The sequence below is a fragment of the Merdimmobilis hominis genome, from assembly GCF_900104615.1.
Lineage (GTDB): Bacteria > Bacillota > Clostridia > Oscillospirales > Ruminococcaceae > Merdimmobilis > Merdimmobilis hominis.
This window is the reverse complement of record NZ_LT629939.1, coordinates 751727-808010: the sequence shown is the minus strand read 5'-3', so window position 1 is coordinate 808010 and position 56284 is coordinate 751727. Positions and strand designations below refer to the sequence as shown.

General features: G+C 56.9%; 56 protein-coding genes (1 of these 56 only partly in view). 43 read left to right on the top strand and 13 right to left on the bottom strand.

Translation table 11 applies throughout. The features are described 5' to 3' along the window. Positions 1-4 carry the 3' portion of a TetR/AcrR family transcriptional regulator gene (locus BQ5353_RS03910; RefSeq protein ID WP_054330677.1) on the top strand. 548 nt of this gene lie to the left of the window's left edge, so the window shows 4 of its 552 coding nt (coding positions 549-552); its start codon lies off the left edge, out of view; the stop codon is at positions 2-4. A gap of 117 nt (positions 5-121) precedes the next feature. Here BQ5353_RS03910 and BQ5353_RS13180 read toward each other — a convergent pair whose 3' ends face one another. Continuing rightward, positions 122-277 carry a hypothetical protein gene (locus BQ5353_RS13180; RefSeq protein ID WP_054330678.1) on the bottom strand — a complete coding sequence of 52 codons (156 nt, stop codon included), beginning with the start codon at positions 275-277 and terminating at the stop codon, positions 122-124. A 330-nt stretch (positions 278-607) separates the two neighbouring features. On the opposite strand from BQ5353_RS13180, the gene BQ5353_RS03905 reads away from it, so the two are divergent. From BQ5353_RS03905 to BQ5353_RS03890, 4 genes are all read left to right on the top strand, one after another. Then, positions 608-1489: a transporter substrate-binding domain-containing protein gene (locus BQ5353_RS03905; RefSeq protein ID WP_071427351.1), complete on the top strand. Its 882-nt coding sequence runs from the start codon at positions 608-610 to the stop codon at positions 1487-1489. A 297-nt stretch (positions 1490-1786) separates the two neighbouring features. Continuing rightward, positions 1787-2671 carry a transporter substrate-binding domain-containing protein gene (locus BQ5353_RS03900; RefSeq protein WP_054330681.1) on the top strand — a complete coding sequence of 295 codons (885 nt, stop codon included), beginning with the start codon at positions 1787-1789 and terminating at the stop codon, positions 2669-2671. Between the two features lie 106 nt (positions 2672-2777). Further along, on the top strand, positions 2778-3446 hold the full coding sequence (locus BQ5353_RS03895; RefSeq protein WP_231358627.1) for an amino acid ABC transporter permease: 669 nt from the start codon (positions 2778-2780) through the stop codon (positions 3444-3446). Beyond that, positions 3439-4167 carry an amino acid ABC transporter ATP-binding protein gene (locus BQ5353_RS03890; RefSeq protein ID WP_054330682.1) on the top strand — a complete coding sequence of 243 codons (729 nt, stop codon included), beginning with the start codon at positions 3439-3441 and terminating at the stop codon, positions 4165-4167. Before BQ5353_RS03895 ends, BQ5353_RS03890 begins: the two co-directional genes overlap by 8 nt. A gap of 37 nt (positions 4168-4204) precedes the next feature. On the opposite strand, the gene BQ5353_RS03885 is transcribed toward BQ5353_RS03890, so the two are convergent. Next, positions 4205-6097 carry a GNAT family N-acetyltransferase gene (locus tag BQ5353_RS03885; protein ID WP_071427350.1) on the bottom strand — a complete coding sequence of 631 codons (1893 nt, stop codon included), beginning with the start codon at positions 6095-6097 and terminating at the stop codon, positions 4205-4207. Positions 6098-6469: 372 nt separating this feature from the next. Between BQ5353_RS03885 and BQ5353_RS03880 the strand changes: the two genes are divergently transcribed. The 3 genes from BQ5353_RS03880 (at position 6470) to BQ5353_RS03870 (ending at position 7622) form a co-directional block, all read left to right on the top strand. Further along, a complete protein-coding gene (locus BQ5353_RS03880; RefSeq protein ID WP_054330684.1) occupies positions 6470-6667 on the top strand; it encodes a hypothetical protein in 198 nt (65 codons plus the stop codon). After that, entirely contained in the window at positions 6667-6966 is a 300-nt protein-coding gene (locus tag BQ5353_RS03875; protein ID WP_054330685.1) for a sigma-70 family RNA polymerase sigma factor, read from the top strand. Before BQ5353_RS03880 ends, BQ5353_RS03875 begins: the two co-directional genes overlap by 1 nt. A gap of 125 nt (positions 6967-7091) precedes the next feature. Then, entirely contained in the window at positions 7092-7622 is a 531-nt protein-coding gene (locus BQ5353_RS03870) for an inorganic diphosphatase (protein WP_071427349.1), read from the top strand. A gap of 62 nt (positions 7623-7684) precedes the next feature. On the opposite strand, the gene BQ5353_RS03865 is transcribed toward BQ5353_RS03870, so the two are convergent. After that, positions 7685-9466: a nucleoside-diphosphate sugar epimerase/dehydratase gene (locus BQ5353_RS03865; RefSeq protein ID WP_071427348.1), complete on the bottom strand. Its 1782-nt coding sequence runs from the start codon at positions 9464-9466 to the stop codon at positions 7685-7687. 646 nt (positions 9467-10112) lie between these two features. Between BQ5353_RS03865 and BQ5353_RS03855 the strand changes: the two genes are divergently transcribed. Further along, positions 10113-11057: a magnesium transporter CorA family protein gene (locus tag BQ5353_RS03855; protein ID WP_054330690.1), complete on the top strand. Its 945-nt coding sequence runs from the start codon at positions 10113-10115 to the stop codon at positions 11055-11057. A gap of 46 nt (positions 11058-11103) precedes the next feature. Here BQ5353_RS03855 and BQ5353_RS03850 read toward each other — a convergent pair whose 3' ends face one another. Together BQ5353_RS03850 and ychF are read right to left on the bottom strand one after the other, a co-directional pair. After that, positions 11104-11718 (bottom strand): hypothetical protein, encoded by a 615-nt coding sequence (locus BQ5353_RS03850; RefSeq protein ID WP_054330691.1) that lies wholly within the window; start codon positions 11716-11718, stop codon positions 11104-11106. A 31-nt stretch (positions 11719-11749) separates the two neighbouring features. Further along, positions 11750-12847: a redox-regulated ATPase YchF gene (ychF, locus tag BQ5353_RS03845; RefSeq protein WP_054330692.1), complete on the bottom strand. Its 1098-nt coding sequence runs from the start codon at positions 12845-12847 to the stop codon at positions 11750-11752. A 251-nt stretch (positions 12848-13098) separates the two neighbouring features. Between ychF and BQ5353_RS03840 the strand changes: the two genes are divergently transcribed. The 4 genes from BQ5353_RS03840 to rpe all read left to right on the top strand — a co-directional run bounded on the left by BQ5353_RS03840 (position 13099) and on the right by rpe (position 18060). Continuing rightward, positions 13099-13791, top strand: coding sequence for a response regulator transcription factor (locus BQ5353_RS03840; RefSeq protein ID WP_054330693.1), 693 nt, complete (start codon positions 13099-13101; stop codon positions 13789-13791). Positions 13792-13797: 6 nt separating this feature from the next. Beyond that, positions 13798-15267, top strand: a complete 1470-nt coding sequence (locus BQ5353_RS03835; protein WP_054330694.1) for a sensor histidine kinase — start codon at positions 13798-13800, stop codon at positions 15265-15267. Positions 15268-15424: 157 nt separating this feature from the next. Continuing rightward, on the top strand, positions 15425-16873 hold the full coding sequence (locus BQ5353_RS03830; protein ID WP_054330695.1) for a S1C family serine protease: 1449 nt from the start codon (positions 15425-15427) through the stop codon (positions 16871-16873). 512 nt (positions 16874-17385) lie between these two features. Next, positions 17386-18060 carry a ribulose-phosphate 3-epimerase gene (gene rpe / locus BQ5353_RS03825; RefSeq protein ID WP_054330696.1) on the top strand — a complete coding sequence of 225 codons (675 nt, stop codon included), beginning with the start codon at positions 17386-17388 and terminating at the stop codon, positions 18058-18060. Here the strand turns inward: rpe and BQ5353_RS12655 are convergent. Next, positions 18042-18617 (bottom strand): adaptor protein MecA, encoded by a 576-nt coding sequence (locus BQ5353_RS12655; protein ID WP_071427347.1) that lies wholly within the window; start codon positions 18615-18617, stop codon positions 18042-18044. The two genes, rpe and BQ5353_RS12655, sit on opposite strands and share 19 nt — an antisense overlap. A gap of 87 nt (positions 18618-18704) precedes the next feature. On the opposite strand from BQ5353_RS12655, the gene BQ5353_RS03815 reads away from it, so the two are divergent. The 14 genes from BQ5353_RS03815 to BQ5353_RS03750 all read left to right on the top strand — a co-directional run bounded on the left by BQ5353_RS03815 (position 18705) and on the right by BQ5353_RS03750 (position 32808). Next, on the top strand, positions 18705-19772 hold the full coding sequence (locus BQ5353_RS03815; RefSeq protein ID WP_054330699.1) for a 4Fe-4S dicluster domain-containing protein: 1068 nt from the start codon (positions 18705-18707) through the stop codon (positions 19770-19772). Continuing rightward, positions 19753-20745 carry an RnfABCDGE type electron transport complex subunit D gene (locus BQ5353_RS03810; protein WP_054330700.1) on the top strand — a complete coding sequence of 331 codons (993 nt, stop codon included), beginning with the start codon at positions 19753-19755 and terminating at the stop codon, positions 20743-20745. The genes BQ5353_RS03815 and BQ5353_RS03810 overlap by 20 nt, the downstream gene beginning before the upstream one ends. Then, positions 20717-21409 carry an Rnf-Nqr domain containing protein gene (locus tag BQ5353_RS03805; RefSeq protein WP_161802777.1) on the top strand — a complete coding sequence of 231 codons (693 nt, stop codon included), beginning with the start codon at positions 20717-20719 and terminating at the stop codon, positions 21407-21409. The genes BQ5353_RS03810 and BQ5353_RS03805 overlap by 29 nt, the downstream gene beginning before the upstream one ends. 3 nt (positions 21410-21412) lie before the next feature. Continuing rightward, a complete protein-coding gene (locus BQ5353_RS03800; RefSeq protein WP_071427346.1) occupies positions 21413-22003 on the top strand; it encodes an Rnf-Nqr domain containing protein in 591 nt (196 codons plus the stop codon). 24 nt (positions 22004-22027) lie between these two features. Continuing rightward, the gene (locus BQ5353_RS03795) at positions 22028-23290 is read left to right on the top strand and encodes a putative glycoside hydrolase (RefSeq protein WP_071427345.1); all 1263 of its coding nucleotides are present in this window, start codon (positions 22028-22030) and stop codon (positions 23288-23290) included. A gap of 289 nt (positions 23291-23579) precedes the next feature. Then, positions 23580-24287: a purine-nucleoside phosphorylase gene (gene deoD, locus BQ5353_RS03790; RefSeq protein WP_083386385.1), complete on the top strand. Its 708-nt coding sequence runs from the start codon at positions 23580-23582 to the stop codon at positions 24285-24287. 19 nt (positions 24288-24306) lie between these two features. Next, positions 24307-25473 (top strand): phosphopentomutase, encoded by a 1167-nt coding sequence (locus tag BQ5353_RS03785; protein WP_071427343.1) that lies wholly within the window; start codon positions 24307-24309, stop codon positions 25471-25473. Positions 25474-25484: 11 nt separating this feature from the next. After that, the gene (locus tag BQ5353_RS03780) at positions 25485-25904 is read left to right on the top strand and encodes a cytidine deaminase (protein WP_054330706.1); all 420 of its coding nucleotides are present in this window, start codon (positions 25485-25487) and stop codon (positions 25902-25904) included. A gap of 185 nt (positions 25905-26089) precedes the next feature. Beyond that, on the top strand, positions 26090-27169 hold the full coding sequence (locus BQ5353_RS03775) for a BMP family lipoprotein (RefSeq protein ID WP_054330707.1): 1080 nt from the start codon (positions 26090-26092) through the stop codon (positions 27167-27169). A gap of 215 nt (positions 27170-27384) precedes the next feature. Continuing rightward, positions 27385-28881, top strand: coding sequence for an ABC transporter ATP-binding protein (locus BQ5353_RS03770; protein ID WP_071428407.1), 1497 nt, complete (start codon positions 27385-27387; stop codon positions 28879-28881). Next, positions 28881-30029, top strand: coding sequence for an ABC transporter permease (locus BQ5353_RS03765; protein WP_071427342.1), 1149 nt, complete (start codon positions 28881-28883; stop codon positions 30027-30029). The genes BQ5353_RS03770 and BQ5353_RS03765 overlap by 1 nt, the downstream gene beginning before the upstream one ends. Continuing rightward, positions 30001-30930, top strand: a complete 930-nt coding sequence (locus BQ5353_RS03760) for an ABC transporter permease (protein WP_071427341.1) — start codon at positions 30001-30003, stop codon at positions 30928-30930. Before BQ5353_RS03765 ends, BQ5353_RS03760 begins: the two co-directional genes overlap by 29 nt. Positions 30931-31019: 89 nt before the next feature. After that, positions 31020-32348 (top strand): pyrimidine-nucleoside phosphorylase, encoded by a 1329-nt coding sequence (locus BQ5353_RS03755; RefSeq protein ID WP_071427340.1) that lies wholly within the window; start codon positions 31020-31022, stop codon positions 32346-32348. Positions 32349-32442: 94 nt separating this feature from the next. Continuing rightward, entirely contained in the window at positions 32443-32808 is a 366-nt protein-coding gene (locus BQ5353_RS03750) for a VOC family protein (protein ID WP_071427339.1), read from the top strand. 56 nt (positions 32809-32864) lie between these two features. Here BQ5353_RS03750 and BQ5353_RS03745 read toward each other — a convergent pair whose 3' ends face one another. Together BQ5353_RS03745 and BQ5353_RS03740 are read right to left on the bottom strand one after the other, a co-directional pair. Next, complete coding sequence (locus BQ5353_RS03745) at positions 32865-33668, bottom strand: coenzyme F420-0:L-glutamate ligase (protein WP_082398457.1); 804 nt, start codon at positions 33666-33668, stop codon at positions 32865-32867. Between the two features lie 49 nt (positions 33669-33717). Further along, a complete protein-coding gene (locus BQ5353_RS03740; protein ID WP_082398458.1) occupies positions 33718-34569 on the bottom strand; it encodes a DMT family transporter in 852 nt (283 codons plus the stop codon). Positions 34570-34939: 370 nt separating this feature from the next. On the opposite strand from BQ5353_RS03740, the gene BQ5353_RS03735 reads away from it, so the two are divergent. Next, on the top strand, positions 34940-36355 hold the full coding sequence (locus tag BQ5353_RS03735) for an MBOAT family O-acyltransferase (protein WP_071427337.1): 1416 nt from the start codon (positions 34940-34942) through the stop codon (positions 36353-36355). 68 nt (positions 36356-36423) lie between these two features. On the opposite strand, the gene BQ5353_RS03730 is transcribed toward BQ5353_RS03735, so the two are convergent. Together BQ5353_RS03730 and BQ5353_RS03725 are read right to left on the bottom strand one after the other, a co-directional pair. Next, positions 36424-36771 (bottom strand): coenzyme F420-0:L-glutamate ligase, encoded by a 348-nt coding sequence (locus tag BQ5353_RS03730; RefSeq protein WP_071427338.1) that lies wholly within the window; start codon positions 36769-36771, stop codon positions 36424-36426. 49 nt (positions 36772-36820) lie between these two features. Beyond that, the gene (locus BQ5353_RS03725; RefSeq protein WP_082398458.1) at positions 36821-37672 is read right to left on the bottom strand and encodes a DMT family transporter; all 852 of its coding nucleotides are present in this window, start codon (positions 37670-37672) and stop codon (positions 36821-36823) included. Positions 37673-38042: 370 nt separating this feature from the next. Between BQ5353_RS03725 and BQ5353_RS03720 the strand changes: the two genes are divergently transcribed. The 5 genes from BQ5353_RS03720 to BQ5353_RS03700 all read left to right on the top strand — a co-directional run bounded on the left by BQ5353_RS03720 (position 38043) and on the right by BQ5353_RS03700 (position 43410). Further along, the gene (locus BQ5353_RS03720) at positions 38043-39458 is read left to right on the top strand and encodes an MBOAT family O-acyltransferase (protein WP_071427337.1); all 1416 of its coding nucleotides are present in this window, start codon (positions 38043-38045) and stop codon (positions 39456-39458) included. A 12-nt stretch (positions 39459-39470) separates the two neighbouring features. After that, the gene (locus tag BQ5353_RS03715) at positions 39471-41000 is read left to right on the top strand and encodes a DHHW family protein (RefSeq protein WP_054330710.1); all 1530 of its coding nucleotides are present in this window, start codon (positions 39471-39473) and stop codon (positions 40998-41000) included. A gap of 87 nt (positions 41001-41087) precedes the next feature. After that, positions 41088-41816, top strand: a complete 729-nt coding sequence (locus BQ5353_RS03710; RefSeq protein ID WP_083386383.1) for a DNA alkylation repair protein — start codon at positions 41088-41090, stop codon at positions 41814-41816. A gap of 16 nt (positions 41817-41832) precedes the next feature. Then, positions 41833-42858 (top strand): type 2 periplasmic-binding domain-containing protein, encoded by a 1026-nt coding sequence (locus BQ5353_RS03705; RefSeq protein WP_054330712.1) that lies wholly within the window; start codon positions 41833-41835, stop codon positions 42856-42858. 156 nt (positions 42859-43014) lie between these two features. Next, entirely contained in the window at positions 43015-43410 is a 396-nt protein-coding gene (locus tag BQ5353_RS03700) for a Fur family transcriptional regulator (RefSeq protein ID WP_054330713.1), read from the top strand. Positions 43411-43681: 271 nt separating this feature from the next. Here BQ5353_RS03700 and BQ5353_RS03695 read toward each other — a convergent pair whose 3' ends face one another. Further along, complete coding sequence (locus tag BQ5353_RS03695; protein WP_071427336.1) at positions 43682-45910, bottom strand: transglycosylase domain-containing protein; 2229 nt, start codon at positions 45908-45910, stop codon at positions 43682-43684. Positions 45911-46215: 305 nt separating this feature from the next. Here BQ5353_RS03695 and BQ5353_RS03690 point away from each other — a divergent pair, with 305 nt between their 5' ends. The 3 genes from BQ5353_RS03690 to BQ5353_RS03680 all read left to right on the top strand — a co-directional run bounded on the left by BQ5353_RS03690 (position 46216) and on the right by BQ5353_RS03680 (position 48550). Beyond that, positions 46216-46545, top strand: coding sequence for a hypothetical protein (locus tag BQ5353_RS03690; protein ID WP_054330715.1), 330 nt, complete (start codon positions 46216-46218; stop codon positions 46543-46545). Positions 46546-46674: 129 nt separating this feature from the next. Further along, entirely contained in the window at positions 46675-47043 is a 369-nt protein-coding gene (locus BQ5353_RS03685) for a VOC family protein (protein ID WP_054330716.1), read from the top strand. 148 nt (positions 47044-47191) lie between these two features. After that, entirely contained in the window at positions 47192-48550 is a 1359-nt protein-coding gene (locus BQ5353_RS03680) for an alanine/glycine:cation symporter family protein (protein ID WP_233424496.1), read from the top strand. Between the two features lie 105 nt (positions 48551-48655). Here BQ5353_RS03680 and ytvI read toward each other — a convergent pair whose 3' ends face one another. Next, a complete protein-coding gene (gene ytvI / locus BQ5353_RS03675) occupies positions 48656-49732 on the bottom strand; it encodes a sporulation integral membrane protein YtvI (protein WP_071427335.1) in 1077 nt (358 codons plus the stop codon). Between the two features lie 68 nt (positions 49733-49800). Here ytvI and BQ5353_RS12650 point away from each other — a divergent pair, with 68 nt between their 5' ends. From BQ5353_RS12650 to BQ5353_RS03665, 3 genes are all read left to right on the top strand, one after another. Then, positions 49801-50046, top strand: coding sequence for a hypothetical protein (locus BQ5353_RS12650; protein ID WP_162273105.1), 246 nt, complete (start codon positions 49801-49803; stop codon positions 50044-50046). Positions 50047-50174: 128 nt separating this feature from the next. Beyond that, complete coding sequence (locus BQ5353_RS03670; RefSeq protein ID WP_071427333.1) at positions 50175-50606, top strand: ACT domain-containing protein; 432 nt, start codon at positions 50175-50177, stop codon at positions 50604-50606. 109 nt (positions 50607-50715) lie between these two features. Beyond that, complete coding sequence (locus tag BQ5353_RS03665) at positions 50716-51927, top strand: aspartate kinase (RefSeq protein WP_071427332.1); 1212 nt, start codon at positions 50716-50718, stop codon at positions 51925-51927. 105 nt (positions 51928-52032) lie between these two features. Here the strand turns inward: BQ5353_RS03665 and BQ5353_RS03660 are convergent, their stop codons facing one another. Next, positions 52033-53040, bottom strand: coding sequence for an AI-2E family transporter (locus BQ5353_RS03660; RefSeq protein ID WP_071427334.1), 1008 nt, complete (start codon positions 53038-53040; stop codon positions 52033-52035). Positions 53041-53108: 68 nt separating this feature from the next. Here BQ5353_RS03660 and BQ5353_RS12645 point away from each other — a divergent pair, with 68 nt between their 5' ends. The 4 genes from BQ5353_RS12645 to BQ5353_RS03645 all read left to right on the top strand — a co-directional run. Beyond that, on the top strand, positions 53109-53354 hold the full coding sequence (locus BQ5353_RS12645; RefSeq protein WP_162273105.1) for a hypothetical protein: 246 nt from the start codon (positions 53109-53111) through the stop codon (positions 53352-53354). A gap of 128 nt (positions 53355-53482) precedes the next feature. After that, positions 53483-53914 (top strand): ACT domain-containing protein, encoded by a 432-nt coding sequence (locus tag BQ5353_RS03655; protein WP_071427333.1) that lies wholly within the window; start codon positions 53483-53485, stop codon positions 53912-53914. Positions 53915-54023: 109 nt separating this feature from the next. Further along, on the top strand, positions 54024-55235 hold the full coding sequence (locus BQ5353_RS03650) for an aspartate kinase (protein WP_071427332.1): 1212 nt from the start codon (positions 54024-54026) through the stop codon (positions 55233-55235). A gap of 194 nt (positions 55236-55429) precedes the next feature. Then, a partial coding sequence (locus tag BQ5353_RS03645; RefSeq protein ID WP_071427331.1) for a C45 family autoproteolytic acyltransferase/hydrolase occupies positions 55430-56284 on the top strand: 855 nt, incomplete at its 3' end.

Sequence of the window (56284 nt, the reverse complement as noted above, 5' to 3'; positions counted from 1 at the left end):
ATAGGCAGATCCATTGGCATAACAAATCCCTCCGTCAGTCTTCCCGTTTGACGGAGGGATTTGTTATGCCCTGTTTTGGAACTTGGCCGGGCGATCTCTGCCAAAGGGGAAAGAACCCCGGTTAAGGAGCAGTTTCCCCATCCTGCACAATCTGTTCCAAGACGGCGATCAGGTCGTGGAGGGTCTCAATGCGGACATCCCGCCGGAGAATTTCATTTTTTAGATCCACCGAGAGGGTCTCAAACCGGGGGCGCATCTTGGGGCTGACATAAGACATGCATATCACCTCACCAGTAGTTTGCCCCGCTTGGAAGGCGCCCATGCGGCACAGGGCAAAGGAGTGCCAGAGAAAAGCCTATGGGTCCGCGGTTTTGAAGGGGAACTTTTGACAGGAATTGTTCACTGTGGAAGATTTGGATTTCGAAAATGACAGGGGAATTGCATTTTATAGAATAATTATGCAATGTATATAGAGAAATATTCTTTTATCTACGGCTATTTGGTGGAAAAAGCTCTTGATATAGAATAAATATGTATATATAATGTATATAAATTCAACAAGACCATCCCCACTGGGTTGGCATCCCAACAAAAAAGGAGAATCCTTATGAAGATGAAACAGCTGCTCGCCCTTACCCTTGCTTCCTTGGCGCTGGCTGCAACCATGGCCGGATGCAGCAACTCCGGTGCTGGGGAATCCAGCTCCGCCTCCAATCCCAGTTCCTCTGCAGGGCAGAACCGGTTGGAACAAATCAAACAGGCGGGGAAGATTGTTTTTGTCACCAGCCCGGATTATGCCCCCTATGAATTCATTGACCTGGATAAAATGGGCCAGGGGGATGACCAATATGTGGGTGCGGACATTGAACTGGCCAAGTACATCGCCCAAGAGCTGGGGGTGGAATTGGAAATCCACCCTATGGACTTTGATTCGGTTCTGGCTTCGGTCACCGAAAACAAATGCGATATGGCCATTTCCGGCATCGCTTCCAAGCCGGAGAGGGCTGAAAAGATGGATTTCTCCACCCCTTATAAGAACAAACAAGAAAACAGCCAGGGCATCATGATCCGCAAAGAGGACAGCGGAATCTACACCTCTGTTGAAACAGTCAACAAACCAGAGGTCAAAGTGGGGGCCCAAAACGGCTCCATCCAGATGGAAGGCGCCCAGCAGATGTTGCCCGATTCCAATATTGTGCCCATTGCCAAGCTGGGGGACGGTATTTTGCAGCTGCAATCCGGCAAGATCGATGCCCTGGTCATCTCCACTACCACCGGGCAAGGGTATTGCGACAGCTACCCTGAGCTGATGATGGCCGACATCCCCTGGGATCTGTTCAGCGACGGTTCCGCCGTAGCCATCCCCAAGGGCAACCCGGAACTGTTGGAGGAGATCAACCGCATCATCGGCGATGTGAAGGAACAGGGCCTGTATGAGAAGTGGCTGGAGGAGGCCCAGGTCCTCGCCGCCCAGCAGAAAGAAGAGTAATCCCATTGCCGGCGGGGAGGCCCTGTATGGGTCTTCCCGCCAGTCTTTGCAGGAGCAGATGGGGCGGAGACCTCCCACATATTATGCAAATATTCTGCATAATCTTGCCTATGGTTTTGACCGGTTGGCGAAGATTGGGTGAAAGTTGTGTAAAAACCATAGAAACGCCAAAGAAACCCCGGGTGAACTTGTGAAAAAAACCACTTGATTTGTTATAAATATGCGTATATAATGTATACATATTCAAGATGGGGAATCGCCCAATCCATGATAGTATCGCTCAAAGGAGATTGTCGTATGAAAAAGCTTCTTGCTCTGATTCTCGCCACCCTGACCATGACCTCTGTCCTGGCCGGCTGCAGCAATGGCGAGGGAAATTCCAGCAGCACCCCTTCCGAAGGGTCCAGCCAGTCTTCCAGCGGCGGGGTTGACCGCCTGGAGAAGATCAAATCCTCCGGCAAGCTGGTCTTTGTCACCAGCCCGGACTACGCCCCTTATGAGTTCATCGACCTGGAGAAGATGGGCCAGGGAGACGAGCAGTATGTGGGCTCGGATATTGAACTGGCCAAGTACATCGCCGACTCCCTTGGAGTGGAGCTGGTGATCCAGCCCATGGATTTTGACTCGGTTTTGGCCGCCGTCTCCGAAGGCAAATGCGATATTGCCATCTCTGGCATCGCCTCCAAACCGGAGCGGGCTGAGAAGATGGACTTCTCCATCCCCTATAAGAAAACCAGCCAGCAGGGCATTATGATCCTTAAAGAGAACGCAGAGAAGTTCCAATCGGTGGAGGATCTCAACAAACCGGAGGTTAAGGTGGGAGCGCAGAACGGCTCCATCCAGATGGAAGGCGCCAAGGAGAAGATGCCCGACGCCAACATTGTGCCCATCGCCAAACTGGGCGACGGGGTCATGCAGCTCCAAGCTGGGAAGATCGACGCTTTGGTCATCGCCAACATCACCGGCGATGGCTACTGCGAGACCTATGACAACCTGATGATGGCCGACATCCCCTGGGAGCTAAAAAACGACGGTTCCGCAGTGGCCATCCCCAAGGGCAACCCGGAACTGGTGGCTGAGATCAATCGGATTATTGAGGAAACCCAGGAAAAAGACCTGTATGAGCAGTGGCTGGCCGATGCTCAGGAGTTGGCGCTCTCCCAGCAGCAAGACCAGAAATAAATCTTGTCCTTTGCCAAGGCAAACGCGGTCCCCCCGGGATGAGCCTCATTCCGGGGGATCGGTTCTTTGCCGGCAAAAGACTTCCATAAAGAGGTGGGTATAACAGATGGAAACCATCACAACCATCATTAGCTTATTATCCCGGTACGGCATGATGTTCGTCAAGGGCACCGGCGTGACCCTGTATATGGCGTTCCTCACCGTGCTGTTTGGGGCCATCCTAGGCTCCTTGATCTGCCTAGCCAGGCGGGTCAATTTCGCACCGCTGCGGTGGGTGGCCGCCGCCTATGTGGAAGTGATCCGCGGCACCCCCATGCTGCTGCAGATCACCCTGTCCTATCTGACGCTTCCAGAGCTCCTTCACATGGACATCCAGCCGCTGTACTGCGTCATCCTGGCGCTGATCCTGAACAGCGCGGCCTATGTGTCTGAGATCATCCGCGCCGGCATCCAAGCGGTGGATGTGGGCCAGGCGGAGGCGGCCCGTTCCCTGGGCCTCTCCAGTTCTATGACCATGAGGGAAATCATCCTCCCCCAGGCCATCAAGAACATCCTGCCCGCCCTGTGCAACGAGTTCATCATGATCGTCAAAGATTCCTCCCTGGGTTCCACCTTCTTCGTCGGGGAGCTGATGACGGTGCAGGCCACCATCAAGGGCGCTTTGTACCTGACGCTGGAACCGCTGATGATCGTCGCAATGATCTACTTCTGTTTGACCTTTACCCTCTCCAAGGGTGTGGTGCTGCTGGAAAGGAGAATGAGCCGCGGTGATTAAGGTAACCAATCTGCACAAATATTTCGGGGAGCTCCACGTCCTCAAGGGGATCAATGAAGAGATCCACAAAGGGGAAGTTGTCTCCATTATCGGCCCATCGGGAAGCGGCAAGTCGACCTTCCTGCGCTGCCTAAACCTGCTGGAAAAACCAGAGGAGGGCCAAATCCTCTTTGAAGGGGTGGACATCACCGCCAAAGGGGTGGACATCGACAAGCACCGCCAGAAAATGGGCATGGTGTTCCAGCACTTTAACGTCTTCCCCCACAAGAGCGTGCTGGAAAACATCACCCTGGCCCCCATCCTGGTGAAGAAGATGCCAAAGGATGAGGCAGAAGCGATGGCCATGGAATTGCTGGCCAAGGTGGGGCTGGAAAGCAAGGCTCAGGAGTACCCCAAGCGGCTCTCCGGCGGGCAGAAACAGCGGCTTGCCATTGTCCGCGCCTTGGCCATGAACCCGGATGTGATGCTCTTTGACGAGCCTACCAGCGCCCTGGACCCTGAGATGGTAGGGGAGGTGCTGGAGGTCATCCGGGACTTGGCAGTGGGAGGGATGACCATTGTCATCGTCACCCACGAGATGGGCTTTGCCAAGGAGATCTCCGACCGGGTCCTGTTTATGGACGGCGGTGTCATCGCCGAGCAGGGAAGTCCCCAAGACATCTTCGGCAACCCCCAGAACCCCCGCACCAAAGAGTTTTTGAGCAAAGTCCTCAACGCGTAAAAAAACATCCCCAGGCCTTGACGGCCTGGGGATGTTTTTATTTGCCCGATGCTTCAGTTGCATGGCCGCGCAGCTCTTCATACAGGCTGCGATCCATCTTGTGGACTTGGAGCTTGCAGGGCATCCCATCGCGGAAAATCTCCCGCTCCAATACAAAGCCGTTGCGCTGGAGTGCCTTTTGGGAACCGATGGTCCGCTCCAGCACATAGCCCCGCAGACAGACCCCATCCAGCTGAGTGAAGACGAAATCGGCGGCTGCCCCCAGAATCTCGGTGAGGTAGCCGTGGCCCCAGCTGTTTTTTCCGAAGAAGGCGGTCATCTCATACTCGCCGGGGCGCTCTTCCAGGTGGTCGCCCTTGATGACAAACACCCCCACAAACCTGCCGTCCTCTTTGGCCCAAACAGTGAAGGGGAACTTGCTGCCGTCTTTGGCCCCTGCCAGGTACTCCTCTACCATCTGGCGGGTCTCCTCCAGGGACTTATGGACCGAAAAGCGCATGTTCTTGGCCACTTCCGGGTCGCTGGCCAGCTGGTGGACTCGGTTTAAATCCCGGATGGTCAGGGGCTTCAGCACCACCTGTCTGGTGTCCAGGGTGACCATGCTCTTCCCCGTAACCCCTTGGCGGCGCAGATACAGCCCATAGAGATAAGCGGCGGCGATAAACTCCTTGGGGGCAGCGGCTGCGGCCAGCCAGAGGTAATTTTTCCCGCCGTTCCAGGCTTCGTCTATCCAGTCGCAGAACAGGGCGGCGATCTGCCGCACATCCAGAGATTTGATTTCCTCGGTCAGACCGGCGGCGGAGCGGGCGTCCCGCACTGTGCGGACTAAGGTTTCCAGCTTTTCCACCGAGACCCGCTCCAGCTGATCCATCTGTTCCATCAACTGGGTGTTGAACTCCTCCCACTCATACATCCGGGCTGGGGGAAGGGAAAGGACCTCGCCGGCGATCTCCGCCGCCCGCTGCACCACCCGGGGGGAATCAAACCGCAGCCGCTTGCCGTCTTTCAGGTGGCGGGAGAGGCGGAGCTTCACCAGTTTTTCCATGGGGTTGCGGGCCTGGCGGGAGACGTCAAAATCCAGGTAAGCGCCCATCTCTTGGAGGACAGGCCTCATGGCCTCATAGTTAGCCTGGGCGGAACCCAGGGGAAAAGCGTAGGCCACCCCTTCGATTTTGCCATAAGAGCGCATGGTGTCAAGGTACCCCAGGCGCATGTTGCGCAGGATGCGGGGGCTGTCGAAGTTGAGGAAAATCCCCAGATTCCAGTAGCTGCGGATGTACCGCACCGGCACGTCGCCGGCCTGGAGCTTGGGGATAAAGCCGATGGATTTCAGCTCCACTGCGATGATTTCGTTGGCGCCCAGTTCTACAGCCATATCGATGGGCAGGTTGTTGCGGTACCCGCCATCGATGTATTTGCTGTTTTCAATCCTGCGGGTCTCAAAGGCGGGGAAGCAGGCGGCAGAGGCGAGCAGGTATTCCGCCATCATCCCGTCGGGGATTTCCTCCTTGGTCAACTCCACCTCTTTGATGGTGGGGAACTCCACTGTCACCAGGCCGAACTCAATGGGGGAAGAGCGCACCACATCCTCTTTTAAATGGGTGCGCACCAGGTTTTCCAAGGGGCCGATGTCCAGCGCCCCTTTGGAGACCGCATCCCGCAGGAAGCTTTTGAAAATTTTAGAAGCCCCTTCCAGAGATTCAAAATCCCCTTCCGACACCGAGCCCAGCACCGAGTCGTATCGGATGGTCTCCCACATGGATTTGGCCGCTTCAAAGTCGTTCTGAACCATCAGCGCGCCGTTGAGGGCGCCGATGCTGGTGCCGGTGACGATCTGGTAATCGATGCCCAGCTCCCGCAGGGCCTCCCAGACGCCGATCTGGTAGGAGCCGCGGGAACCGCCCCCGCCCAATACAATAGCTCGTTTCAATGTTGTCTCATCCTTTCTAAGCGAAGCCGGAGGGAATGCCCCCCGCCTCTGCTGCAATCCCCCATCCAGCTGGTGGAGGAGGGAGAAAATCAATGGGTTTGTACCGCCCATGTCGCCGTGTTTTTTGGACCACATAGGGGCCAATCTGCCTCCATCTTCCTTCATACAGCTCTTGGAAAGGGGAAGCCAGATGGGCAAAAACAGCCGGCCTTCCGGATGCTATAAAACACTGCCACTATTTTTTAACAATACCACACTTTCCCCCCAGAAACAACGGGCAAATTGTTACGAAATCCCATGGAGGACAAACCGTTTTGTACGCCCTCTTTCCGGTAGGATGAAGCCATACCAATGGGAAAGGAGGAGGTGCCAATGCGCCGCCTTTTGGAGGAGTACCGGGAATCCCGGCGGATGCTGCTGGAACGGATTGCCCAGCTTTCTGCCCAGCCGCCGCCCGGGGAACTGGGGGATTCCCATGGGCTGGATCGCCGCATCCGCATGCTGCGGGAGGAAGTGGCAGACCTCAACTGGGCGATGGGGCAGATCGCCCGGTATCTGGGCAAGCGCTGATGAGACGGGTCGCCTTATACGACAGCCTGGACCACCTGACCGAGCCCACGGGGGAGGACAACCGCCGCCAGCGCCAGTTCTACCGCGCCATTTTGCAGGAGGGGATGAAAACCCAGCTGACCGCCCGCCAGAGGGAAGCTATCACCCTGTATTACGGAGAGGGCCTGACCCTCGCCCAGGTGGGGGAGCGGCTGGGGGTCAGCCCTTCCGCTGCCTGCCGCCGGGTTCAGGGGGCGAAAAAACGGCTCCAAGGGTTTGCCAAAGGCTGTATCGCCCTGCAAAAATACAATCTCCCTTGAAATCGCCCGCCGTTTTTCTTATAATAAGGATGTGGCAACGATCTGCCCCCAGAAAAATGCGTGGGCCTGTCTGTCCGGCGGCGGACAGTGCCGAAACTAGGCCGCCGGAGAAATGGTGGAACGATATGAACATTTGGCATGACATCAATCCCAAGCGGGTCTCCCCCACAGATTTTATGGCGGTCATTGAGATTGAAAAAGGCAGCAAGAAGAAGTACGAGCTGGATAAGGAAACCGGCCTCATCATGCTGGACCGGGTGCTGTATACCTCCACCCATTATCCGGCCAACTATGGCTTCATCCCCCGGACCTATGGCGACGACCGGGACCCTTTGGATGTGCTAGTTCTCTGCTCCGAGGCCATCGATCCTCTCACCCTGGTCCGCTGCTACCCCATCGGGGTGATCTCCATGATTGACAACGGCCGCCACGATGAGAAGATCATCGCCATCCCCTTTGACGACCCCACCTACAACGGCTACAAGGACATCTCCGAACTGCCCACCCATATTTTCAGTGAGATGTCCCACTTCTTCCAGGTGTACAAGTCCCTGGAAGGCAAGGAGACCGCGGTGGAGGAGGCCAAAGGCCGGGATGCCGCCATTGAGGTGATCTCTCAGGCGATTGAGAGCTATATCGAAAATTTTTGCCGATAACCCCCCGCGCGGATGAATGAGAGAAAAAGAGGATGGCGTTAGCCATCCTCTTTTTTGTTCTTTTACATGGTGTGCTCCTCTTGGATAGGAGGACACCGGTAGGTGGGCACCAGTTGGTGGAGCAGGGCGAGCACCTGGGAACCGTCCCCGGCAGAGGCGGCTTCCTTGAGCTTCTCAAACAGCCCCTCCGCTGCTGGGGAAGCCCATTCCCTCCAGGAAAAGGCGGTGATCCGAGGGCAGGAGGTGGGGTGGGTTTCCTCCTCCGGGAGTTCCAGTTCTTCCAGCAGTTTCTCCCCAGGGCGGGGGCCGGTGAACTGGATTTCAATATCCTGGTGGGGGCGGTAGCCGCACAGGCGGATCATGTCGCAGGCCAGGTCGTAGATGGCCACCGGCTCCCCCATATCCAGGACAAAGGTCTCCCCGCCATGGCTGAGGGCAGCGGCGTGGAGCACCAGCTGCACCGCCTCCGGAATGGTCATAAAATATCGGCGCATCTCCCGGTGGGTGACGGTCACCGGGCCTCCCCGGGCGATCTGTTCCCGGAAGATGGGCACCACGCTCCCCTGGGAATCCAGCACATTGCCGAACCGCACCGCGCAGAACCGGGTGGCGGGATGCCGCCCCCACAACAGCTGCAAACAGAGCTCCGCCCCCCGTTTGGTGGCCCCCATGACGCTGGAGGGATTGACCGCCTTGTCGGTGGAGATGAGGACGAACAGCTCCGCCCCCGCGGCAATCGCCGCCTCGGCCGCGGTCTTGGTGCCCAGGAGGTTGTTTTTTACCGCTTCGCTGGGGCAGGCCTCCATCATGGGCACGTGTTTGTGGGCCGCTGCGTGAAGGATGATGGCTGGGCGGTATTGTTCCATCAGCTGGTTCATACGGCTCTTGTCCCGCACCGAGCCCACTTCCAAGGTGTAACGGTCAGCGGGGTAGAGGGAAGAGAGCTCTCTGCCAAGCTGGAAGAGTCCGTTTTCCGAAATGTCAAACGCGACGAGATGATCCGCCCCCAGCTGAAGGGTTTGGCGGCAGAGTTCCGACCCTATGGAACCCGCACCGCCGGTGACCAGCACTGTTTTCCCGGCGAGCAAGGCGCGCAAGGGGGTGGCATCCAGAGCTACTGCTTCCCGCCGGAGGAGGTCCTCCGGGTGGATCTCCCCCAGCCGTGCGGCGGACATTTCCTCCTGCTGGTCAAAGAGCCCGAACCGCTTGAGGGGAAGACCTTGGGCCGCCGCCAGCTGGATGGCCTTTTTGAGCCTCCGGGGGGAGAGCTGGTCAATAGCCACAACAAGGCAATCCACCTTGCCCGCCAAACGGGGCAGGGTTTCCAGCCCACCCACTACCCGCACCCCTTTGTAGCGGGTCCCTTTTTTCGCCGGGTCATCGTCCAGGAAGAGCACCGGCCGGGGGCCTTGCATCCCGCCAAACCGATCCACCAGGAGGCAACCCAGCTCCCCGGCTCCGTAAACCGCCGCCCTCATGGGCCCTTGGCGCTGGGGCCGGTCCTTGGAGAGGAGGATCCGCCCAGCGAGTGCCAGAGCGCACAGGGGGGTAAAGGTCAGGACGAGCACCGCCGGCGTCACCCCCCATTCCCCTGAAAGGAGGGAGAGGGAAAACCCTGCCGCCAAACTGGCACCCACCAGCCGCAGGGGCATGGCGAAAATGGAGGGCCGCAGTTTGCGCCGGTAAGCACCGAAGAGGGCAAAGAATACCCAGGCCACCAACAGCGTCCCCAGGGCGTACTGCCAATGGTAGGGGAAATCGGGCAGCGCCAGGTAGAGGCCCAGCACGGAGGAGAGGATGGCGGAAACCCCATCCCAAACCAATAAAAGGGAGATGACACCCATAAAAAACTTCCTTTCGCACAAATGGGAAACATTCACTAGTCTTTCCCGTTTTTTGCCCAAAACACCCATGGGAATCCAGCCGGGCGTTTGGGCCCAATTCCATGGGAATCAAAATCGGGAAATTGCCATCAATCGGGTGAAAAACGGCGTCCGGCTTCATTTTGGGGGATTAAAACCGGAATTTTGTATTAAAAAGGGGATTTTTGCGGGAAAATCCCGGTATTTCTCTTGCAATCACGGTTGGAGATTGGTATAATAACCACAGGCAAGCTGTGGAAGAAGCAGGGGCCCGCCGGCATATTGGCTGGGCGGCCTGCCAAAACTCCCCATGGGGGGCCACCGCTTGTGGGATGGCCGGGGAATCGTCCCCACGGCCGTTTTTTGCGTATGGGCGGATAAGCCGTTCCGCCCTATTTGGTAGAATACCACATTTTGGGGGAGGTTTGCCCCAAAAGCACGTGATTTTTCACCGCCGCTGGAAAAAAGCGGCCCCGGGCAGGACCGGAGGCACACAGCTTTGCAGTGGCTTTTGTAGGAAAGGAGGTGGCGCCGTGAATCCCGACCCTGGCAGCCAAAGGCAGAGGAAAGCAAAAATACCAGGCGGCGCTCACCTTGTAAGTGTCCGCCCAATTTGAGGGGGAGACATATGCTGAACTATTTTAAAACTGTAGATGGCCGGATCACCCGGCTCTCCGCCCCGGAGGATGGGTGCTGGGTTTCCGCCGTAGCGCCCGACCCACAGGAGGTCGCCTATCTGGTGGAGGAACTGGGCCTTGACTCCGGCTTTGTCCGCTCGGCGCTGGATGAGGAGGAATCCTCCCGCATTGAGGCGGAGGAGGACCAGACCCTGGTGATTGTGGACGTGCCAGTGGTGGACGATTCGGTCACCGATTCCCAAGAGGAGAAGACCATCCTCTACACCACCATGCCCATCGGCATCATCCTAGCGGAAAAGTTTGTGGTCACCATCTGTCAAAAGGAGTTTGCCGTCATTGAGCAGATGGAAAACGGCGCGGTGAAAAACCTGCAAACCGCCCAGAAGACCCGGTTCCTGCTCACCATCCTGCTGCGGGTGGCAAGCCGGTTTCTGTTGTATCTGAAGCAGATTGACCGGATTTCCAGCTCCACCGAAAAGCAGCTGCACCAGTCCATGCGCAACAAGGAGCTGATCCAGCTTTTGGGGCTGGAAAAATCCTTGGTTTACTTTTCCACTTCCCTGAAATCCGATGAGATCACCATGGAGAAGATCCTTCGCGGACGGATCATCAAGCTCTACGACGAGGACCAGGACATCCTGGAGGACGTGCTCATCGAGATCAAGCAGGCCATTGAGATGTGCAACATCTACTCCGGCATCTTGTCGGGGACGATGGATGCCTTTGCCTCTATCATCTCCAACAACCTGAACATCGTCATGAAAATCCTCACCTCCATCACCATTTTGATGGCCATCCCCACTATGGTGTCCAGCTTCTACGGCATGAATGTGGAAGGGCTGCCTTTCCCGGTGTTTTGGATGCCCATCCTCCTGTCGGTGGTGCTCACCATTTTGGTGGCCATCGCACTGGTGAAAAAAGGAATGTTCAGCTGATTGTATCATAGAAAAAGCCCAGCCAAATCCGGCTGGGCTTTTTATTTTACTCAAAAAGGATTAGTTCTTTGGCGTAGGGAAGGGTCTCTGCCCAATGGCAGAAGTCGTGCCACTCCTGCAGCTTGTGGTTTTTCCGGGAACGCACCATCCCCACCAGGTTTTCATAGTTCATGGTGACGGTGCGCATCTGGTTGTAGCTGGAGGGCAAAAATTGGATGATGCTGTACCAGATGTCCTTGTCCTTGGTTTTCTGGTACTGCTGGCGCAGCTCCTCCAAAAAGGCGATGACCCTATCCATCTGCTCCAGGGTTTGGGGATTCATGTGGTCGCAGCTGAAATCCTCCCGGGAGAAGGGCTTGGCGTGGATTTTGTGCATGGTACTGGTGGAGTTGGCCACCGTCCCCACCTTGTAGGTGTCAAACTCTTTCCACCAATAGAGGGGGGCAGTGATGTCCACTGAAACAAAAATCTGCCGGATAAACTTGCGGTGGTCGCTGCCGCTGCGGCAGAGGCGGGCAGCCAGATCCAGGTCGTTGGGGCCGAGGACAAAGCGCCCGTCCTCAAAGGAGCTGTCGCTGCGGTCCCAGCTGTTCATAGGGTTGCGGGCGCCGCGGATGGCGTTGTGAAGGTTCATGACTTCGGTGCGTTCCAGGTTGATCATGGGGGGCTCTCCTTTCGCAAGAGGGCGGGTATTACACGTTGAATCGGAAGAGGATGATGTCCCCATCCTGGACCACATACTCCTTGCCCTCCAGGCGGACAAGGCCCTTTTCTTTGGCGGCGGCCATGGAGCCGCAGGCCATCAGGTCGTCAAAGGAGACGATTTCTGCCCGGATGAATCCCTTTTCAAAGTCGCTGTGAATTTTACCGGCGGCTTGGGGGGCCTTGGTGCCCCGGGTGATGGTCCAGGCACGGACCTCCTGTTTGCCGGCGGTCAGGTAGGAGATGAGGCCCAGGAGTTCGTAGCATTTCTGGATGAGCCGGTCCAGGCCGGATTTTTCCAGCCCCAGCTCTTCCAGGAACATGAGCTTGTCCTCCCGGGACATGTCGGCGATGTCCTCTTCCAGCTTGGCGCAGATGGGCAGGACCTGGCTTTTCTCTGCGGCGGCGATCTCCTGGACTTCCTGGTAGAAGGGGTTTTCCTCCACATTGCCGGAGAAGTCGCCCTCGCTCATGTTGGCAGCGTAGATGATGGGCTTGGCGGAGAGCAGGGGAATGTCGGAGAAGATTTCCTTTTCCGCGTCGGAAAGGAGTTCAAACCCCCGGGCGGAGAGGCCCTCCTCTAAATGGTGTTTCAGCCGTTCCAGCATCTCCACCTCTGCCAGGAATTTTTTATCCCCTTTGGCAGCTTTGGAGGCCCGGTCGATCCGCCGGTCCACAATGTCGATGTCCGAGAAGATCAGTTCCAGGTTGATGGTCTCAATGTCCCGTTTGGGGCCGATGGAGCCGTCCACGTGGACGATCTCCCCATCCTCAAAACAGCGGACCACGTGGACGATGGCGTCCACCTCCCGGATGTGGGAGAGGAATTTGTTCCCTAAGCCCTCGCCTTTGGAGGCTCCCTTGACCAGGCCGGCGATATCCACAAACTCAATCATCGCCGGGGTGTATTTGTCCGGTTCATACATTTCGGCCAGCTTGTCCAGCCGGTAGTCGGGGACAGCCACCACACCCACGTTGGGTTCAATGGTGCAGAAGGGGTAGTTTGCGGCCTGTGCGCCGGCGTTAGTAATTGCGTTAAACAGGGTGCTTTTGCCCACGTTGGGCAGCCCCACAATACCTAATTTCATTGTTTTCCTCCAGATTATTTCCCTGCCTGCCCGCATGGCGGCGGGCAAGGGGGAATATTAAATCCTATTATACTGTGTGCGCCCAGTTTTTTCAACAACCACACGTTTACTCCGAGGGGGGAAAAGGTTCAAAAATTATTCACCTTTCCATCGCAAAGTATTGTATAATAAGAATAAAACAGGGAAAAACCGCGGGATAGCCGACTTTTTGCCCCGCGCGCCATAGAATGAGAAAAGGAAGGTAGATTGCCATGTCGATGGGTAAAATTCTTGTTGCGGACGACGACCGGAACATAGCGGAGCTGTTGCGGCTCTATTTGGAAAAAGAGGGGTACACCGTGTCGGTGGCCGGGGATGGGGAAGAGGCCCTTGCCCGCTTCTCTGCTGACAGCCCAGACATGGTGCTTCTGGACATCATGATGCCAAAGCTGGACGGCTGGCAGGTCTGCCGGGAGATCCGGAAAAAAAGCAACTGCCCCATCATCATGATCACCGCAAAAGGCGAGACCTTTGACAAGGTCCTAGGCCTGGAGCTGGGGGCGGATGACTATGTGGTCAAACCCTTTGACGCCAAGGAGATCATAGCCCGGATCAAGGCAGTCATGCGCCGCACTGGCAAATCTTCGGCCGAGAACGACATCAAAGAAGTCAGCTACGACAAGCTGGTGGTCAACATGACCAAGTATGAACTGAAGGTGGATGGCAAGGTGGTGGACACTCCGCCCAAGGAGCTGGAGCTCCTCTACCACCTGGCCAGCAATCCCAACCGGGTTTACACCCGGGATCAGCTGTTGGACGAGGTCTGGGGCTTTGAATACTACGGGGATTCCCGGACAGTGGACGTCCACGTCAAGCGCCTGCGGGAAAAGCTGGAGGGCGTCTCCGACCAATGGAGCCTAAAAACCGTTTGGGGCGTGGGCTACAAATTTGAAGTGAAGGAATAATGCAGAATGCAAAAAAGCCTGTTTTCTAAATTCTTCACCGTCTGTTTGTCCATCATTCTGGCCAGCATCTCCATCCTCGGGGTGGTGTTGCTGGTCTTTGCTTCCCAGTATTTTAAAAATGATAAGTTTGACCTGCTCAGCCGCAACGTGGTGCAGGCAGTGGCCATCACCAGCAACGTCACCACCCAAGGGGAAGGCGGCTACTATGTGGACTCCACCAGGGCCATGTCCGGATATTCTATCCTGGGAAATGCCATCGACGCCGACATCTTCCTAGTGGACCAGTACGGCAAGACCTTGATCTGCACCCACCGGGCCTCTTGCATCCACACCACCTATATGATCAGTGAAAAGATTATGGAGGAAGCCCGGGAAGGGGAATACCGGGAAATGGGCAGTCTCGGCGGAATCTACAGCGAGCCATATTATACAGTGGGCCGCCCGATTAAAGCACAGGATGGCTCGGTGATAGGGGTGGTATTTGCCTCTACCAGCGCCGAAGGCATGACCTCCTTCCTCCTGGAGATTTTCAAGATGTTCCTGTTCAGCGCCATTGCGGTGCTGGCTCTTTCTTTTATTGTCATCTACTTTGTCACCGACCGGCTGGTCCGTCCCCTGCGGGAGATGGCCGACGCCACCCAAAGCTTTTCCAAGGGGGACTTTGCAGTGCGGGTGCCGGTGGAGGGGTATGACGAGGTGAGCAAGCTGGCTATGGCCTTCAACACTATGGCTTCCAGCCTGGCGGCACAGGACCAGACCAGCCGCAGCTTCATCGCCAATGTCTCCCACGAACTGAAAACCCCCATGACCACCATCAGCGGCTTTATCGACGGCATCCTGGACGGCACCATCCCAGAGGAGAAGCAGCGCCACTATCTGACCATTGTCTCAGAGGAGGTCAAGCGCCTTTCCCGGCTGATCAAATCCATGCTCAACATCGCCAAGATCGAGGCGGGGGAGATGGTGATCAAGCCGGTGCCGGTGGACATCAACGACATTGTCTGCCGCACGGTGTTCACCTTTGAGAAGGCTATTGAGGAAAAGCGCTTGGATATCCGCGGCTTGGATGTGGATAAAATCATGGTGGAAGCTGACCCCGACCTGATCCATCAGGTGGTGTACAACCTGATTGACAACGCGGTGAAGTTTGTCAATGAGGGTGGGTACATCGAATTCAGCTACACAGTGGATACCGCCATGACCTACATTGGGGTGAAAAACTCCGGCCAGGGGCTGACCAAAGAGGAAGTCCCCCGGGTATTCGACCGGTTTTACAAGACCGACAAATCCCGCAGCCTGGACAAAAACGGAGTGGGCCTCGGCCTGCATATTGTCCGGTCTATCATCAACCTCCACTCTGGGGATATTATGGTCCGCAGCGTGGAAGGGGAGTACTGTGAATTTGTCTTCAGCCTGCCTACCCTCCACCAAAAAAATGGCCAATCCATCTTCCGCAAGGGGGAAAAAGGGAAGTAGCGGGGTGCTCCTGTTAAAAGTTTCTGTCAAAAACGTTTTCCCAATTTTCAAAAGATGTTATTTTTACATTCAAAATTGCGGGTTATACTGATACCAGTAGCTCAGATAAGAGCAAACGAGATTGACTGATCCGCAGTCAGGAAAGGGAGTAACCACCATGAGTGATACCAATTACAACGACCGCGACCCGTTTGAAGGGGATACCCCAAAGGATGAGAACGGTTTTCAGGATTCTACCGCATCAGGGGAAGGCCCATACGGCCCCAATTCCAGTGCAAACGGCCAGCAGCCCGGCTGGGGGCCGGGGAACCAGCAGCAGGGTTCGTCATACCAATACAACCCCAATGCGGGCTGGGCAGGTGGCTCTTCTGCCGACCGGGAGGAATACAAATGGAATTTCGCAGACTATGAAAGTGCCTCCGAACCGCCCAAAGCCCGGGCCAAACGCTCCCGCGGGTTCACCGTCTTTGCGTCGATCCTCTGTGTGGTGCTGGCCATCGGCGTCTTAAGCTTTGCCGGATACGGCGTCTACAGCATGGTGGGCGACCGGGATCAGAAAAATGTCGATTCCAGTTCCAGCCAGACCCAGATGCCCGGCCTCTCCATCCAAGAGAAACCTGCCACCAGCGAACAGGCTGCGGCGGACGGCAGCCTGACCACCACCCAGATCATCAAAAAGGTGAAGCCCTCGGTGGTTGGCATCGTCACCTACCAGGGGAACAACAGCTTTGCCTCCTCCGGTGCGGGCAGCGGTATTATCATGACCAGCGATGGCTATATCCTCACCAATGCCCATGTGGTGGAGAAGGCTGTGGGCATCAAGGTGGTGCTGGATAACGGGGAGGAGTACTCTGCCTCTCTCATCGGTTCCGATACCCGGACGGATATCGCAGTGATTAAAATTGAGGCCCAGAACCTGACCTATGCCGACTTCGGCAACTCCGACCAGGTGGAGGAAGGGGAACGGGTGGTGGCCATCGGCAATCCCACCGGCATGCAGCTGGCAGGCAGTACCACCCAGGGTATCATCTCCGCCCTGGATCGGGCTGTCAAGAGTGAAAACGGCTATACCATGCGCTTCCTTCAGACCGATGCGGCTATCAACCCCGGCAATTCCGGCGGCCCCTTGGTCAATGAATTTGGCCAGGTCATCGGCATAAACTCCGCCAAGTATGTCAACGAAGGGTATGAGGGCATCGGCTTCGCCATCCCCATCAACGACGCCCTGCCTATCGTGGAGCAGCTGATTACCAATGGCAAAGTCACCGGCCGCCCCATGCTGGGTATCACCGGTGAACCCATTGATTCGGTACTCTCCCGGATGTACAGCGTCCCCACCGGCGTTCACATTTTATCGGTGGACCCCAATGCCGACATCGCCTCTAAGAACGTGGTCCCAGGGGACATTATCACCCAGGTCAACGGCACGGCGGTGGCTTCGGCGGACGATATCAGCCAGGTGCTGGATGGCTTTAAACCCGGCGATAAGGTGAAATTGACTATCTACCGCCGCTCCAACTCCAGCGTGGGAGGACGGACCTTTGAGGTCTCGGTCACCCTGATGAGCGACAACGGCGATGGCACCGTGAGCCCCGCCAGCAAATAAGGCTCTACAAATTCCGGCCGGTCTCCTTTGGGGGCCGGCTTTTTGTCTGCCTTTTCCAAAACGTGTAAAATTTTTCGGGGAAGGAAATGGAGGTTCCCCCCTCCTGCCTCCACTGGGATTGTGGAAAAAGACGGCTTCCTCTGGAAAACGGGGGCCCTCCGTCCATCCCGCCAAGGGAGCGCCGGGGCGGTTCCCGCATAGGATGGAGGGTACCCCAACAAGCGGCGGGGTCCGCAAGGGTGGCAATTGTTGCCCAGGAAGAGCCATACGGAACCAACTCTGCCGCATCCAAATAAGCCGGGGCCCAACTGGGCCCCGGCTTTGGGTGATGGGACAAGCCACACCGGATTTTATCCGCATTTGACAAGGAAAAACCGAATAATTTGTAAATTTTCCCTGGCTGGCGTGGGGGATGGGGGTGCCGCAGTTGACCTTTTGCGCCCTGTGGTTTAAAATAGTATGCGTCTAAATCTGCGCTGCGGCCAGTATTTTATTTGACAGGAGACGTTTTTATGATACAGATTTCCCCCTCCATGCTATCCTGTGACTTTGCCCATATGGCCGACGAGGCGAAGGCCATTGTGGACGCTGGGGCGGACATGCTTCACATCGACGTGATGGATGGCCACTTCGTCCCCAACCTGACCCTGGGTGCGCCCATCCTCAAGTGCTTATCCAAGGCAGTTCCCGCCTTCTATGATGTCCACCTGATGATCAGCGACCCCCTGCGGTATGCAGAGGACTTCGCCAAAGCCGGCGCCGACCTCATTGTATTCCACCTGGAGAGCGACAGCGACCCGGACAAGACCATTGCGGCCATCAAGGGGCTGGGCAAAAAGGTGGGCATCGCCCTGAAACCGGGAACCCCGGCCCAGGCGGCTTTCCCATACCTGGACCAGGTGGACCTGGTTCTGGTGATGACCGTGGAGCCCGGTTTCGGCGGCCAGAGCTTTATGGGGGACATGATGCCCAAAGTTAACGCCATCCGCAGGGAGTGTGATGCCCGCGGCCTTTCCATGGACATCCAGGTGGACGGTGGAATCAATGGGGAAACCGCTGCCATTGTGGCCCAAAATGGGGCAAATGTGCTGGTGGCTGGGTCGGCGGTGTTTGGCAAACCCGACTACCGGCAGGCAGTGGCCGCCATCCGGGAGAGCGCTCAGGCGGCCTATCCCCGGGCAAAATAATAAGAGAGTTTGTCAATGGCATTGCCCAGGATGACCGGTGCGCCGTGTTCTTCCACCACAGCGGCGGCGGCGGGGCCTTCCCCGGCCAGTTCGCCGTATTCAGCCAGCAGGGTGGAGGCCCGGGAGCCGGTGCGGTCCAAGGGGTAGAGAATCATCCGGTAGCCCTTGTCCATTCGGTACAGGGAACTTTTATAAATCCGGTGGCAGCACAGCCGGAACAGCCTAACCGACCCGTCGATCACCGTGTCGATGTCCTCGAAGGCGTAGACCAGGGGGCCGAACCCCCCTTTCCCCAGAGCAGGGCGTCCGGGAGGGGGAACGGCGGTAAAGAGGAGGGTGCAGCCATCCTCCTCGCCGGGATAGGCCTCGATGAGAAGCCGCCCATCCCCAGGGGTAAAGCCGCACTCCAGCCGGGCGCGGCTCAGGATCTCGCTGACCATCATGCGGGTGGCGGAATCGGCATAGTCCATCCCGTCGTAGGTGACCAGGAATTCCTCCAGGTCCTCCGCGGTGAGCCGCACCCGCAGTTTGTTGCCGTCTAGGCGCTCAAAATACATAACCCAACCACCTTCCGCCGCCTCAAATGCGGCGTTATTGCCCAAATGTGGGATATTGGAAACCCTAGAAAGGGGGAGTATCGTTTCGTGGAAGATATTTTTACCCGTGGAATCGTGTTGGAACAGCATAAAGAGCCAGCTCTTTCCCGGAATTTGCAGGAATTTACCAGCCCAGGCCCATCGGCTTTGATGGAGCGGGAACCAGCTGCCGACCCCGATGCCCTGACCGCAGAGGAGATCATCACCATCGCCAAGGAGGCGGGCATCATCGATGAATCTGACGGCATGCCGCTGTGGGAGAAGCTCCGGCAGGGCAGAAGCCAGGGAATTTCCGTCCTGGCAGTGGATGCCATCGACGACGAGCCCTATATCTCCAGCCAGCTCTGCCCAGCCATCCAGCTGGGGGATCAAATGGCGGGAGGGGCGCGCCTGGCTCAAAAAGCCCTGGGCGCCCAGGAGAGCTTTGTGGCCATTTATAAGCACCTGATGGATGTGGAAACCAAAATCCCCCAGGAGATCGCTGGACTCCCCGTCCACCGGATCACCGGGGGCTACCCTGCGGAATACCGGGCGAACCGACAGTTGCAGGATAAAAACACCCTGCTGCTGGGGGCCTGCGCTATGATTCACCTTTGGCGGGCCGTTTACCAAAACCGGAAACAGGATACTTGTTTTGTCACGGTGGCCGGCAACTGCATCGCCAACCCAATGAACCTGGAAGTCACCATCGGCATGACAGCTATGCAGCTTCTGGAGCGGTGCGGCCTGGCCCAGAACCCCACCCGGATCGTCGCCGGTGGTTCGATGATGGGCTACGGCGTGCTGGACCCGGAGAAAACTTTGGTGGGCCCCACCACCCGGGGGCTCATCGCCTTCCGGGAGTACAGCAAGCATGTGGGGTACACCTGCATCGGCTGCGGCCGCTGCACCAAGGTCTGCCCTCAGGGACTTTCACCCTATTATCTCTACCAGTTTATCACCCGCAAAAAGATGAAGTACATCGACCGGTTTGACCTGGAGCGCTGCATCGGCTGCGGGACTTGCAGCTATGTCTGCCCGGCCAAGCTGGACCTTTCCACCATCATTTTCACCGGAAAAGTGGAACGGCTCGCCAAGGCGGGGAAGGAGGTCACCTATGAAACTGATGCCCAGTAGCCCGCCCCACATCCGTTCCCAGGACAGCAATGCCACGGTGATGTTCTATGTGATCTGCGCCCTGGGGTCCCTCTATTTTATGGGGACCTTCTTCTACGGCATGCGCGCTTTGGTTCTGGGGGTTCTTTCGGTGGTCACCTGCCTGGCGACCGACCTGCTCTGCACCCGGCTGGCAGGGCGGAAAATCTGCCTGTGGGATTATTCCAGCATAGTCACCGGCATGTTGATCCCCTTGTTTATGCCTGCCTCCATCAGTTATTGGATTGTGGTTGCGGCAGGGGTGTTCGCCATTGCAGTGGCCAAGCATCCCTTCGGCGGTTTGGGGCAGAATATCTTTAACCCGGCTGCGGCGGGCATCGCCTTTGCCACAGTTTGTTTCCCAGTGGCAATGTTCACTTACCCTGCCCCTATGGGAAAGCTGGCCCTTGACCCAGTCCTCACGGTGAAAGCGGCCCAGTCCGCCGCCCAGACGCTTCAGCTGGGGGGGATTCCCAAATTCAGCACCATGGAGATTTTCCTGGGCAGCATGCCCGGCTCTATGGGAGCCACTAACATCTTACTTTTGATTGCCTGTCTGATATGCCTTGCGCTGATCAATGTCATCGACATCAAGCCGGCCCTTGCCTTTTTGGGGGCGTCGGCCGTGTTTGCCTTGGTGCTGCCCCGGTCGGGAATGGGGGCGGTCCAGTCCATCCTGATGGAGCTGACCAGCGGCAGTCTGCTGCTGACAGCGGTGTTCCTGCTGAACGACCCGGCCACCACCCCCAAACGGGAGACCTCCAAAATTTTTTACGGGGTGCTCTGCGGCGTGGCGGCTATGCTTTTCCGCCGGGCGGGGGGCTACGAGGAGACGGCGGTGTTCGCCATTTTGCTGATGAACGCCTTCTCCTTTGCCATCGACCTGAAAAATGAATCCATCCACAGCGAGGGAAGGAGGCGCCGCGTTGAAACTGACAAATCTCAGAAGGCATAGGGATGCCATGGCCCTGACCCGTGGGGTGCTATCGGAGAACCCGGTACTCCTGTGCGGCCTGGCCCTTCCCATCGCCATCATGGGTACGACCAGCCTGCGGAGCGGGGTGGCCCTCTCTCTGGCCATGTTCTGCTCTATGGTGCCCGCCATGTGGGTGGCCTGTGTGTTCAGCCCCCAAATCCCCAAGATGGCCCGGATGCCGGCATGCGTTGTCACCGCTATGGCAGCCTTACAGGTTGCGGCCCTGTTCATCCGGTACATCAGTCCCAGCATCTTCGACTCCATGGGGATTTACTTCCCCTTGCTGGCGGTCAACTCCCTGATGATCACCCGCGCTATGCAATACGCGCCCCAGGTCAAACCCCAGTATGCCCTTTTGGACGGGGCGATGCAATCCCTAGGATTTGCGGTGGTGGCGGTGCCTCTGTCTGCTTTCCGGGAGCTGTTTGGTTCTGGCACCCTGTGGGGGAAAGCAGTCCCGGTCCCCTTTACGTCCGGCGGATTGCTACTGCCCTTTTTTGGATTCCTTGTGGTGGGGTTTCTCTCCGCCTTTTTCCGCTGGGCAGACCGGCTGATTAAGCAATTTTATATTGTTCGAGAAAACCGGGAGGCCGCCCCGCCCCCCAAACGCCGCCGGCCGCGGCCCGCTGCAAAGGAGGGATAGGCCATGTTGCAACTGCTCGCTGATTTTTTTGTGGCCGCGCTGACGGCCATTGCCCTGGAAAACGTGGTCTTTGCCCGCGGTTTGGGGCCGTTCCATCTGGGGGAGTCCGCCCCCCAGGATTTGGTGGTGTTCGGGGCGCTGGTCACCGGCATCACCACCTTATCCAGCGTGTTGTGCTGGGCGGTGGACACCCTGCTAAAACCCTTCGGGCTGCCCCTGTATGTAAGAAGCATCGCATTTTTGCTCTGTATCTGCATACTCTATTTTGGAAGCTATGCCGGACTCGCCAAAAAGGCGCCGGGTCTCCTCGCCCAATATCAGGGGGAACTCTCCCGCGCAGCCTTCAACAGCGCGGCTTTTGGGGCTCTCCTGGTGGCTGCCTCTGAGCGGTACAGCCTGGGCGGTTGGATCGGCTTTGGCTTGGGTTCCGGCATCGGGTACACCGGCGCCCTCCTGCTTCTCTACATCGCCCAAGAACAATTCCAGATGATGGACATTCCCAAAGTGTTTAGAGGGCTGCCCATCCTTCTGGTGTATATCGGCATCATCAGCCTGTCCATCTACGGGCTGATTGGCCATCAGCTCCCCGCATAACCAAGACTGGAGGTGGAAGGTTCCATGGCAAAACCCCAGAAGATCAAACGGCATCAAAAAATCAACTGGAGCGGCCGCGGCCGCAATCGGAGGGCAACCCTGCCGGAGACGGCATTGGTGGTCGTCCTGTTGGCGGTAGTAGCCGGGTTGGGTTGGCTTTTGTACACCCCTGTATACAATTTTATCATGGGGCTTACGCTGGAGCCTTCCCAACAGCCTACCCAGTCTCAGAGCGCTCCGGAAACCCCGGAACCCTTGCCCCAGGAATCCCAGCCGGAAGAGGGGAGCTCCTCCCAGCCAGAGGAAAACCATCCCCCAGTGACGGTGCTGGGGGAGATCCGTGGGGTGTATATGCCCGCCGCCTACCAGCAGAGCGACCTGCTCGCAGACCGGTTTTTGGACAGCCTCCAGGGGTCGGATATCAACGCAGTACTGGTGGATTTGAAGGATGCCAATGGCGTGGTCCATTACCAAAGCAGCTTGGAACAGGTGGCGGCAAACGGCGCCCAATCGGAACAGGCTGTGGATGCGGCCTGGCTGGTGAAAAAGCTCAAGGACCGGGGCTATACCCCCATCGGCCGGGTGTCCGCTTTCCAAGACAAGACCGCCCCCCGCTCCATGGCGGACAGCGCGGTGAAATACCAGGGCACCCAGACCAACTGGATTGACAATTCCCTGCAGAACGGGGGGAAGCCCTGGCTCAACCCTTATAGCCTGGATGCCCAAAACTATATCTCCGACATCGCTTATGAAGCGGCGGAAAAGGGATTTGAGATCATCATCCTGGATTCGGTCCAGTTCCCCACCGGCTACAGCTTGGAGTTGGCCACCTATGGGGACACCGGCGGCAGAAGCCGGCAGGAGGTGCTCACCCAGTTTGCTGACCGGGTGAGCGAACGGCTAGCAGGCCGCGATTGCCGGGTGCTGGTCCAGGTGTTCTCCGGCACCATGCTCACCGGCGACGCTTACGGGGAGGACCCGGCAGCGCTGATCCGGGACCGTGGGGTCATCGACCTGTCCCCCGCCATGCTGGGCGCTTGGTTCCAGCTGGGGGAGGAGCGGATCGAAAACCCGGTGCAAAAGCCCTATGAGATCGTCAATTTCCTCTTGGAGCACATAGGGCCTCAGGCGGGGACTATCGCCATCCTACAGGATTACACCGCCTCCTGGCTGGCCGGCGAACCCTATGGCCGGGCCCAGGTAGAGGAGCAGTTGCGGGCTTTGCGGGACAATGGGCTCAACAGCTATATCCTATACGACCCAGAGGGAACCTACGATTTAAAATAGCGCAGCGGCCGGGGGCGGCAAAACCCCCGGCCTTTTTATGCCCCGGCACCTTGGTTTAGAAGATGAAAATGAGGGACGCCGGGGAAAGCTTTTGACCTGCCACAACAGCTGTGATACAATAATCGCAAAGCAATTATTGGGGAAGAAAATTGCTTTTTGCCACACAGCGGCAACGCAATTTTGAGGGGCCGCACCGCAATTCTTACAGTTTATGAAGATTTTGTGGTATATTAAAGTTAGAAAGAGAATCTATACGAACAATGGCATTGATTGATAGGAGGTATTTATCATGGCAGTTCCAACCCCGCACAACGCGGCGAAAGCCGGTGACATCGCATCCACTGTCCTCATGCCCGGCGACCCCCTGCGGGCCAAATTTATCGCGGAGACCTTTTTGACCGATCCGGTCTGCTACAACACCGTCCGGGGGATGTACGGATACACCGGGTATTACAAAGGCAAGCGGGTCTCAGTCCAGGGCAGCGGCATGGGGGTGCCCTCCATCGGCATCTACTCCCATGAGCTGTACAACTTCTACGGGGTCGAGAACATCATCCGGGTGGGCTCCGCCGGCGCCATCGACCCCAGCTTGAAAATGCGGGACCTGGTCATTGCCATGGGGGCCTGCACCAACTCCAACTATGCCGCCCAGTATGAGCTGCCGGGCACCTATGCCCCCATTGCCAGCTATTCCCTGGTGGAGAAGGCGGTAAATGCCGCCCGTGCCCGGAACCTGCCGGTCAAGGTGGGCAACGTGCTGTCCAGCGACATCTTTTACGACGAGTCCGCTCCTCTCCTGAAATGGCAGAAGATGGGAGTACTGGCGGTGGAGATGGAATCCGCCGGCCTCTACATGAACGCCGCCCGGGCGGGCAAGAATGCGCTGACCCTGCTGACCATCTCCGACTGCCCCTTCACTGGGGAGGAGACCACCGCCGAGGAGCGGCAGAACACCTTCACCCAGATGATGGAGATCGCTTTGGAAATAGCGGAATAACCGAAAGGAAGAAACCAATATGAAACGGCTGTTTTTAATTGTGCTGGACAGCTTTGGCATCGGCGAGCTACCCGATGCGGCGGAGTATGGTGACGCCGGGAGCAACACCCTGGCGGCCATTGCCGCTTCCCCGGAATTTGACACTCCCAACCTGAAAAAGCTGGGCTTTTTCAACATTGATGGGGTAACTTGTGGAGAAAAAGAGCCCGCCCCCACCGGCTCCTATGCCCGGATGGCAGAAAAAAGCAAGGGCAAGGACACCACCATCGGCCACTGGGAGATCGCCGGGATGGTCTCGCCCCGGCCGCTGCCCACCTACCCCGACGGCTTCCCCTTGGAGGTCATCGAAGAGTTTGAGCGGCGCACTGGCCGAGGGACCCTCTGCAACAAGCCTTACTCCGGCACCCAATTGATCCTGGACTACGGGCGGGAACACGAGAAGACCGGGTCCCTCATCGTCTACACTTCAGCAGACAGCGTGTTCCAGATTGCCGCCCATGAGGAGGTCGTCCCTCTGGAAGAGCTCTACCGGGATTGTGAAATCGCCCGGGAACTCCTCCAAGGGGAGCACGGGGTGGGCCGGGTCATTGCACGTCCGTTTGTGGGGCAATACCCCGACTACAAGCGGACCAGCAACCGCCACGACTTTTCCCTGATGCCCCCCCGGGACACCATGCTGGACCATCTGCGCCGGGCGGGCAAGGAGACCATCGGGGTGGGTAAAATTTACGACATCTTTGCCGGGAAGGGGATTTCCCGGTTCACCCGCACCAAAGACAACGCCGACGGCATGGAACAGGCTATCGCCTTGGCAGGGGAGGACTTCGAGGGCCTCTGCTTTGTCAACCTGGTAGATTTTGACATGGTCTACGGCCACCGCAACAATGTGGATGGTTACGCCGCTGCGGCCACTGCCTTTGACCGGGATCTGGCCCGCCTGATGGGGAAACTCCGGGAGGGGGATGTAGTCATCCTCACCGCTGACCACGGCTGTGACCCCTCCACACCCAGCACCGACCACAGCCGGGAATACACCCCCATGGTGATCTTCGGCGACCGGATCAAAGCCGGGGTAAACTTGGGCACCCGGCCCACCTTTGCGGATATCGCCGCGACAGTACTCGACTATCTGGGGGCACAGGGGGAGACCGACGGGACCTCCTTTCTGCCCCAAGTGCTGCGGTAAGGGGGATGAAAATGGAGTACCAGCCTTTGATTGAAGCAGCCCTGGCAGCCCGGGAATTTGCCTATGTGCCCTATTCCGGGTTTGCGGTGGGTGCCGCCCTTTTAACCAAATCCGGCAAGGTGTATACCGGCTGCAATGTGGAATCCGCCTCCTATACCCCCTCCAACTGTGCTGAGCGCACAGCGGTGTTCAAGGCGGTCTCGGAAGGGGAGCGGGAGTTTTTGGCCATCGCCATAGCTGCCGGCCCGGTGGGGGAGAAGGCCCCTCTCTCCCGGTATGTGTCCCCCTGCGGGGTGTGCCGGCAGGTGCTGCGGGAGTTTGACAAAGGTGACATGCAGGTAATATTATGCAGGGATGTGGAGGATTTTCAGGTCCACACCCTGGCAGAATTGCTGCCTTTTTCCTTTGCAGAGGAGGATATGGGGCGTTGAATTCGTCCCAATTCCCTATAAATTTCATTGATGCAATAAGGATTTTGGATAGATTTTTAAAATGACAAACGGTTAAATTTTAGTAAAAATCCTGTAACTTTCTTGCAAAGATTCCTGGGATAGGGTATATTGGTAATAGTCGTGAGACGTGAAAACCATTCCAAACAAATGGAGGTAAACGGAAAATGAAAAAGTTACTTGCAATCCTGATGGCGTCGGCCATGGTGCTGACGGTGGCAGGCTGCGGCGGCGGTGGGAATTCTTCCTCCACTGGCAGCGAGTCTTCCAGCACCCCCGAGGGCGGCGAGGAAGTCAAATTCTCCTCTGCCATGGTCACCGACGTGGGCGGCGTAAACGACCAGTCCTTCAACCAGTCCGCCTGGGAAGGCCTGCAGACCGCTCAGAAGGACATGGGGATCGAGGTCAAGTATATCGAATCCAAACAGGAAGCAGAGTACGGCCCCAACCTGGAAATCCTCTCCGATGAAGGTCACGACCTGATCTGGGGCGTTGGCTTTATGCTGCAGAGCGCTGTTATGGATGCGGCGGCCAAGAACCCCGAAACTATGTATGCCCTGGTGGATTCCGACTTCGGTGCGGATGCCCCCAAAAACACCATCGGCGTTCTGTTCCGTGCGCAGGAGCCTTCCTTCCTGGTTGGCTACATCGCCGGTAAGGTCACCGAGACTGACAAAGTCGGCTTTGTGGGCGGCATGAAGAGCGAGACCATCGACCAGTTCGAGTACGGTTTCCGCGCCGGCGTCGCCTATGCGGCAAAAGAGCTGGATAAAGAGATTGCCGTTGATGTGCAGTATGCCAACAGCTTCGGCGATTCTGGCCTTGGCAAATCCATCGCCCAGAAGATGTATGCTGAGGGCTGTGACATCGTCTTCCACGCGGCGGGCAACGTCGGCGTCGGCGTTATCGAAGCCGCCAAAGAGAACGACAAATGGGTCATCGGCGTCGACCAGGATCAGAACCATCTGGCTCCTGACAACGTGCTGACTTCCGCCATGAAGATGGTGGGCAAAGCCATGAATATCGTCATCCAGGACATGATCGACGGCAAGGATCTGGGCGGCCAGACCCTGGTGTTCGGCATCAAAGAGGGTTGTGCAGGCATCGCTCCCACCTCTGAAAAGAATGTTCCTGAGGATGTTTTGGCCGACACCATTGTCCTGGAGGAGAAGATCGTCTCCGAAGAGATCGTTCCTCCCTACAGCGAGGATACCTTCAACGCGTTTATCGAATCCTTGGCCAAATAATTTCACGTTTCAAAAACAAAGGCAGGGGGCCGGTGGGTCCCCTGCCTTTTTGTGTGCTTGGTCATCCTTTCCAACAGGAATTTCATCAAAAGCAATAGATTTTTGCCGCAAGATCAGGTATACTGAATACAGAATACGGGGAAATTCTTCCGGCTTTTGCCGGAATAGGAGGAGGAATCAATTTGGAGCAGGATGCGAACCGTTATGCGGTACAGATGAAAGGCATCTCAAAATACTTCGGCTCGTTCTGCGCCCTTGACCAGGTGGATTTGGAGGTTCAAAAAGGCACCGTCCACGCCCTGTTGGGGGAAAATGGAGCGGGTAAATCCACCTTGATGAATGTGTTATACGGCCTTTACCAGGCGGAGGAGGGCGAAATCCTCATCAACGGAAAACCGGCGCAGATCACCAGTCCTAACAAAGCAATTGAGCTGGGCATCGGCATGGTACACCAGCACTTTATGTTGGTGGAACCCTTTACCGTAGCCCAGAACATCATCCTGGGCAGTGAGAAAACCGGTGCTTTGGGCACCATTGACACCAAGGCGGTCCGGCAGGAGATTTTGGAACTGAGCGAGAAATACGGCCTCTTGGTGGACCCTGACGAGAAAATAGAGGACATTTCGGTGGGGATGCAGCAGAGGGTGGAGATCCTCAAGGCCCTCTACCGCGGGGTGGACATCCTTATTTTGGATGAGCCCACCGCCGTCCTCACCCCCCAGGAGATCCACGAGCTGATTGAGATTATGCACAAGCTGGTGGCAGATGGGAAAACCATCATCATCATCACCCACAAGCTGGGGGAGATCAAGCAGTCCTCCGATTGGTGCACCATCATCCGCCGGGGGCAGTATATCGACACGGTGAAAGTGTCCGATACCACCGAGGAGGAACTGGCCTCCAAAATGGTGGGCCGGGCAGTCAACCTGCACATTGAAAAAGGGGAGGCCCACCCGGGGGAGGAAATCTTCCGGATAGAAGGGCTGACTGTCTCCGACAGCCGGGGGATCGACAAGGTTAAAAACCTATCCCTCTCGGTGCGCCGGGGGGAAATTCTGGGCGTGGCTGGCATCGATGGAAATGGCCAGAAAGAACTGGTGGAGGCCATTACCAACCTGGTGAAAGCCAAGGGCGGTACCATTTCCATTCTGGGGCAGGAGATTCAGAACACCACCCCCCTGAACACCATCAACCACAAGATTTCCACCATCCCCGAAGACCGTCACAAACACGGTTTGGTGCTGGATTTCACTGTGGCGGAGAATATGGTGCTGGAAAATTACCACAAGGCGCCCTTTTCCAAAAAAGGGGTGCTCCAACTGGGCGCGATCAACAAATTCGCTAAGGAGCTGATTGAAAAGTTCGATGTGCGGCCCACCGGCTGTGAAGGGCAATTGGCCCGCGGCCTTTCCGGCGGCAACCAGCAGAAGGTGATCATTGGCCGGGAGGTGACCAACGACCCTGACCTACTCATCGCAGTACAGCCCACCCGGGGCCTGGACGTGGGCGCCATCGAGTATGTCCACCGGTCGTTGGTGGAACAGAGGGACAAAGGCAAAGCGGTGCTGCTCATCTCCCTGGAGCTGGATGAGGTCATCGACCTCTCCGACCGCATCGCCATCATCTATGACGGCTCCATTGTGGATGTCATTGACGCCAAAGGAGCAGATGAAAACGAAATCGGGCTGAAAATGGCAGGAGGTGGAAAGTGATGGACACTGTGCAGAAATGGCTGAAAAAACCCCTGACCTCCATCGTCATCTCCATTGTTCTGGGGTTTGTAGTGGGGGCTGTGGTTCTCTCAGTGGCGGGGTATAACCCCCTTGAGGCCTATGCCGCCATGTTTCGGGGCATCTTTTCCAAGCCCAAATACATGGCCCAGGTGGTGATCAAATCCACCCCCCTTATCCTCACCGGCCTGTCGGTGGCGTTCGCCTTTAAAACCGGCCTCTTCAACATTGGGGCAGAGGGCCAGTACATCATCGGCAGCGTGGCCGCCGTTCTGGTTGGCGCCAAGCTGAGCCTCCCTCCGGTTCTCCATTTTTTGGCGGTGGTTCTGGCCGCCATGGTGGCCGCTGGGCTGTGGGGGTGCTTTGCCGGCTTCCTCAAGGCTAAATTCGGCATCAACGAGGTCATCACCTGCATCATGCTCAACTGGATCGCCTTGTACTTCAACAATTTTATGATCCAGATGCCCTGGCTGAAAAAACCGGGAGCGGAAGCTTCCTACGAGGTGCAGCGCTCCGCCTGGTCCATGGTGCTGGGCAACTACAAGGCCACTGAGGAGGGGCGGCAGGCTCTTTTGGCCAACCCCACCTTGGCGGATGTGGTGTTAAAAACCGACCTCAACTACGGGATTTTATTCGCCATTTTGGCGGCGTTGCTGGTCTGGTTCGTCCTCAACCGCACCTGTAAGGGATTTGAACTGCGGTCGGTGGGCTTCAACAGCGACGCGGCCCGGTTCGCCGGGATCAACGTCAATCGGAACATCATGCACTCCATGTTTATTGCCGGGGCCTTAGCGGGCCTGGCAGGGGCCTTGCAGATGACCGGCGTCATGCCTCACCGCATCAGCATGCTGGCGGCCCAGGAGGGCTATGGCTTCGACGGCATCTCGGTGGCGCTGATCGCCAACAGTTCCCCCATCGGGTGCATCTTCTCCGGGCTTTTGTTTGGCGGGTTGAAATACGGTGGTTCGGCGATCCAGTCCACCACCGGGGCTCCCAGCGAGGTCATCAACATTGTGATCGGCACCATTGTGTTCTTCATTGCGATGTCCACCATGTTCCGCGTCCTGGCGGACAAACTGGCAAAGAGAGGGGGAAAACGCCATGCTTCTCACACTGACTCTGGCAATTAACATCACACTGATGTACTCCGCCCCGCTGATCTTCACCTCCTTGGGCGGCGTGTTGTCCGAGCGCTCCGGCGTGGTCAACATCGGCCTGGAGGGGATGATGGTCATCGGCGCCTTCACCGGCGCGGCGGTGGGTTATTTCTCCCAAAACCCTTGGCTGGGGTTCTTGTGCGCTGGGTTGGCCGGCGGGTTTTTGGCCCTCTTCCACGCCATCGCCTGCGTCAGCTTCCGGGCCAACCAGACGATCTCCGGCGTGGCCCTCAATTTTATCGGCTTGGGCGCGGCCCTCTTCCTCTCCCGCATCTTCTTCGATGGGGCGACTATGACCAAGCCGGTGCCCAATAAGATGCCCAAAGCCTTTACCTGGCTTTTGGGGGATACAGAGAACCAAATCCTGCGAAACTTAAATGTGGACATCACCGTCCTTCTTGCTATGGGTATTGCGGTCCTTTTGTGGTTTATCCTGTACAAGACCAAATGGGGCCTGCGCATCCGTGCAGTGGGGGAACACCCCGCGGCGGCGGATACCCTGGGCATCAACGTCTACCGCATCCGGTACATTGCGGTGATCCTCTCCGGCGTGTTGGCCGGGTTCGGCGGTGCGGCACAAAGCTTAGCGGTGGTTTCCATCTTTTCCCCCACCGTGATCAGCGGCCACGGATTTATCGCCTTGGCGGCGGTGATCTTCGGCAAATGGACCCCCCAGGGGTCGGTGCTGGCCTGCCTGCTTTTTGGCTTCGCCCAGGCATTGGTGGTGCTTTTGGGCGGCGGGACGGTCAACATCCCGCCCCAGCTGCTGTCCATGTTGCCCTATGTGCTGACCATTGTGGTCCTGGTGTTGTTTGTGGGACGTTCGGCGGCGCCAAAAGCCAGCGGCACCCCCTATGAAAAGGGTGTCCGGTAGGGAATTTGAAACGCGAAAAAGGCCGCCGGGGAGCCTCACTGGCTCCCCGGCGGCATCCTCATTGCTTCACTTTTTGGGAGGTGTTTTGCATGCGCATGTACGATCTCATCCAGAAGAAACGGGATGGTGGTATACTGACTGAGACGGAGATCCGTTTTTTGGTGGACGGGGTGGTGGATGGCTCCATCCCCGACTACCAGCTGGCTGCAATGATGATGGCAATCTACTTCCGAGGCCTCAACCCAAAGGAGACGGCAATCCTCACCGACGCCATGGCCCACTCCGGAGACGTGGTGGACCTCTCCTCCATCCAGGGGGTCAAGGTGGATAAACACTCCACCGGTGGGGTGGGGGATAAGACCACCCTGGTCATCGCCCCCATTGTAGCCTCCTGCGGGGTGCCAGTGGCCAAGATGTCCGGCCGGGGCCTGGGCCACACCGGCGGCACCGTGGACAAGATGGAATCCATCCCCGGCCTTCGCACCAGCATGGATCAGGGGGAGTTCACCCGCATTGTCAACCAGGTGGGGGTCTGTGTGGTAGGCCAGTCCGGCAACCTGGCCCCCGCGGACAAAAAGCTCTACGCCCTGCGGGATGTCACCGCCACGGTGGAGAGCAAGCCCCTCATTGCGGCCAGCATCATGAGCAAGAAGATCGCCGCCGGGGCCGACTGCATCCTCCTGGATGTGAAGACCGGCTCGGGGGCGTTTATGAAGACGGTGGAGGATTCTATCGACCTGGCCAAGATTATGGTGGAGATCGGCAGCCACGTGGGCCGCACCACCGCTGCGCTGATCACCGACATGGACCGTCCTTTGGGCCACGCGGTGGGCAACTCCCTGGAGGTGGTGGAGGCCATCCACACCTTGCAAGGGATGGGCCCCGCCGACTTGACCCAGGTCTGCACCCAGCTGGCCGCTGGCCTTCTGGAGCTGGCGGGCAAGGGGGGCCATGAGGACTGCGTAGAGCTTGTAAAAGAGGCGGTGTCCTCTGGCCGGGCGCTTGAAAAATTGCGGGAGATGGTACAGGCCCAAGGGGGAGACCCCAGCTACATCGACCATCCGGAACAATTCCCCAGGGCGGCAGTGGAGTATGAGGTCCGCTGCACTAAGGGTGGGTACATCACCCACATCAACACCCAGCAGGTGGGCATTGCCTCAGTGATGCTGGGGGCTGGCCGGGAGGTCAAAGACGCCCCCATCGACCACAGCGCCGGCATCCTTCTCTACAAAAATATCGGCGACCGGGTGGAGGAAGGGGAGCCCTTAGCCCTCCTTCTCACCGGCGATGGGAAGAAGGCGCGGGAGGCAGAAAAAACCTTGTTGGCGGCGCTCTCCGTCGGGAGGGAAAAACCGGTAGTGCCTCCTCTGATCCACGCGAAGGTGGATGGCTCCGGTGTCACACGGTACGAAGAGTAAATACTATTTGTAGAATTAAATCAAGATATGACAATTTTCCGAGGGTTGCTGCGCCATCCAGTCGGAAGCAGTTTCTTTGGAGAGGGGGCCGAATATGGCGGCAGAAGTTGTTTTGGGGAATGTCATGGTGGACTGCGGCGACGAGCAAAGCCTGCGGGAATTCTATGCCTCGTTGCTGGGGTGGGAGAGGTGCGAACTCTATGGACATCCCGCAGTGCGAAGCGGCGGCGTGGTGTTTTTGTTCCAGCAGCTGGAAGGGTATACCCGCCCCATCTGGCCGGAAGAAGAGGGGAAGCAGCAAAAACAGATGCACTTTGACTTCCAGGTGGAAGACCTTCCCCAGGCAGTGGAGAGGGCCTTGTCCCTGGGCGCTGTAAAGGCGGGGGCTCAGTTTGGGGGGGAGGACTTTGTCACCCTGCTGGACCCTTCGGGGCATCCCTTCTGCCTCTGCCGGAAATAGGGCCAATAAAAGAGGCATCCCGCTCCCATAGGGGCAGGATGCCTTTTGTTTTTGCATTATTCGGCGGAGCCCTCCGCAGGGGCGGGCATGCCATCGGGGATTTCCTGGGACTCCTCTTCTACAGAAGGGGTCTCGGGATTCTGGGCTTCCTGTGGGGCGGCAGCCTCCACCACCTTGCGGATCAAGCCCATAGGGGTCTGCTGGGTGGACTGGCCCAGGGGGTTGTCCTTCAGAATCTTGCAGAGCCAATCCCGGTCCATGTCCGGCGAGGAGGTGCCCAAAATCTGCCCCTCCAGGTCGTTGATATCGGTGATGGCCACTGGCGCACCCATCCGGTCGCTGATTTCCTTGGCCACTTTGTCTGGGTCGGCGGGGCCCAGCACCACATACTCGTTGTAAGGGGGCAGCGTGTAGTCACAGGGGCCGTCGATGGAGCGGGCTTTGTACCCAGCTACTTTGTAGAACCAGCCCCGGATGCCGAACAGCTTGCCCACAGCGGATACCGCCGCAGCGAATAGGATGCGGATGGTGCCGCACTCCTGGAGGGCCATCTCCATGGTCTCTGGGATGCCAAGGCCGATGCCATAGGGGGTTTTCAGCACAAATTTGCAGAGGAATTTGGCCAGGGGGCGGGGGTGGATATCCTTCATGGGGATAGCCCGGCGCTGGGTACAGGCCACCGCTTTTTCGGTGATGAAGATGATGTCCCCCGGCTGGAGGGAGGGGGTGACATATTTTTCCACAACATCCAATATGTTGTCCTGATCGGTGATGACATGGGTGCGGATGCACAGCCGGCGGTAATCGGCCCCATCCACGGTGATGACTTCATGTTTGCCGTCGTTGACAAGGTAACTCATAGGGATTCAACCTCCAGAATCCCGCGGTCAAGCGGGTTATTGATTGGATTTAAGATTGTGCCAGTTTGGCGTTCTGCACACACCAGACGGTGATGGTGACCACAACGATGCCGCAGCCGATGAGGGCGGTGACACTGGGGCGCTCCCCCATGACCACAAAAACCCACAGCGGGTTGAGCAGGGGTTCCACCCCGGCCAGCACAGAACAGATCAATGGGGAGCATGTCCGGCTGGCGATCCCGTAAAACACATAGGGAAGGCCCAGCTGGAACACCCCCAGGATGAGGATGCTGGCCACCGAGGTCGTGGTAAAGGCCGGAGGGTCTAAAAATAGGAAAGGTGCGCCGCACAGGGCGGCAAACAGCTGTCCCAACAAGATGCCGCTCATGCTGTCGCTGGCGGTTTCGCACCGGGCGGAGTTTAAGAACAGCACTGCCAGGAAGAAGCCGCTGAAAAGGGCCAGCAGATTGCCCAAAAATCCACCGGCATCCATGCCGTCCAGGAAGGAGAGGGCCACTCCAAAGAAAACGGTGCCCACCAAGAAGAGATCCCGGCGGGAGAACTTCTGGTGGAGGAACAGGGAGCTGAGCAGCACCACAAACACCGGGTTGGTGTATTGGAGAACCACCGTGTTGGCGGCAGTAGTCAGCTTGTTGGCGGTGACATAGCAGAAAAACACCGAACACAGGGCGATGCCGCTGACGATGGACCGGCGGTTGATTTTTAAAGAAAGATGGGCCAGCTTCATGTACACCATCAGCACCGCCGCGCCGATCAAGCTGCGCGCCCCGGCAATGAAAAAGGGGTTCCAGTCGATGAGTTTGATAAACAGCCCGCCGATGCTCCACAAGAAGGCGCAAGCCAGCATGTAGAAGATGCCGCGGGATTGGGTTTGGGACAAGGGGCACACTCCTTTTCTGAGTCCATAGGCAATGCCCTTTGCACCGGATGGAGGCAAAGGGAGTTTCCTATGTGATTTTACCGCAATTTGGAAGGTAAATCAAGGAAAGCAGGAATAAAAGGAAAAGAAAAGTTCTCAAAGGCGGTTCTATCCCTATATTTGCCGGTTTCCGGCGGAATCATGCGGGGCAAAGGGCCGTTTGGGCACAAAACCTCCTCCCTTCCGCCGCCGTGGGAGGGAAGGGGATTTTACCCTTCAGAGTCTGGGGGGAAAACAAGGGGGAGAAAGGCGAAATTCTTGGAAATTCCCTTGCGATCTACCAAAACTAGGCTATAATAATAGATAGTCTGTACAATTAAAGGAGACAATCATGGTTTTTGCCAACTTATTTTTCCTCTGTTTGTTTTTTCCGCTGAATTTGGCGTTTTATTATTCTTCCCGGAGCCTCACCTATCGAAACGCGGTTTTAGTGGCTTTTTCCCTGTTTTTCTACGCCTGGGGCGAACCGGTGTGGATCACCCTCCTGCTCTTTTCTGCGGCCATCGACTACTTCCACGGCCTGTATGCGGAAAAATACCGGGGCACCCCCAAGGCCAAACGGGCAGTGATCTCCTCTTTGGTGCTGAACCTGGGCCTTTTGGGCATCTTCAAATACAGCGGCTTTTTGGTCAGTACCATCAACTCGCTGCTGGGCCTATCCCTGCCGGTGCCGGGATTCTCCTTGCCCATCGGCATTTCCTTTTATACCTTCCAGACCATCTCCTATGTCATCGACGTCTACCGGGGGGAGGTCAAGGCCCAGCGGAGCTTTGGCAAGTTCCTCTTGTTTGTCTCCTGCTACCATCAGCTGGTGGCTGGGCCTATTGTCCGGTACAGCCAGGTGGCCGCGGAGATTGAGGACCGCAAGGTGACCATTCACGATTTCAGCGACGGGCTGACCCGGTTCTGTTTGGGCCTTTCCAAAAAGGTGATTGTGGCCAACTACGCTGGCAGCTTAGTGGGCCGGTTTATGGATGGCGACCTCTCCACCCTGTCGGTGGCGGGGGCGTGGTATGGCATTATCCTGTTTGCACTGCAAATTTACTTTGACTTCTCCGGCTACTCCGACATGGCCATCGGCCTGGGGCGAATGTTCGGCTTCCACTATGCGGAAAACTTCAACTACCCCTACATCTCCACCTCTGCCACCGAGTTTTGGCGCCGGTGGCACATGTCTCTGGGGGGCTTTTTCCGGGATTACCTCTATATCCCTTTAGGGGGCAGCCGCCATGGAGCGGCCCGCACCTACATCAATACCTTCATTGTCTGGTTTGCAACCGGCCTGTGGCATGGGGCCAGCTGGAACTTTGTGCTTTGGGGCCTGTTTTACGGCTTCTTGATTATGATTGAGAAAGCATTCCTCCTCAGGGCCTTGGACCGGCTGCCGGCGGTGTTTTCCCATCTGTATTTCCTGGTGGTCATGCTCACCGGCTGGGTGTTCTTCTACTTCACCGACATGAGCCGGGTCTGGGCCTACTTAGGGGTGATGTTCGGCCTGTCCGGCAACCCCTTGGGGGATGTTTCCACCCGCCTTCTCTTCTTCAACAACATCTTCTGGTTCCTATTGGCTATTGCCTTCTGCCTGCCCTTGGTGCGGTGGTTTAAACGGTATTTCTCCAGGCTGGAAAGCCGCAAGCAGGACATTCTCTTGTATGTGCAGCCGGTGATGAATGTCATTCTTCTCATCGTCTGCATCGCCCAGCTGGCGGGGCAGAGCTACAACCCATTTCTGTATTTCCGCTTTTAAGGAGGGAGAGCCATGGCACATTTTTCTCACAAGCGCCGGGCGCGCCGCGCCCAGGAGGAACCGGAGGATTACCCGGTCCTGGCCTCCGCCCTCAACATCGGCCTGTGTGTGGGCCTGCTGGGGCTGTTTGGGGTCCTTTCCCTCGTGATGCCCAAGCCCACTGTTTCGGAGTTTGAAAAGNGGGGGCGGGGGTGGATATCCTTCATGGGGATAGCCCGGCGCTGGGTACAGGCCACCGCTTTTTCGGTGATGAAGATGATGTCCCCCGGCTGGAGGGAGGGGGTGACATATTTTTCCACAACATCCAATATGTTGTCCTGATCGGTGATGACATGGGTGCGGATGCACAGCCGGCGGTAATCGGCCCCATCCACGGTGATGACTTCATGTTTGCCGTCGTTGACAAGGTAACTCATAGGGATTCAACCTCCAGAATCCCGCGGTCAAGCGGGTTATTGATTGGATTTAAGATTGTGCCAGTTTGGCGTTCTGCACACACCAGACGGTGATGGTGACCACAACGATGCCGCAGCCGATGAGGGCGGTGACACTGGGGCGCTCCCCCATGACCACAAAAACCCACAGCGGGTTGAGCAGGGGTTCCACCCCGGCCAGCACAGAACAGATCAATGGGGAGCATGTCCGGCTGGCGATCCCGTAAAACACATAGGGAAGGCCCAGCTGGAACACCCCCAGGATGAGGATGCTGGCCACCGAGGTCGTGGTAAAGGCCGGAGGGTCTAAAAATAGGAAAGGTGCGCCGCACAGGGCGGCAAACAGCTGTCCCAACAAGATGCCGCTCATGCTGTCGCTGGCGGTTTCGCACCGGGCGGAGTTTAAGAACAGCACTGCCAGGAAGAAGCCGCTGAAAAGGGCCAGCAGATTGCCCAAAAATCCACCGGCATCCATGCCGTCCAGGAAGGAGAGGGCCACTCCAAAGAAAACGGTGCCCACCAAGAAGAGATCCCGGCGGGAGAACTTCTGGTGGAGGAACAGGGAGCTGAGCAGCACCACAAACACCGGGTTGGTGTATTGGAGAACCACCGTGTTGGCGGCAGTAGTCAGCTTGTTGGCGGTGACATAGCAGAAAAACACCGAACACAGGGCGATGCCGCTGACGATGGACCGGCGGTTGATTTTTAAAGAAAGATGGGCCAGCTTCATGTACACCATCAGCACCGCCGCGCCGATCAAGCTGCGCGCCCCGGCAATGAAAAAGGGGTTCCAGTCGATGAGTTTGATAAACAGCCCGCCGATGCTCCACAAGAAGGCGCAAGCCAGCATGTAGAAGATGCCGCGGGATTGGGTTTGGGACAAGGGGCACACTCCTTTTCTGAGTCCATAGGCAATGCCCTTTGCACCGGATGGAGGCAAAGGGAGTTTCCTATGTGATTTTACCGCAATTTGGAAGGTAAATCAAGGAAAGCAGGAATAAAAGGAAAAGAAAAGTTCTCAAAGGCGGTTCTATCCCTATATTTGCCGGTTTCCGGCGGAATCATGCGGGGCAAAGGGCCGTTTGGGCACAAAACCTCCTCCCTTCCGCCGCCGTGGGAGGGAAGGGGATTTTACCCTTCAGAGTCTGGGGGGAAAACAAGGGGGAGAAAGGCGAAATTCTTGGAAATTCCCTTGCGATCTACCAAAACTAGGCTATAATAATAGATAGTCTGTACAATTAAAGGAGACAATCATGGTTTTTGCCAACTTATTTTTCCTCTGTTTGTTTTTTCCGCTGAATTTGGCGTTTTATTATTCTTCCCGGAGCCTCACCTATCGAAACGCGGTTTTAGTGGCTTTTTCCCTGTTTTTCTACGCCTGGGGCGAACCGGTGTGGATCACCCTCCTGCTCTTTTCTGCGGCCATCGACTACTTCCACGGCCTGTATGCGGAAAAATACCGGGGCACCCCCAAGGCCAAACGGGCAGTGATCTCCTCTTTGGTGCTGAACCTGGGCCTTTTGGGCATCTTCAAATACAGCGGCTTTTTGGTCAGTACCATCAACTCGCTGCTGGGCCTATCCCTGCCGGTGCCGGGATTCTCCTTGCCCATCGGCATTTCCTTTTATACCTTCCAGACCATCTCCTATGTCATCGACGTCTACCGGGGGGAGGTCAAGGCCCAGCGGAGCTTTGGCAAGTTCCTCTTGTTTGTCTCCTGCTACCATCAGCTGGTGGCTGGGCCTATTGTCCGGTACAGCCAGGTGGCCGCGGAGATTGAGGACCGCAAGGTGACCATTCACGATTTCAGCGACGGGCTGACCCGGTTCTGTTTGGGCCTTTCCAAAAAGGTGATTGTGGCCAACTACGCTGGCAGCTTAGTGGGCCGGTTTATGGATGGCGACCTCTCCACCCTGTCGGTGGCGGGGGCGTGGTATGGCATTATCCTGTTTGCACTGCAAATTTACTTTGACTTCTCCGGCTACTCCGACATGGCCATCGGCCTGGGGCGAATGTTCGGCTTCCACTATGCGGAAAACTTCAACTACCCCTACATCTCCACCTCTGCCACCGAGTTTTGGCGCCGGTGGCACATGTCTCTGGGGGGCTTTTTCCGGGATTACCTCTATATCCCTTTAGGGGGCAGCCGCCATGGAGCGGCCCGCACCTACATCAATACCTTCATTGTCTGGTTTGCAACCGGCCTGTGGCATGGGGCCAGCTGGAACTTTGTGCTTTGGGGCCTGTTTTACGGCTTCTTGATTATGATTGAGAAAGCATTCCTCCTCAGGGCCTTGGACCGGCTGCCGGCGGTGTTTTCCCATCTGTATTTCCTGGTGGTCATGCTCACCGGCTGGGTGTTCTTCTACTTCACCGACATGAGCCGGGTCTGGGCCTACTTAGGGGTGATGTTCGGCCTGTCCGGCAACCCCTTGGGGGATGTTTCCACCCGCCTTCTCTTCTTCAACAACATCTTCTGGTTCCTATTGGCTATTGCCTTCTGCCTGCCCTTGGTGCGGTGGTTTAAACGGTATTTCTCCAGGCTGGAAAGCCGCAAGCAGGACATTCTCTTGTATGTGCAGCCGGTGATGAATGTCATTCTTCTCATCGTCTGCATCGCCCAGCTGGCGGGGCAGAGCTACAACCCATTTCTGTATTTCCGCTTTTAAGGAGGGAGAGCCATGGCACATTTTTCTCACAAGCGCCGGGCGCGCCGCGCCCAGGAGGAACCGGAGGATTACCCGGTCCTGGCCTCCGCCCTCAACATCGGCCTGTGTGTGGGCCTGCTGGGGCTGTTTGGGGTCCTTTCCCTCGTGATGCCCAAGCCCACTGTTTCGGAGTTTGAAAAGCGGGAGCTGGCCAAGATGCCGGAATTTTCCGCCAAATCCCTCTTTGCAGGGGAGTATACCCGAGATGTGGATCTGTTTTATTCAGACACCTTTCCCTTCCGGGAAGGCTTAGTCAGCTTTGCCTCCACTTTGGATGAGATGAAAGGCATCCGGATGGACGACCTTCGCATCCACAGCGGCGGCGCCTCCAGCAGCCAGTCAGAGGAGGGGCTCCCCGACATCCTTCCCCCAGGGGAAGGGGATGAGAGCACCTCCAGCGCCCCTAGTGTGGCCGACGATGGAGCCGAAGGGGAGTGGAAAGGGGATATGTTTATCTACAAGGGCCAAGCCCTCTCCGCCTTTGGGGTAGGGGGCAACATGAGCATGGCAGACTCCTATGCGGCCACCATCAACGCCTACCACGCCGCCCTAGGGGATTCGGTGAAGATTTACAACATCGTCATCCCCACCCATGTGGAATTTGCCCTGCCTGAGCGGTACCAGAGCATTACCCAGCCCCAAAAACCCAACATCGATTACATCTACGGCAAGCTGGACCCAGCAGTTACCGGGGTGAACATCTACGACACCTTGAGCCAGCACCGGGATGAATACCTCTACTTCAATACTGACCACCACTGGACGGCCCTGGGGGCTTACTACGCCTATGTGGAGTTCTGCAAGGCGGCGGATTTAACCCCGGTGCCCCTGTCGGATTTCACTGTCAAGACCAAGCCGGATTTCCTGGGTTCCCTGTACAGCCAGTCCCAGGATTCCCAGCTGAGGAATAACCCCGACCATGTGGATTACTATCTGCCCAGCACCCCATACCAAGCCTACCTGTACCAGCGCAACCAACCTTTTACCCCTTATGCCACCAGCCTGTTTGCCGAGTACGCCAGTGGGGTCAACTCCTATTCGGTGTTCTTGGGGGGCGACCTGCCCCTCATCCGAATCGACACCGGGGTGAAGAACGGCCGCAAAATCCTGATGGTCAAGGAATCCTTCGGCAACTGCTTCGCCCCCTTCTTGGTCAACCACTATGAACAGGTGTATGTGGTGGACCAGCGGTATTTCCAGTTGGGGCTGGTGAACTTTATCCAGGAAAACGGCATCAATGAGCTTTTGTTTATCAACAACATCTTTGCCGCCAACACTGGCATCCGCATCCAAGAGATCCGAAATTTGATGTACCAGCAGTATGTCCCCTATGTGCCGCCGGTAGAGGAGCCCTCCTCTTCACAGGAAGCCCCGCCTGAGGATGAGGAGGCTATGCCCTCCTCCCAGGAAGGGGGAGCCAATGGGGAGAACCCTTCCCAGGAGGAACCCCTGCCGGAGGAGGAAGAGGATTCGGTTTATTACGACGACGAGGAAGAGGAATAGCCCTTCTCCCCGTCCCGCTTCCAGGGGAGAAGGCCGCAGACAACCTCTGCGGCTTTTTTCCTTCCACTGCATAAGGAGGATATCCAAATGAACGCCCTGTATGAAACTACCCCCATCTCCACCCAGGAGGAGCTGCACCAGCTGCTCCAGTCCCTCTGTGACACCAAATACCGGGAGTTCCACGCCGCGTTGGTGCCCGGCCTCGATGACTTTTATGGGGTGCGCACCCCGGCGCTGAGAAAATTGGGGTCTGCCCTGTTAAAATCCGACCCTTGGGGCTTCCTCGCGGAGTGCCGGGGCCGGAATTATGAGGAGAAGATGCTCCGTGCCCAGGTGATCGGCGGGGTGAAGACCGACCGGGAAACCCTCCTGGGATTGATCGAAGACTTTATCCCCCTGGTGGACAACTGGGCGGTCTGTGATGGATTCTGCACCTACCTCAAGGCGGTGAAGAAGAACCCGGAGGCGTTTCTCCCTTATGTCACATCTTTGGTGGGGGCCGACCCGGAGCGGGAGCCCTACCGGGTGCGGGTAGGGCTGGTGCTCCTCCTCAAATACTACCTGGGGCCGGATTATTTGGAAAAGAGCCTTGCACTCTGCGATCAGGTGGAGAGCGGCCACTACTATGTCAATATGGCTCAGGCGTGGCTGGTTGCCACTGCAATGGGGGCGGATTTTGACCGCACCCTCGCCTATTTGAAGGGCTGCCGCCTGAACCGGTTCACCTACAACAAGGCGATCCAAAAATCGGTGGAATCCTATCTCGTTGACGGCGAGGCCAAGGAAATGCTAAAATTGATGCGGAAAAAGGGATGAGAAAGGGGGATTCCCCATGAAAAAGCGATGGATACGTTGGCTTGCCCTGCTAGGGGCGGCTGTCTTCCTGTTGGCGGGCTGTACCCCCAAAGGGGGCAACGGCCAAAAAAACCTGCGGATTGAATTGCTGACTCCCCGGGTGCGGCTGACTTTGGCCACTGACCAGGAGGTGGATGAAATTTCCATGAAAGGGCTTCAGCTCTTCGCGGAGAAGATGGCCACCCTCTCCGGCGGGGAGTTGATGGTGGACATTGTCACCAGCGACAACCCAGTGGAGTTGTACACCTCCGGCGAAGCCCAGCTCCTCTTTGTCCCCAGCCGGTTGCTGGAGGAGAAATCCGGCGAGTTTGCCGCCTATTCCTCCCCCTTTTATTTCCGCAGCTATGACCACATGACCATGACCCTAAACTCCCCCACCTTTCAGGATTTGGTGGAAGAGGATTATCGGGAACTGCTGGGTGGGCGGCTTCTGGCCGCCGCCTATGGGGGTTCCTCTGTGTTTTTATCCCGGAGCCGGTATTTGAGCGACATTGGGGATTTTGATGGCCTGAGCCTTACGACCGATGAAGATGAGGACGAAAACCTTGTCCTCCGGGAGATGGGGGTGAACCTTGTTTTGGCGGCAGAAGATCAGCGGATTCAAGGGTTTAACAGCGGCTTCTATGAAACCATATCCTGCCCGGTACAGCGCCTGTCTGAAATCTACCTGGCAGAGGACAGCCGCCTGTACTTGGCGGACTTCTTCTATGACCCCACTATTCTGTGGTTGTTCACCTCCCAGGAACTGTATGACACCATGGATGACCGGCTGAAGATGGTCCTCGCCGAATCCGCAGCCTATCTGGTGGGGACCATTGACGAGGGCCGTTTGGCAGAGATCGACACAGGCCGGGAAAAACTGATCCAGGCGGGGGCGGAGGTCACACGGATCTCCGCTGACAGCACCCGGAAAAAGGCCAAGGAAATCCTGAGGGCGAGCCCGGCCTTTGCCAACCGCTGGAGCTGGGAACGGTTTGACACAGTCCAGGAGATTATTCGGTAATTGTATTTTTTGTTCCTTTCCCTTGACAGAATCCATTCTTATTTTTATACTAGAGGAAAGCCATTCCCAGGTGGAATAGCCCAATTGGTGTATTTTAACACGGGGTGTCAGCCTCAAAAACAGTCAAGATCAAGAGCCGTCTCTGGAGGAGTAAACATGGAGAAATTGAGGAGATTTTCCCGGCAGCGCCAAATGGTGCTGGATGTGGTAAAGAACCGCACGAAACATCCAACTGCGGATAAAGTATATGAAATTTTAAAGAAAGACCACCCGGAAATCAGCCTTGGCACCGTTTACCGCAACCTGAATTTGCTGGCGGAGATGGGGGAGATCAGCCGAGTGGAGACCAGTTCCGTCAAGGATCATTTTGACGGGAACCAGCATCCCCATGCTCATTTTGTCTGCCGCAAGTGCGGCGGGGTGTTCGACCTGAATTTGGATATCTCCCAGCTGCTCCAGTCCGCCAAAGGGGTGGAGGGATCGTTCCAGGTGGAAGACTGTAAAGTCCTAGTTCAGGGCGTGTGTGAGGACTGCCTCAAGAAAGAAGAATAGCTCAGGTTGTTTTGAGAAAGGAGAGGAGTTGACCCCATTGGGTTTGTGGGGGATTGTAACGTTTTTGTCCACGGGGGCTGTCACTCCGGGGGCGTGCAATCCCCAGTTTTGATTGGGACAAGGGAAGAAAAGGCACCCCTATGGAGAGCCGCTCAGGATAAATAAATAGAAGGCCGCCCCTTTGAAAAGGGCGGCCTTTTTGACGCCATGGGAAAGTGGAAAATAAAAAGGAGAGGGCGCTGTCAAAGCGCCCTCTCGCTAGCTTATGGATTTATTCGTCCTCGTCCTCATCCTCATCGCGGCGGGAAGAAGAGGAGCTTTCCGAAGAAGAATCGTCCTCCTCATCCTCATTGTCTTCATCTTCTGGGACGGGATGGGTGCCGTCGCAAACCTCAGGCAGATTGTTGTTGTCGTACCATCCGGATGCGGTATTGGCACAGTCCTCCCCAGCCAAAAGGCCGGTTTCCATACAGTAGGTCTGGACTGAGACATCGCCATAGGTGGGGAAATCCACCACCGCCAGGTTTTGGTGGATGGGGCCCATCACATTCTTCCAGACGATGGGTGGGGGATAGGATGCATAGCGGATGGTGGCGTCGGTGTCATAACCCATCCAGCAAGCGCCCACATAATAGGGGGTGACCCCGATAAACCACTGGTTGTAGTCATACTCGGAGGTACCAGTTTTGCCAGCCACCGGCATGGCGCCAAATTTAGCGGTGGTACCGGTGCCCTGGGGGGCGGTGGTGACCTGCTGGAGCAGCCGGTTCATCACAGTGGAGGTCTCGGGGGAGATGACCCGGGTGGGGGTGAGGTCCTTCTCCAACACCACTTCGCCGTTGCTGTCCAGCACCTTAGTGTAGGAGTGGGTAGGGGTGAAGGTGCCGCCGTTGCCGAAGATCTGGTAAGCGCCGGCCATCTCCAGGGGAGTGACGCCCACACTGAGGGCACCTAATGCCATGGGGGCTCGGTCGATATCGGTGACCACCCGGCCGTTGATGGTTTCCCGCTCCACCAGATTGTACATATTCAGCTTGTTTTTGAGGAAGTCAAAGCTGGTGCGGGGGCCCATCATCTCCACCAGCTGGGCGGGAATGGTGTTGGCGGATCGGCGGATGGCAAACTCCACGGTGATGGGGTTTTCATAGTAACCGGAATAGAAGTTAGTGGGCCAGTACTTGCCGGGGGAGATCTCGAGGGGGGCGTCGTTGAACAGGGTGGACCAGGTGATCAAATCCTGCTCAAAAGCCGGGCTGTAGGACGCTATGGGCTTGATGGTGGAACCGGGGTGCCGCCGGGCGCTGGTGGCCCGGTTGAAGAGCCTTGCGCCTTCTTTAGGCCGGTTGGAGCCAGCCAGTGCCTTGATCCCGCCATGAAGGTCGGTGACTACAAAGGCAGACTCCGGATATTCGGCATTGTACACCGCCGGGAAAGTATTGGTATTGTAGAGGTAGGTTTCTTCCAAGTAATCCTGCATCTCCACATCAATAGTGGTGTAGATGCGGTACCCACCCTTGTAGATCTGGTTTTCCGCATACTCCTTGGTGTAGCCTTTTTCTTCCACCAAGTCATTGATGACCTCTTCGGTCACATAGTCCACAAACCAGCTTTGGGTGTCGTTGATCTTTTCAATGTGCTCTTCTTTTTTGAATTCCAGCGGGTAGTTGAGGGCCTCTTCATACTCCTCGTCGTTGATATACCCTTGTTCATGCATCATGTACAGGCAGTCCTCTTGGCGGGACTTGTTGTTTTCCGGGTTGTAGAAGGGGTTGTACACCGATGGGTTTTTGGTAATGGCTACCAGCGAGGCGCATTCGGCCAAATTTAAATCTTTGACATCCTTGCCGAAATACAGATTGGCCGCCGCCTGGACGCCGTTGGTGCCGCTGCCCAGGGCGATGGTGTTCAGGTAGGCCTCCATGATTTGTTCCTTGGAGTAGCGCTTTTCCAAATTGAGTGCCTGGAAGATTTCCCGCACCTTGCGGTCCACCCGGAGGGCATTGTCGCCGGTGACGTTTTTAATCAGCTGCTGGGTGATGGTAGAACCGCCGGGCTTGCCTTCATAAATGGGGATAAACAGGTTGACAGCCGCCCCGATGGTGCGCTTCCAGTCCACACCGTGGTGGTAGGGGAAGCGTTTGTCCTCCAGGGCGATAAACCCTTTGACCAGGTTGGTGGGAATGTTGTCGTAATCCACCCAGATGCGGTTTTCCACATCGTGCAGCCGGTGGAACTCATAGTATTCGCCGGTGCTTTCATCCATGGCATAGAGAATGGTGGAATAGCTGAGTTTGACATCGGTCAAGTCAAGGGTATCATCCGACTTGATGTATTTGAGGATATAAACCGTCAGCACCGAGGCAACAATGGAGCCTGCGATGATGCAAACAAGCAGGATGATGATCAAAACCCGGGCTAAAGGGGAGAGTTTCCGCTTTTTTCGGGCCTTGTTTTTTTTCTCCGGCTGATCATTGGCAGGATGGTTGTCTTTTTTCTTCATGGTCTTCGCCTCCTTGAAGCAAACAGGATTTGGCCGCCGGTACGGCCCGATTGCCGGAATGGTTCCATCCGGCATAGGATTAAACAAAGACAGCAGTGCAAAAGGGCAGGCATATCCCTTTTGCGGAAAATAGAATGGGTGCCGCCAGAAAAGCCCGCACCTGTAGGCATTATATCATATCTTGACGGGAAAGTGTTAATAAAAATCAAAATCCTGTAAAATCCCCTTTCCCAAAGTGGAATAGAGATGGAAAAAATGGGCCAAACTACCGGGTGAAATCAACTTTTTGGCATATGGAGGCTGTGATGAAAAAAACATTGTTCTTTACCTTGGCAGCCATGGTCATCGCAGGGTGTTTAAGCGCCGGCCTGGCGATTGCATGGGAACAGAGAAACAGCGCCCAGCTCCCGGCCCAGGAACAGGCCAAGCAAGTTCCGGTGGGGGAATATGAGTATATCCTGCGGGAACACGAGGGCCGCCTGGCGGTCTTTTTGAAAGATAAAGACACGCCCGAGATGGTCTTTGATGTGTATGTCCGCCTGCTGCCGGAATATGACCGGGGCCAGCTGAACCAAGGGGTCTATGTGAAGGACTACGAGGAACTGATCAACCGCATTGAAGATTACATCAGCTAAAGTGTTGCCCGCGTTACCAAATTGTAATCGGGAAGTCATGAAATAAGGGGGAAATTTCAGCGGGATTCCCATATAATAAAACCATAGAAGAAATGGAACCACAACCGTGTGCTGGAGGGGGAATCGCCCATGAGTTTTAAATTTGCCCACAACAACATCAATGTGCTGGACCTTGACCGCAGCTTGGAATTTTACCAGAAGGCCCTGGGCCTCACCGAAGTCCGGCGCAAAGAGGCGGAGGACGGCAGCTTTATCCTCTCCTATCTGGGGGATGGGGTCACTCCCCACAACCTGGAGCTGACCTGGCTGCGGGACCGCAAAGACCCCTACGACCTGGGGGACAACGAAATCCATCTGGCTTTCTCCACCGATGATTTCGACGGCGCCTACAAGACCCATAAAGAAATGGGATGTATCTGCTATGAGAATCCCAAAATGGGCATCTATTTCATCAGCGACCCCGATGGGTATTGGCTGGAAATTGTACCGGTCCGCTAATCCCCACATTGGAATTTTCCTTGGAATTTTACAGATAATCAGTTAAAAGGCTCCGCTTGTGCGGGGCCTTTTGATTTTGCCCGGCATGAAAGCCCGGCCCCTTTTCATATACAAGAACAAAGCATATGGGATGGGGAGGAAACTTCAGATGAATTGGTACCAGTGGCTGGAGGATTTTGTATGGGGCCCCTGGATGGTGGCCCTTTTGTTTGGCATCGGCCTATATTTTACCGTGGGCAGCGGTTTTTTCCAGCTGCGCCGCATGGGGGAGGTTTTTCGCAGCACCTTGGGCGGCCTCTTCTCCGGCCAGCGGGAGAGCAAAGGGGGGATCAGCCCTTTCCAAGCGGTGTCCACCGCTTTGGCAGGCACGATGGGCACCGGCAACATCGCCGGGGTGGCCACCGCCATCACGGCCGGCGGGCCGGGGGCTATCTTTTGGATGTGGGTCAGCGCCCTGTTCGGGATGATGACCAAATATGCCGAAGTGGCCCTGGCGGTCCAGTACCGGATCACCGGCCCGGGCGGGGAACACAAAGGCGGGCCTATGTACTATATGGAAAAGGGATTGGGGATGAAGCCGCTGGCCGCCGTCTTTGCCGCCCTCTGTGTGGCTGCTTCTTTCGGCATTGGCAACATGGCCCAGTCCAACTCCATCGCCGAATCGGCCTACGCAGCCGCTGGGGTGCCGCCCATCCTCACCGGGACGGCGGTGGCCGCTGTGGTGGGGTTCGTGGTGGTTGGCGGGGTAAAACGGATTGGAAAGGTGGCGGAAGCCATCATCCCCTTCCTGTCAATTTTGTATACTGGGGCCTGTCTATACGTTTTGTATTGCAATTGGGGGCAGATCCCGGCAGCTTTTTCCCTCATTTTCCACAGCGCTTTCCACCCGGTGGCGGCCATGGGTGGGGGATTGGGCTACGGGGTTTCCCAAGCGGTGCGGCTTGGAGTGGCCCGGGGGGTGTTCTCCAACGAAGCGGGCCTGGGCTCCGCGCCCATTGCCCACGGCGCCGCCGATGCCAAAAGCCCCCGTGTCCAGGGGATGTGGGGCATTGTGGAGGTGTTTTTGGACACCATCCTTTGCTGCACCCTCACCACCTTGGTGATCCTCACCGCAGAGGAAGGGAAGCTGTGGCGCTGCGGATTGGATGGCGCCCAGCTGACCACCGCCGCCTTTGGGGTGGTCATGGGGGACCTCTCTGGCTATTTAGTGGCATTCTGCATGCTGTTTTTTGCATTGGCCTCTATGCTGGGCTGGTGCTTTTACGGCGAGAAGGCGCTGGAATACCTGTTCCCCCACAGTGGGAGAGCCATAGGAATCTACCGGTTTGGGTTCATCGCCTTGGCGGTAGTGGGGGCTTGCGTCCGGGTGGAGGAGATTTGGAACCTCTCCGACCTGCTCAATGGGCTGATGGCAGTCCCCAACTTGATCGCCTTGGCCCTCCTTTCCCCGGTGGTGTTCGGCACCTTGAAGGAAGGAAAGGCCCCTCGCCGGAAGAAAAAGCTGTAAAGGCATGTCCCTTTTCACTAGTTGGCCAAAACGGGTGAAAAACGTTGGGGATCCCCACGGGAAATAGCCGCTCTCGCCGAAAAAACGGGGGCGGCTGTGGCCAGGTTAGGGGCGGTAGAGGGTGATGATCCCCTCTTCGTTGAGGTGTTTGATCAGCAGCACGGCTAGCGGGGCAGTCAACATCCCGCCGAAGCCGGCCAGGTTGAGTCCTAGAAACATAGCGGTAATGGTGGCCAATGGGTGTAGGCCGATCTCCTGCCCTACCAATTTCGGTTCAATGGCGTTGCGCACCACCGTGACAATCCCGTAGAGGATGAGAAGTCCAACCCCCAAGGGATACCCGCCTCGCAGCAGCTCCAAAAGGGCCCAGGGGATGAGGATGCCCCCGCTGCCGATGAGAGGGAGGATGTCCAAAAAAGCGATGATGGCGGCAATGACCAAAGCGGAGGGCACCCGCAGCAGCCACAGCCCGGCAAAGATCTCCAAAAAGGTAAACAGCAGGATGTAACAGTAGGCTCGCCCCATGCTGAACAGGGAGGAGACCATAAAGTTTTTGACCTCCAGCACCACCGGGCGCCAGCTCTCCGGCAGCTGGCGGAAGAGGAAGGAAACCACCGTCTGGTAGTCGATGCATAGGAACACCGAGGAGACCACAGTGAAGATTGCTGCCATGAAGAAGTAGGGGATTTTGCCCGCCAACCCGGCTACCCATTGGGCTAAAAACATGGGGATGGCGCTGGTGAGCTCTTGGAAGAAGGCGATCACTCCGTCTTGGAGCTGGCGCACCGGCTCGGAGATCTCGGGGGAATAGCGGGAAAAGAGGGAGAGGCTCCACCGGTTGATCCGCTCCACCAAGGGAAGAATCTCATAGAGGAAGAAGTCAGGGAGCTGCTGGGCTAGGGTGGCAAACTGACCGAACAGGAAGGTGGAAAGCAGCCAGATGAGGGCCCCCAACAAAGTATAGAACAGCACAGCCGCACAGATGGCTGAGGGCTTGCGGCGCATCCGGGTCACCCGGGCGATCCACTCGGTGGCCGGTTTGAGGCAGAAGGCGATGGCAAGGCCCAGCACGAAAGGGAGCAGCCAGCACAGGGCGCAGCGGAAAAAAACGTAGAGGCACAGCGCCACTGCCAGTAGGAACAGAACGTTTAAAATGAATTTTTTCTTTTGGGAATCCCGCAAGCAATCTCCCTCCTTTAAAAAGAATTCCTGTGCGCCGCATCCTTCACCCGGGGAAAAGATGCCCCAAAATGGGAACAAGTGGAAGGCAGCGCACAGCGTCTTTGGCTATTATCCTATGCGGACAAGCTGGGGAATATGAAGGGGCCGCGGGAAATTTTCCGGCGGAAAAACCAACAGAAATTTCTTCTAAAATTTGGAAATGCAGCTTATTTCCTATGGAATATCAACAAATTTTTCTTATAATAGAAAATTTTTTGAGCGAATGCAATATCCGGCAGGATAAGACAAAGAAAAACACAGCATGGGTGGTATAATCACCCTTGAAGAAGGAATTTCCAGACAAATCCGGAAAAATGGGGGAAATTTCCCATTGAATTTGGGCGCTTCCAATGGTATATTGTTTCCATTCATAAAACACTCGTATGCTGGAGGCGGACAATCTATGGATAAGCCCAAATACTTACTCGTGAATACCAATGTGCTGCCCGATGTTTTTTTTAAGGTGGTACAAGCCAAAAAACTGATTGCTCAGGGCAAGGCCAAAAGTTCCTCTGAAGCTGCCAAACTGGCGGGGATCTCCCGAAGCGCCTTTTACAAATACAAGGATTCGGTATATCCCTATGACAACCGCCTCTCGGAGCGGATGGTGACCTTTAACACTACCTTGGAAGACGAGCCCGGCGTGCTGTCCGCCCTGCTGACCCAGCTGTATCAGGTGGGGGCCAACATCATCACCGTCAATCAGAACATCCCCACTGACGGGGTGGCGCCGGTCTCCATCTCCGCCCGCATCAATGCGGAGGACATCGACGAGGATCAGCTCATCGAGATCGTCCGCCACCAGCGCGGCGTGGTAGACGTGCGCAAGATTTAATGCGGTTTTCACCAAATCCTCCCATTTTCCATAGAATACCAGTAGAAATGGGCCCAAGGGGATACCTTTGGGCCTTGTTTTGGAAATATCCGGTAGGGAGGATGGCTCTATGGCAATACTTGTACAGAAATTTGGGGGGAGTTCGCTGGCCAATGGGGAGAAAATCCGCCGCGCGGCAGGGCTCTCCCTTTCCGCGGTTAGGCAGGGGTTTCAGGTGGTGGTAGTAGTCTCCGCCCAAGGGGATTTGACCGACCAGCTCCTGACCCAGGCGGGGGAACTTTGCCGCGCCCCCAGCCCCCGGGAGTTGGATCAGCTGCTCAGCGCGGGGGAGCAGATGTCCGCGGCGCTGTTCGCCATGGCATTGGAAGAGTTTGGCGCACCGGCAGTGTCGCTCACCGGCTGGCAGGCGGGGATTTTGACCGGGAGAACCCACCAGAACGCCTCCATTCAAACGGTGCGGCCGGGCCGTATCTTAGCGGAGCTGAACCAGGGAAAAATCGCCGTAGTGGCGGGGTTCCAGGGAATTTCTGCTGCAGGAGAGGTGACCACCTTGGGCCGCGGCGGGTCGGATATCACGGCAGTGGCGCTGGCCGCCGCCCTCAAAGGGGAGCGGTGCCAGATTTACACCGATGTGGACGGGGTGTACACCGCCGATCCCCGGCTGGTGCCCACAGCCCGGAGGTTTGAAGCCATCGGCTACGACGACATGTTGGCCTTGGCGAAAGCAGGGGCCCAGGTGCTCCACAGCCGGTCGGTGGAACTGGCCCAAAAAAGTGCTGTGGAGGTGGAGGTTCTCTCCAGCCAAACCGGCGCGCCGGGAACCAAAGTGGTGGCAGGGTGTCCGCCAGTGTCCGCCGCCGCCCGGGAGGAACGGTCGGCACTGGTGGAAATCGAAGGCCTCCCCGACCGGCCCGGGGCAGTGTTCCGGGTGTTTTCCCTCCTTGGTGCCAAAGGGATTGAAGTGGATGCCATCGCCCAATCCCCCGCCCAGGAAAGCCGCCGGAAGGTAGCCTTCTCGGTGGGGGAAGGCAGGATGGCTGCGGCTCAATCCCTGCTGGAATCCGCCCGTGGGGAGCTGGGTTACCAGTCCCTTGCTGCCTCCAGTGGCCTCTCCAAAATCACCCTGCTGGGGGAATGCGGGGAGGGAATTGCCCCATCCTTAGAAGATCGGGGCATCCCTGTGCTGCTTTCCTCCCAGGGGAAGCGGCGCAGCTGCGCCCTAGTCCCGCGGGAGGATTCTGTTGCCGCCTTGGAGGCGGTACACCGGGACTTCCTCACCGGGGAAGTTCCCCAAAGGGAGCTGCCCGCAGCCCAAAGCTGACACGCCAAATCTGGAATCCCCTGCCCAGCTGGGCAGGGGATTTTTTGTATTTCCTCAGAAAAACAAGAAAAACTATGTAATTTCACTATTATTTTATTTTGAATTTTATTTACTTGACATAAAAATTTTCTTTCGGTACAGTGTGGGTATGAGGTCGGCGCCGGCTCTCAAATACAAATTAGGAGAGCGAAAGTATGCTTCATTTTGAATGGACAGGGTCCCATTACGAGGCGGGCCTCCGCTATGGCACCGCCCGGCGGCAGNGGGATACCCGCCTCGCAGCAGCTCCAAAAGGGCCCAGGGGATGAGGATGCCCCCGCTGCCGATGAGAGGGAGGATGTCCAAAAAAGCGATGATGGCGGCAATGACCAAAGCGGAGGGCACCCGCAGCAGCCACAGCCCGGCAAAGATCTCCAAAAAGGTAAACAGCAGGATGTAACAGTAGGCTCGCCCCATGCTGAACAGGGAGGAGACCATAAAGTTTTTGACCTCCAGCACCACCGGGCGCCAGCTCTCCGGCAGCTGGCGGAAGAGGAAGGAAACCACCGTCTGGTAGTCGATGCATAGGAACACCGAGGAGACCACAGTGAAGATTGCTGCCATGAAGAAGTAGGGGATTTTGCCCGCCAACCCGGCTACCCATTGGGCTAAAAACATGGGGATGGCGCTGGTGAGCTCTTGGAAGAAGGCGATCACTCCGTCTTGGAGCTGGCGCACCGGCTCGGAGATCTCGGGGGAATAGCGGGAAAAGAGGGAGAGGCTCCACCGGTTGATCCGCTCCACCAAGGGAAGAATCTCATAGAGGAAGAAGTCAGGGAGCTGCTGGGCTAGGGTGGCAAACTGACCGAACAGGAAGGTGGAAAGCAGCCAGATGAGGGCCCCCAACAAAGTATAGAACAGCACAGCCGCACAGATGGCTGAGGGCTTGCGGCGCATCCGGGTCACCCGGGCGATCCACTCGGTGGCCGGTTTGAGGCAGAAGGCGATGGCAAGGCCCAGCACGAAAGGGAGCAGCCAGCACAGGGCGCAGCGGAAAAAAACGTAGAGGCACAGCGCCACTGCCAGTAGGAACAGAACGTTTAAAATGAATTTTTTCTTTTGGGAATCCCGCAAGCAATCTCCCTCCTTTAAAAAGAATTCCTGTGCGCCGCATCCTTCACCCGGGGAAAAGATGCCCCAAAATGGGAACAAGTGGAAGGCAGCGCACAGCGTCTTTGGCTATTATCCTATGCGGACAAGCTGGGGAATATGAAGGGGCCGCGGGAAATTTTCCGGCGGAAAAACCAACAGAAATTTCTTCTAAAATTTGGAAATGCAGCTTATTTCCTATGGAATATCAACAAATTTTTCTTATAATAGAAAATTTTTTGAGCGAATGCAATATCCGGCAGGATAAGACAAAGAAAAACACAGCATGGGTGGTATAATCACCCTTGAAGAAGGAATTTCCAGACAAATCCGGAAAAATGGGGGAAATTTCCCATTGAATTTGGGCGCTTCCAATGGTATATTGTTTCCATTCATAAAACACTCGTATGCTGGAGGCGGACAATCTATGGATAAGCCCAAATACTTACTCGTGAATACCAATGTGCTGCCCGATGTTTTTTTTAAGGTGGTACAAGCCAAAAAACTGATTGCTCAGGGCAAGGCCAAAAGTTCCTCTGAAGCTGCCAAACTGGCGGGGATCTCCCGAAGCGCCTTTTACAAATACAAGGATTCGGTATATCCCTATGACAACCGCCTCTCGGAGCGGATGGTGACCTTTAACACTACCTTGGAAGACGAGCCCGGCGTGCTGTCCGCCCTGCTGACCCAGCTGTATCAGGTGGGGGCCAACATCATCACCGTCAATCAGAACATCCCCACTGACGGGGTGGCGCCGGTCTCCATCTCCGCCCGCATCAATGCGGAGGACATCGACGAGGATCAGCTCATCGAGATCGTCCGCCACCAGCGCGGCGTGGTAGACGTGCGCAAGATTTAATGCGGTTTTCACCAAATCCTCCCATTTTCCATAGAATACCAGTAGAAATGGGCCCAAGGGGATACCTTTGGGCCTTGTTTTGGAAATATCCGGTAGGGAGGATGGCTCTATGGCAATACTTGTACAGAAATTTGGGGGGAGTTCGCTGGCCAATGGGGAGAAAATCCGCCGCGCGGCAGGGCTCTCCCTTTCCGCGGTTAGGCAGGGGTTTCAGGTGGTGGTAGTAGTCTCCGCCCAAGGGGATTTGACCGACCAGCTCCTGACCCAGGCGGGGGAACTTTGCCGCGCCCCCAGCCCCCGGGAGTTGGATCAGCTGCTCAGCGCGGGGGAGCAGATGTCCGCGGCGCTGTTCGCCATGGCATTGGAAGAGTTTGGCGCACCGGCAGTGTCGCTCACCGGCTGGCAGGCGGGGATTTTGACCGGGAGAACCCACCAGAACGCCTCCATTCAAACGGTGCGGCCGGGCCGTATCTTAGCGGAGCTGAACCAGGGAAAAATCGCCGTAGTGGCGGGGTTCCAGGGAATTTCTGCTGCAGGAGAGGTGACCACCTTGGGCCGCGGCGGGTCGGATATCACGGCAGTGGCGCTGGCCGCCGCCCTCAAAGGGGAGCGGTGCCAGATTTACACCGATGTGGACGGGGTGTACACCGCCGATCCCCGGCTGGTGCCCACAGCCCGGAGGTTTGAAGCCATCGGCTACGACGACATGTTGGCCTTGGCGAAAGCAGGGGCCCAGGTGCTCCACAGCCGGTCGGTGGAACTGGCCCAAAAAAGTGCTGTGGAGGTGGAGGTTCTCTCCAGCCAAACCGGCGCGCCGGGAACCAAAGTGGTGGCAGGGTGTCCGCCAGTGTCCGCCGCCGCCCGGGAGGAACGGTCGGCACTGGTGGAAATCGAAGGCCTCCCCGACCGGCCCGGGGCAGTGTTCCGGGTGTTTTCCCTCCTTGGTGCCAAAGGGATTGAAGTGGATGCCATCGCCCAATCCCCCGCCCAGGAAAGCCGCCGGAAGGTAGCCTTCTCGGTGGGGGAAGGCAGGATGGCTGCGGCTCAATCCCTGCTGGAATCCGCCCGTGGGGAGCTGGGTTACCAGTCCCTTGCTGCCTCCAGTGGCCTCTCCAAAATCACCCTGCTGGGGGAATGCGGGGAGGGAATTGCCCCATCCTTAGAAGATCGGGGCATCCCTGTGCTGCTTTCCTCCCAGGGGAAGCGGCGCAGCTGCGCCCTAGTCCCGCGGGAGGATTCTGTTGCCGCCTTGGAGGCGGTACACCGGGACTTCCTCACCGGGGAAGTTCCCCAAAGGGAGCTGCCCGCAGCCCAAAGCTGACACGCCAAATCTGGAATCCCCTGCCCAGCTGGGCAGGGGATTTTTTGTATTTCCTCAGAAAAACAAGAAAAACTATGTAATTTCACTATTATTTTATTTTGAATTTTATTTACTTGACATAAAAATTTTCTTTCGGTACAGTGTGGGTATGAGGTCGGCGCCGGCTCTCAAATACAAATTAGGAGAGCGAAAGTATGCTTCATTTTGAATGGACAGGGTCCCATTACGAGGCGGGCCTCCGCTATGGCACCGCCCGGCGGCAGATGGGGATGACCTTAGGCCGCCCAGAAATTTTACAACTCACCTCGGAGAAACTGGCCTTTGGCCGGGCCAGTATGGAAATCTGCCGGCGGGAATATCCCGAATTCTTGGAGGAACTGGAGGGCATCGCCCAGGGGCAGGAGATCCCCTTGGAGGAATTGTGCGCCTTTTTCTTTGGGATGTACAACTTTATAGGCGGCCATTTCTGCACCTCCTTTGCCTATCGCGGGCCGGATGGGGTGGTCTTTGGCCGGAACAGCGATTTTGCCGTGGCGCTGGAACCCACCAATGAAAACAGCTATTACCATCTGACGGATGGAAACGCCTTTGTGGGAAACAGCACCGCCCCCTCCCAGATGGAAGACGGGGTCAACTGCCACGGCCTGGCGGTGGGGCTGACCTTGATCTACCCCACGGTGAAGCGGCCGGGGCTGGGGGCGGGCATCCTCACCCGCTATCTGCTGGAGAGGTGTTCCACCGTCCCCGAGGCGGTGGAGGAATTGGGCCGGCTGACCATTTCCTCCAATCAGACCCTCACCTTGGCGGACCGGGCCGGTCGGATGGCGGTGGTGGAGTGCAACTGCCAGGGGATGGAGGTTCTGGAACCGGAACCTGGAACGGATTTTGTAGTTGCCACCAACAGCTTCCACGGGGTGGGGATGAAGCGGTACAACCCCGCCTTGGAGGACACTGTCTTTTCCGGACTGCGGTACCAGGTTGCCAAGAAGGCCCTAGACGATCGGTGGGGGGAGCCGGTGGCCTTTGCCCAAGAGCTGCTGGCGGGGAAG

Excerpts from the sequence above, each read along its gene's own strand:
- BQ5353_RS03835 (WP_054330694.1), top strand. The coding sequence starts at position 13,798 with ATGCAAAAAAGCCTGTTTTCTAAATTCTTCACCGTCTGTTTGTCCATC.
- BQ5353_RS03785 (WP_071427343.1), top strand. The coding sequence starts at position 24,307 with ATGAAACGGCTGTTTTTAATTGTGCTGGACAGCTTTGGCATCGGCGAG.
- BQ5353_RS03850 (WP_054330691.1), bottom strand. The coding sequence starts at position 11,718 with ATGATCAACCTGGAACGCACCGAAGTCATGAACCTTCACAACGCCATC.
- ychF (WP_054330692.1), bottom strand. The coding sequence starts at position 12,847 with ATGAAATTAGGTATTGTGGGGCTGCCCAACGTGGGCAAAAGCACCCTG.
- BQ5353_RS03855 (WP_054330690.1), top strand. The coding sequence starts at position 10,113 with ATGCTGAACTATTTTAAAACTGTAGATGGCCGGATCACCCGGCTCTCC.
- BQ5353_RS03875 (WP_054330685.1), top strand. The coding sequence starts at position 6,667 with ATGAGACGGGTCGCCTTATACGACAGCCTGGACCACCTGACCGAGCCC.
- BQ5353_RS03715 (WP_054330710.1), top strand. The coding sequence starts at position 39,471 with ATGGCACATTTTTCTCACAAGCGCCGGGCGCGCCGCGCCCAGGAGGAA.
- BQ5353_RS03705 (WP_054330712.1), top strand. The coding sequence starts at position 41,833 with ATGAAAAAGCGATGGATACGTTGGCTTGCCCTGCTAGGGGCGGCTGTC.
- BQ5353_RS03780 (WP_054330706.1), top strand. The coding sequence starts at position 25,485 with ATGGAGTACCAGCCTTTGATTGAAGCAGCCCTGGCAGCCCGGGAATTT.
- deoD (WP_083386385.1), top strand. The coding sequence starts at position 23,580 with ATGGCAGTTCCAACCCCGCACAACGCGGCGAAAGCCGGTGACATCGCA.
- BQ5353_RS03810 (WP_054330700.1), top strand. The coding sequence starts at position 19,753 with ATGAAACTGATGCCCAGTAGCCCGCCCCACATCCGTTCCCAGGACAGC.
- BQ5353_RS03765 (WP_071427342.1), top strand. The coding sequence starts at position 28,881 with ATGGACACTGTGCAGAAATGGCTGAAAAAACCCCTGACCTCCATCGTC.
- BQ5353_RS03750 (WP_071427339.1), top strand. The coding sequence starts at position 32,443 with ATGGCGGCAGAAGTTGTTTTGGGGAATGTCATGGTGGACTGCGGCGAC.
- BQ5353_RS03670 (WP_071427333.1), top strand. The coding sequence starts at position 50,175 with ATGGATAAGCCCAAATACTTACTCGTGAATACCAATGTGCTGCCCGAT.
- BQ5353_RS03830 (WP_054330695.1), top strand. The coding sequence starts at position 15,425 with ATGAGTGATACCAATTACAACGACCGCGACCCGTTTGAAGGGGATACC.
- BQ5353_RS03895 (WP_231358627.1), top strand. The coding sequence starts at position 2,778 with ATGGAAACCATCACAACCATCATTAGCTTATTATCCCGGTACGGCATG.
- BQ5353_RS03865 (WP_071427348.1), bottom strand. The coding sequence starts at position 9,466 with ATGGGTGTCATCTCCCTTTTATTGGTTTGGGATGGGGTTTCCGCCATC.
- BQ5353_RS03770 (WP_071428407.1), top strand. The coding sequence starts at position 27,385 with ATGAAAGGCATCTCAAAATACTTCGGCTCGTTCTGCGCCCTTGACCAG.
- BQ5353_RS12655 (WP_071427347.1), bottom strand. The coding sequence starts at position 18,617 with ATGTATTTTGAGCGCCTAGACGGCAACAAACTGCGGGTGCGGCTCACC.
- BQ5353_RS03900 (WP_054330681.1), top strand. The coding sequence starts at position 1,787 with ATGAAAAAGCTTCTTGCTCTGATTCTCGCCACCCTGACCATGACCTCT.
- BQ5353_RS03745 (WP_082398457.1), bottom strand. The coding sequence starts at position 33,668 with ATGAGTTACCTTGTCAACGACGGCAAACATGAAGTCATCACCGTGGAT.
- BQ5353_RS03700 (WP_054330713.1), top strand. The coding sequence starts at position 43,015 with ATGGAGAAATTGAGGAGATTTTCCCGGCAGCGCCAAATGGTGCTGGAT.
- BQ5353_RS03695 (WP_071427336.1), bottom strand. The coding sequence starts at position 45,910 with ATGAAGAAAAAAGACAACCATCCTGCCAATGATCAGCCGGAGAAAAAA.
- BQ5353_RS03840 (WP_054330693.1), top strand. The coding sequence starts at position 13,099 with ATGTCGATGGGTAAAATTCTTGTTGCGGACGACGACCGGAACATAGCG.
- BQ5353_RS03690 (WP_054330715.1), top strand. The coding sequence starts at position 46,216 with ATGAAAAAAACATTGTTCTTTACCTTGGCAGCCATGGTCATCGCAGGG.
- BQ5353_RS03795 (WP_071427345.1), top strand. The coding sequence starts at position 22,028 with ATGGCAAAACCCCAGAAGATCAAACGGCATCAAAAAATCAACTGGAGC.
- BQ5353_RS13180 (WP_054330678.1), bottom strand. The coding sequence starts at position 277 with ATGTCTTATGTCAGCCCCAAGATGCGCCCCCGGTTTGAGACCCTCTCG.
- BQ5353_RS12650 (WP_162273105.1), top strand. The coding sequence starts at position 49,801 with ATGGGAACAAGTGGAAGGCAGCGCACAGCGTCTTTGGCTATTATCCTA.
- BQ5353_RS03905 (WP_071427351.1), top strand. The coding sequence starts at position 608 with ATGAAGATGAAACAGCTGCTCGCCCTTACCCTTGCTTCCTTGGCGCTG.
- BQ5353_RS03710 (WP_083386383.1), top strand. The coding sequence starts at position 41,088 with ATGAACGCCCTGTATGAAACTACCCCCATCTCCACCCAGGAGGAGCTG.
- BQ5353_RS03800 (WP_071427346.1), top strand. The coding sequence starts at position 21,413 with ATGTTGCAACTGCTCGCTGATTTTTTTGTGGCCGCGCTGACGGCCATT.
- BQ5353_RS03735 (WP_071427337.1), top strand. The coding sequence starts at position 34,940 with ATGGTTTTTGCCAACTTATTTTTCCTCTGTTTGTTTTTTCCGCTGAAT.
- BQ5353_RS03680 (WP_233424496.1), top strand. The coding sequence starts at position 47,192 with ATGAATTGGTACCAGTGGCTGGAGGATTTTGTATGGGGCCCCTGGATG.
- BQ5353_RS03685 (WP_054330716.1), top strand. The coding sequence starts at position 46,675 with ATGAGTTTTAAATTTGCCCACAACAACATCAATGTGCTGGACCTTGAC.
- BQ5353_RS03665 (WP_071427332.1), top strand. The coding sequence starts at position 50,716 with ATGGCAATACTTGTACAGAAATTTGGGGGGAGTTCGCTGGCCAATGGG.
- BQ5353_RS03650 (WP_071427332.1), top strand. The coding sequence starts at position 54,024 with ATGGCAATACTTGTACAGAAATTTGGGGGGAGTTCGCTGGCCAATGGG.
- BQ5353_RS03755 (WP_071427340.1), top strand. The coding sequence starts at position 31,020 with ATGCGCATGTACGATCTCATCCAGAAGAAACGGGATGGTGGTATACTG.
- BQ5353_RS03775 (WP_054330707.1), top strand. The coding sequence starts at position 26,090 with ATGAAAAAGTTACTTGCAATCCTGATGGCGTCGGCCATGGTGCTGACG.
- rpe (WP_054330696.1), top strand. The coding sequence starts at position 17,386 with ATGATACAGATTTCCCCCTCCATGCTATCCTGTGACTTTGCCCATATG.
- BQ5353_RS03880 (WP_054330684.1), top strand. The coding sequence starts at position 6,470 with ATGCGCCGCCTTTTGGAGGAGTACCGGGAATCCCGGCGGATGCTGCTG.
- BQ5353_RS03760 (WP_071427341.1), top strand. The coding sequence starts at position 30,001 with ATGCTTCTCACACTGACTCTGGCAATTAACATCACACTGATGTACTCC.
- BQ5353_RS03655 (WP_071427333.1), top strand. The coding sequence starts at position 53,483 with ATGGATAAGCCCAAATACTTACTCGTGAATACCAATGTGCTGCCCGAT.
- BQ5353_RS12645 (WP_162273105.1), top strand. The coding sequence starts at position 53,109 with ATGGGAACAAGTGGAAGGCAGCGCACAGCGTCTTTGGCTATTATCCTA.
- BQ5353_RS03720 (WP_071427337.1), top strand. The coding sequence starts at position 38,043 with ATGGTTTTTGCCAACTTATTTTTCCTCTGTTTGTTTTTTCCGCTGAAT.
- BQ5353_RS03870 (WP_071427349.1), top strand. The coding sequence starts at position 7,092 with ATGAACATTTGGCATGACATCAATCCCAAGCGGGTCTCCCCCACAGAT.